Raw genomic sequence first — 55,397 nt, forward strand, 5'->3', positions numbered from 1 at the left:
CGCGCCCTCCGCCTCGCCGGCCCGGCGCAGCAGCTCGACGAAGTCGAGGGTGTAGACGAGGGCGAAGACGGTGACGAACACGCCGAGGATGGTGCGCACGAAGCGCATGGCGAAGTAGCGGCCGAGCGTCGGCCCGATCAGCACCGACATCGGCTCAGGCCGGGACGGCGCGGCGACCGCGCAGGGCCCGTCCGATCCGCGCGTTGAAGGCCCGGACCCGCGCGCCGTGGAAGATCATCAGCGCCGACAGGCCGATCGCCGCGAGCGGCACCGCGTAGATGGCAGCCACCGCCGCCTGGCTGCGGGCGGCCGCGCTCGTCGCCGCGAATCCGGCGATGCGCAGAGCCACGACCGCCAGCACCGCCGAGGCGACGGCGAGCCCGCGGCCCTGGCGGGTGGTGCGCGGATCGCCCAGCGCCGCGAAGGCGATGAAGACCAGCGCCAGGGGGTAGAGCCAGGCGGAGAGCCGGTCGTGGAGCTCGGCCCGGAAGCGGCCCTTCTGGAGCTGGAAGTAGCCCTCCGAGCGGTCGGGGAAGAGGAGCTGCGTCGTCGAGCGCTCGCGGGGCTTGTAGATCACGTCCGAGTCCGGGGGGGCGAAGGCGGCCAGATCGATCGTGTAGCGCTCGAAGGTGAGGATCGAGGAGTCGCGGCTGTCCTTCTGCTGCTGGTGGACGCTGCCCTTCTCCAGCGCGAGGTAGCTCTGCCCGTCGACGTCGATCGCGTGGCCCCGCTCGGCGAGGTAGACCTTGGTCTTGCCCGCCTCCCGCCGGTCCTGGATGAACAGGCCGAGCAGGGTGCCGTTCGGCCCGCGCTCGCGGAAGTGGAAGGTGATGCCGTTGTCGAGCGCCGTGAACTGGCCCTCCTTGACGACGTTGGCGATGAAGTCGCCCCGCACCCGCGTGATGACGTCGCGCAGCTCCTGGAAGGTCGCGGGCATCACCTGGATCACGAGGAAGCCGAGGCCGAGGCTGACGGCGAGCGCCAGCGTCAGGAAAGGCCGGAAGATGCTGCGGGGCGTCATCCCGGCGGCCGACATCACGATCAGCTCGGAGTCGCCGTTGAGCTTGTTCAGCGCGTAGACCACGGCGATGAACAGCGCCACGGGCGCGATCACCACGATCAGGGTCGGCAGCGACAGCCCGGTGATGAACAGGAAGACGAGGAGCGTCTGGCCCTTGGCCGTCACGAGGTCGAGCTCGCGCAGGGCCTGCGTCACCCAGATCGTGCCCGTCAGGCCGACGAGGCAGGCGAGGAAGGCCGAGAGCGCGATGCGGAAGATGTAGCGCTCGATCTGGATCATCGGGCCCCTGGAGGCAGCTCCCCAACGGTTCTGCACGCGCCGCAAACGCGGCGGTTTGAGGGCGCGGCGGGTCGCGTTGCGTTCTGCGCTTCAGGCTCTACACAGTTCGGGAAACCGCGCGGGGCCACGCGCGGCGGGAATACGCCGGATACACAGGAAAGCACGGGACATGGCGCGGGATTTGGCGAACGCGATCACGATCACCTTCGGGCCGCTGCGCGCCGGGGGCGGCGGCGGCGACCTCGTCGTGTTCGTGGGCGACGACCTGGCGCTCGGCGACGCCACCCTCGGCCTGCTCGGCCGCACCGGCGCCGACCTCGTGGCGCGGGCCGCCGGCAGCGAGCGCTTCAAGGGCCGCTCCCTCTCGGCGCTCAGCCTTCCGGCCCCGGCGGGCGTCGAGGCGGCGCGCCTCACCGTCGTCGGCCTCGGCTCGGAGAAGGACCGCGCCGGACTCGACTGGGCGAAGCTCGGCGGCTTCGTCGCCGGCAAGGTCTCGGGCCGGACGGCCCGCGTCGCCCTCGACTGGCCGGGCGCCGCCGTCACACCGGAGAACGCCGCCGAGTTCGCGCTCGGCGCCCGTCTCCGCGCCTACAGCTTCGACCGCTACAAGTCGTCCAAGAAGCCCGAATCCGACGAGACCGGCGGCACCGGCCTCGAGCTTCTCGTCACCGACCCGGCCGCCGCCAAGACCGCCGCCGCCGCGACGGACGCGGTGGCGGAGGGCGTCGTCATCGCCCGCGACCTCATCAACGAGCCGCCGAACGTGCTCTTCCCCGAGGAGTTCGCCCGGCGCGCCGCCGAGCTGTCGAGCCTCGGCGTCGAGGTCGAGGTGCTCGATCTCGCCCGCCTCCGGGAGATCGGCATGGGGGCGCTGATCGCCGTGGCGCAAGGGTCCGCCCGCGAGCCCCGCGTCGTGGTGATGCGCTGGAACGGCGGCACGCCGGGCGAGGCGCCGGTGGCGCTCGTCGGCAAGGGCGTCGTGTTCGATTCCGGCGGCGTCTCGATCAAGTCGGCCGGCGGCATGGAGGATATGAAGGGCGACATGGGCGGAGCGGCCGCCGTCGTCGGCACGCTCCACGCGCTGGCGACCCGCAAGGCGCGGGCGAACGTCATCGGCGCCATCGGCATCGTCGAGAACATGCCCGACGGCGCCTCCTACCGACCCTCAGACATCGTTACCTCGCTGTCCGGCCAGACCATCGAGGTCATCAACACGGACGCGGAAGGGCGCCTCGTGCTCGCCGACGTGCTCTGGTACGTCCAGAAGACCTATTCGCCCAAGCTGATGATCGATCTCGCGACGCTGACCGGCGCGATCATCGTGGCGCTCGGCCAGGACCTCGCTGGCCTGTTCTCCAACGACGACGCGCTTGCGGCCTCCATCACCGCCGCGGGCGAGGCGACCGCCGAGAAGGTCTGGCGGATGCCGCTGGGGCCGCAGTTCGACAAGGCGATCGATTCGAAGTTCGCCGACATGAAGAACACCGGCGGCCGGCACGGGGGCGCCGCGACGGCGGCCGCCTTCATCAAGCGCTACGTCAACGACCTGCCCTGGGCCCATCTCGACATCGCCGGCGTCGGCATGTCGTCGAGCCCCAGCGAGATCAACCGCTCCTGGGGCGCCGGCTGGGGGGTGCGCCTGCTCGACCGCTTCGTGCGCGACAATCACGAGACCAAGCACGAGACGAAGGCGGGGGCCGAGGGCGGCGCACGGTAGCCGCCCGAGCCGTGGCATCCAGGTCCGCCGTCGCCGCCGCGCCGCTCGCGGCGGTGCTGGGCGCGGTGGCCCTCGCCGCCGCGACGGGCTTCAGCCAGCGCTCCGCCCTGCCGGCCTGGGCGGAGACGCATTTCTACGGCTTCTTCCTCGACCGCTATCCGCTGTTCGGGCTCGCCCTCGTCTACGCCCTCGCCCGGCTCGCCGCCGCCGCCTTCGCGCCGGGACCGGCAGGGATCGCGCGGCGGATGGCGGGGCTCCTCGTCGGCGCCGTCCTCGTCCTCGGAACCGGGCTGCACCCGACCTTCGGCGGCGTGGTGCTCCGCACCGGATTCGCCACCGGTGGCATCGCCTTCCTCCAGAGCCTGCCGATGGGGGCGGCCTTCGCCCTCGGCACCGCAGCGGCAAGCATCGTCTACGGCACCGCGCTCGGCATCGGCACGGCGCTCTCGGGCGCGATCCCGCCCCACTGGAGCCTCCGAGGCCTCGCCGGCCGGGCCCTGGACACGATCGGGCGGTTCCTCGCGCTCTGGTTCGCCCTCGCCGTCCTGGCGCTCGCCCGCGATGCCGGGCTCGGCCCCTGGCCGCGGCAGGCCCTCGACGGGCGCGCCTTCGCGGTCGCCGCCGGGCTCGGCCTCGCCGCCTTCCTTCCCCACGCGATCCTCGTCGGCCTGCGGGGGCGACTCCGGGCGCCGCCTGTCGCCGGCCGGCCTTGATCACGACGACGCGATCCCGCTAAGCCTCGAAGCCGAGGGGCAAAAGACCAGGACGCGGCCAAAGCCGCGCCGTCAGGGAGGATCGTGCGTGATCCAGGACAGCCGAGCACCCCGCCCGTGGCTCGCAGCCTATCCGGCCGCCGTGCCCCACGAGATCGACACGGACACTCTCGGCACCCTCGTCGACCTGTTCGAGACGAGCACCAAGGCCTTCTCCGAGCGCACGGCGCTGATCTGCTTCGGCTCGCCGGTCAGCTACGCCGCGCTCGGCGCCACCGCCCGCGCCGTCGCGGCCTGGCTCGCGGCGCGGGGGCTCGCCAAGGGCGACCGGGTCGCGATCATGATGCCGAACGTGCCTGCCTACCCGGCGGCGATGTTCGGGGTGCTCGCGGCGGGCTGCACCGTCGTCAACGTCAACCCGCTCTACACGCCCCGCGAGCTCGCCGCGCAGATCTCCGATTCCGGCGCGCGGGCGCTGGTCGTCCTCGAGAACTTCGCCCACACCGTCGCCGCGGCCCTCTCCAAGATGCCGAGCCTCGAACACGTCGTGGTCGCCGCCCCCGGCGACGGTCTCGGCCTCAAGGGCCACCTGCTCACCCTCGCCTCCCGCCACCTCAAGAAGGCGGTGAAACCCTACGCGCTGCCGCCGGAGAGGACGATCCGGTTCGAGTCCGTCGTGAAGGAAGGCCGCAGCCTGCCCGCGCCGAAGGTCTCGGTCGCGCCCGATGACCTCGCCTTCCTGCAATACACCGGCGGCACCACCGGCATCGCCAAGGGTGCGATGCTGAGCCACCGCAACATCATGGCCAACGTGGTGCAGAGCCAGGTCTGGTTCGAGGCCAACGACACCGAGATCCGGCGCACGATGGTGACCGCGCTGCCGCTCTACCACATCTTCGCGCTGACCTGCTGCTTCTTCTTCTTCATGCGGGTCGGCGGAACCTGCCTGCTGATTCCGAACCCGCGGGACTTCGACGGCTTCATCAAGACGCTCTCGAAGGCGCATTTCACCCATTTCGCGGGGGTGAACACGCTCTTCAACGCGCTCGTGAACCACCCGAAGATCGGCACGGTCGACTTCTCGAAGATCGACTACGTGGTGGCCGGCGGCATGGCCGTGCAGAAATCCGTCGCGACCCGCTGGAAGGAGATCACCGGCCACCCCATCGTCGAGGGCTACGGCCTCTCGGAGACCTCGCCGGTGGTCTGCGTGAACCCGTATCGGCTGAAGGAGTGGTCGGGCACCATCGGCTTCCCGCTCTCGTCGACGGAAGTCTCCGTGCGCGGCGCGGATGGGATGCCGGCGCCGCTCGGCGAGCCGGGCGAGCTCTGCGTGCGTGGGCCGCAGGTGATGCGCGGCTACTGGAAACGCCCCGACGAGACGGCGCGGGCAACGACCGCCGACGGCTTCTTCCGCACCGGCGACGTCGCGGTGATGACCCCGGACGGGCAGCTCCGGATCGTCGACCGGATGAAGGACATGATCATCGTGTCCGGCTTCAACGTCTATCCGAACGAGGTCGAGGACGTGCTGGCCTCTCATCCCGGCATCCTCGAATGCGCCGTCGTCGGCGCGCCCTCGAAGGAGACGGGCGAGTGCGTGGTCGCCCACGTCGTCCTGCGGGACAAGGGCGTGACCACCGAGACGATCCGCCTCCATGCCCGCGAGCAGCTCACGGCCTATAAGGTCCCGCGGCGGATCGTCTTCCACGAGACGCTGCCGAAGACGAATGTCGGCAAGGTGCTGCGGCGGATGCTGCGCGATGAGCCGACTCCGCCGGACGCTACCGCGTAACCAGCGGGCCGTCTCCGGCGAACAGGCACGGGCGCCGGCCTTGCGGCGTCGGCCCATCGAGGAGACAGGGATGCTCATCAAGCAGCGCCGCGCCTGGGACCTGCCGGAGCGCCTCGCCACGCCGGAATCGGTGTTCCTCAACCGCCGCGCCCTGCTCGGCGGGGCGGGCGGCGTCATCGCCGGCTCGCTTCTCGGCGGGCATCCGCTCGCGGCCGCCACCGGTGAAGGGCTCTACCCGGCCCCGCGCAACGAGAGCTACGCACTCGACCGGGCGTTGACGCCGGAGCGCTACAGCGGCGACTACAACAACTTCTATGAGTTCGGCACCTCGAAGACGGTGCTGCCCGCCGCCGGCGCCCTCAAGCCGAAGCCCTGGCCGGTGACCATCGACGGGCTCGTGGAAAAGCCCTTCACGATCGACGCCTGGGACCTCGCCGCGAAGATGGGGCTCGAGGAGCGCCTCTACCGGCACCGCTGCGTCGAGGCCTGGTCGATGGCGGTGCCCTGGACGGGCTTCCCGCTCTCGAAGCTCGTGGCGCTGGCCAAGCCCCTGTCGGGGGCGAAGTACGTGCGCTTCGAGACCTTCATGGACAAGGCGGTGGCGCCGGGGCAGCGCCAATTCTTCTACCCGTGGCCCTACATCGAGGGGCTGACGATGGCCGAGGCCGCCAACGACCTCGCCTTCATGGTGACGGGCGTCTACGGCAAGCCGCTGCCGAACCAGTTCGGGGCGCCGCTGCGCCTTGCGGTGCCGTGGAAATACGGATTCAAGTCGGCGAAGTCGCTCGTGAAGATCTCCTTCGTGGCCGACCGCCCGAAGACCTTCTGGGAGGGGCTGCAGGCCTCCGAGTACGGCTTCTGGGCGAACGTGAACCCTGCCGTGCCGCATCCCCGCTGGAGCCAGGCGAGCGAACGGGTGCTCGGGACCGACCAGCGGGTGCCGACGCTGCTGTTCAACGGCTACGGCGAGCAGGTTGCCGGGCTCTACAAGGGCCTGGAGAAGGAGCGCCTCTACGTGTGAAGCGCTCCAAGCGTGCCTAATCGGCGCAGCGGTACTTGCGCTCGAAGGCCTTGAGCTCGGCCACGGTCTCCCACTGGCGGACGGAGAGCGGCACGTCGCCGACGTTGTCGTACTTGCAGCCGGCGTTTCCGAAAGCATCGATGGCGCGCTTCGTGGTGAAGCAGTAGCCGGCCTGCTTGTAGACCTCGTTGCGCTTGTACCAGGCCTCGTCGCAATCGAGGGCGCGGGCCGGCGTCGGCAGGGCCTGGAGGCCGAGAAGCAGGGCGCCGATGGCGAGCGCCTGCGTGAAGGATCGGGTCATCGCGGGCTCCGGTTCGGGGAAGGCGCGCTCAGCGCGGGACGACGAGGCCCGGGACGACCGAGCCGTCCTTGCCGAACAGGTCGGCGGCGCGCTTGCAGTTGGCCGGCACGTCCTTGCGGTAGGCTTCGAGGTAGGAGCGGGCCCGCAGCAGCAGCTCGCCGCTCTCCAGGTCCTTCGGGTCGACGCCCATCCCCGAGACGACGGCCTTGAAGCGATCGGTGTCGCCCTTGAGCGCGTCGCAGGAGACGTTCACGAAGCCGACGAGCCCGGCGATCTTGGCGGCGTTGTTGCGCGGGCCGGTGATCTCGCCGCCGGGGGGCGCGGAGGGGGCCGCCGTGCTCGTCTCCGGCGCCTTGGACGGTTCCCGGGCCGGCTCCTGCGCCGCGGCGGCGGTCAATCCGGCGATCAGGCAGCAGGCGGCCGCGAGCATTCTCGGTGCCGTCATTCGGTCCTCCCTTGCGTTTTCTTGGTGTCGGGTCGTGCTCAGTAGGTCCAGCGCTGCGCCTTGCTGACGAGGAAGTCGCGGAAGGCCTGCACGCGGGCGACCGAGCGCATCTCCTCGGCGTAGACGAGATAGCTCTCGAGGGAGGGCATCTCGGTCTCCTTCAGCACCTGGACGAGGTTCGAGGTGCCGTCGAGGGCGTAGTCCGGCAGGATGCCGATGCCGGCGCCCGTCTCTATCGCCCGCTGGAGCGCGGCGATGTTGTTGACCGTGAAGTGCACCGGCCGCCGGTCTCCCGCCTCGCGGCCGACGCTGGCGAGCCAGTGGGTGGCGAGCAGGTAGGAGGGCTCGTTGCCGCCGAAGGAGACGAGGCGGTGGTTGTCGAGATCGTCGATCTTGGTCGGCTCGCCGAAGCGCTGCACGTACTCCTTGCTGGCGAAGGCGTGGTAGTGGACCGTGAACAGACGCCGCTGGATCAGGTCGGGCTGCGCCGGGCGGCGCATGCGGATGGCGATGTCGGCCTCGCGCATGGCAAGGTCGAGCTCCTCGTTGGTGAGGATCAGCTCGATGCGCACGTCCGGGTAGAGATCGAGGAACTCGGCCACCCGTTGCGAGAGCCAGGCCGAGCCGAGCCCGACCGTCGTCGTCACCTTGAGGTCGCCTGTCGGCCGCTCGCTGGTCTCGACGAGGCGGGCGCGGGTATTCTCGAGCCGCAGCTTCATGTCCCGCGCGGCGCGGAACAGCAGGTCGCCCTGCTCGGTGAGGATCAGGCCGCGGGCGTGGCGGTGGAACAGCGGCGCCTTCAGCTCCCGCTCCAGGGCGCTGATCTGGCGGCTCACCGCGGACTGGCTGAGGCCGATGTCGTCGCCCGCCTTGGTGAAGCTGCCGGCCTCCGCGACGTTGAGGAAGATCCGGATCTTGTCCCAGTCCACGACGCGGCTCCACGCAGGTGTCGACAGCCGAGCCATGCGGCTCGGGAATGACACCTATGGTCTGAGACCGGCCCTCCCGGCAAGGCAAGAGCGGGCGCGACGTTCCTGTTGATGAACGGCGCGCTACTCGGCCGCCGCCTGCCGGGGCGTCTCGCCGATGTCGAGGTTGGCCAGGAACTTCTCCGCCTCGAGCGCGGCCATGCAGCCCATGCCGGCCGCGGTGATCGCCTGACGGTAGACGTCGTCGGTGACGTCGCCGGCCGCGAACACGCCGGGGATCTCGGTCTCGGCCGTGCCCGGCCGCACCGAGAGGTAGCCGCCGTGGCGGAGCGCCAGCTGGCCCTCGAAGATCCCCGTCGCCGGGCTGTGGCCGATGGCGACGAAGACGCCGTCCGCCTTCACCTCCTCGATCGCCCCGCTCACCGTGTCCTTGAGGCGGACATGGGTGACGGAGGGCGCCGGCTTCTCGACGCCACAGATCTCCTCGACCGCGCGGTTCCAGCGCACCTCGACGTTCGGGTGCTTGAACAGGCGCTCCTGCAGGATGCGCTCGGCGCGGAACTGGTCCCGGCGGTGGACGACCGTGACCTTCGAGGCGAGGTTGGCGAGGTAGAGCGCCTCCTCGACCGCTGTGTTGCCGCCGCCGACCACCACAACCTCCTTGCCGCGGAAGAAGAAGCCGTCGCAGGTGGCGCAGGCCGAGACGCCGCCGCCCTGGAACTTCGCCTCGGAGGGCAGCCCGAGCCACTTCGCCTGCGCGCCCGTGGCGATGATGAGCGCGTCGCAGGTGTAGGTCTCGCCGGAATCCGCCTCCAGGCGGAAGGGCCGCGTCTTCAGGTCGACGCGGGTGATGTACTCGGAGACGATGCGGGTGCCGACATGCTCGGCCTGGAGGCGCATCTGCTCCATGAGCCAGGGGCCCTGGATCGCCTCGGCGAAGCCCGGATAGTTCTCGACATCGGTGGTGATCATCAGCTGGCCGCCGGGCTGGAAGCCGGAGATCAGCAGCGGCTCGACCATGGCGCGGGCGGCGTAGATCGCGGCGGTGTAGCCGGCCGGGCCGGAGCCGATGATCGCGAGCCGGGTGTGGGTGTTGGCCATCGGATCAGTCTCCTGTCGGCTCCCGGAACCGGGCGCGATGGGTTTCGTAAGCCTTGGCGAGCGCCTGCGCCACGAGGGGCGTCGCGTCGATCGGGGCGTAGTCCAGGGGCTCGATCCGCCCGGCGAAGGGCTTCAGGGCACCGGTCATGGCGAGCCCGGCGAACATGCGCCGGTGCCGGATATAGGTGCGCGGCAGGTCGAACAGCAGAACGGGCACGCCGGTGCTCACCGCCTCGCTGACCATGTTGGCGGAATCGGAGGTGACGACGATCGCCTCGGCGAGGCCGAGCATGTCGACATAGGGGTTCGGCTCGGTGCCGCCCTCCCAGAAGAAGCCGCCGGTCTCGGCCGTGAGGGTGCGGAGCGCATCCCGCAGCGGCGCGGGGGTGCGGCGGGAGACCGTGACCATCAGGCGGCAGCCCTCCGCGGTCAGCTTGCGCAGGTCGGCGAGGAAGCGGCGCATGTCCGCCTGCCGGTAGCTGAGATGCCGGCTGTTGCCGCCGACGAGGACGGCGACGCGGCGGCCTTCGAGCCCGGTCAGGCGCGGATCGGGATGGGCGCGGGCCTGCGCCAGCCGGGCCGGGGTGACGAGATGGGGCGCGGTCAGGGTCGTAAAGACGTTCGGGCCGCGCAGGTCGTCGTAGTCCGGTACCCAGATGAAGTCGGCGCTGCCGTGTCCCGTGCGGGGATCTTTCAGGAAGGCGGTGAAGGTGCGCCCGTTCGTGGCCTTCCGCACCGCGCGCAGATACGGCACCGAGCGCCGCCCGGAGGCGATGAGCACGTCGGGGAAGGGACCCGCCAGCGCCCCTTGCGGTCGGCGGGGGCCCTGGCGCGGATCGATCGGCCCCCAGGGCGCCGTCCAGCCGAAGGGGCCGCGGGCCGGGATGCGGCGGGTCTCGTAGGCGAGCCCGAGGGTCTCGACGACGCCGACGCACTGGTTCTCGTCGCCGGCCTTGCCGTCGGTGACGATCCAGGCGTGGGCCTGCGCGAGCGCCGGCACGGAGCCGGACTCGACGGGTTCGGGGAGGCCCATGCCTAGTTCGCAAGCGCCCGGCGGAGCCATTCGGCGTAGATGTCGGCCACCGCCGTGACGCGCCGGCGCTCGGAGGCCGGGTCGTACCAAGCGCCGCCGTAGCTCGACGGCGTCGCCGTGAGCTGCGGGTGCCGGGCGAGCACGGCGCCGCCGCGGCCGATCAGCAGCGCCTCACCGTCCATGTAGTCGTTCTGGCCGCCGCCACCGAAGCCGCCGCGGCTGCCCTGGCTGCCCGCGAAGGAGCGCAGGGACAGGGCGTTGACGACGACGACGAGCGCCGGGCCGCGGCCGCCGACGCGGCCGGCGAAGCTGCGCCGCAGCGCCGCGGTGAGGTCGGCCCGCAGCGCCTCGGCCTGTCCACCGTAGCCTTGGGCGAGGAGGGGGCGCACGTCGACGCGGATGTCGGAGTAGACGCCTCCCGACAGGGCGGCGAAGCTCGCCTCCTGAGCCCTGGCGGGCACCGTCCCGAGCGCGAGCCCGAGGGCGGCGGCGAGTGCGAGCGTGCGCAGGTTCATGGCCGCCGCCTCAGCCGAACTTGATGCCGACCACCTCGTACGACTTGCCGCCGCCGGGGGTGGTGACCTCCACGGTGTCGCCGACGCCCTTGCCGATGAGCGCGCGGGCGATCGGGGAGGTGATCGAGACGCGGCCGGAGCGCACGTCCGCCTCCGGCTCGCCGACGATCTGGTAGGACTTCTTCTCCTCGGTGTCGTCGTCGACGAGCTCCACCGTGGCGCCGAACTTGATCGTGTCGCCCGACAGCTTGGTCACGTCGATGACCTCGGCCCGCGAGATCATGCTCTCCAGTTCCAGCACGCGGCCCTCGTTGTGGGACTGCGCCTCCTTGGCGGCATGGTACTCGGCATTCTCCGAGAGGTCGCCCAGCGCCCGCGCCTCGGCGATCGCCTGGATGATGCGCTGGCGCTCGACCTGCTGCCGGTGCTTCAGCTCCTCCTCGAGCTGGGCATAGCCGCGCACGGTCATGGGAACCTTGTCGATCGTCATCGTCTCGCGCCACAACGAAGAGGCCCGGCCGGCCCCGCGAGGGTCCTTCCGGGCCAGGTCAAACCCTGCCTGAACGGCGGCCGCCTGCCGGGACCGCCGCGTATCGATTCAGGCCGCGAAGTATTCCTGCAAGGCACGCACCTGAAGATCGCCTTCGAGATAGGCTCGAATGCCTTCGGCTGCCGCCATCGCGCCGGCTAGAGTGGTGTAGTACGGCACTTTATGCAAGAGGGCCGCCCGGCGCAGCGACCGGGAGTCGGATAGCGCGCCCGCCCCCTCGGTGGTGTTGAGCACGAGCTGGACCTGACCGTTCTTGATGGCGTCGACTACGTGCGGCCGGCCCTCCAGGACCTTGTTGATCCGCTGCGCCTCGACGCCGTTCTCGACGAGGTAGCGCTGGGTGCCCCCCGTCGCGAGCACGGTGAAGCCGAGATTTGCCAGAAGCCGGATCGCGGGCAGGATGCGGGCCTTGTCGGCGTCGCGCACCGACACGAACACCGCCCCGGACTTCGGCACCTGCGTGCCGGAGCCGAGCTGGCTCTTGGCGAAGGCGACGCCGAAGCCGGCATCGAGCCCGATGACCTCGCCGGTCGAGCGCATCTCAGGCCCGAGCAGCACGTCGACGCCGGGGAAGCGGGCGAAGGGGAACACCGCCTCCTTCACCGCGATGTGCGGGAGCGTCTTCGGCTTGAGATCGAAGGAGGCGAGCGCCTCGCCGGCCATGACGCGGGCGGCGATCTTGGCGATCGGCTCGCCGATCACCTTGGCAACGAAGGGCACCGTGCGCGAGGCGCGAGGGTTCACCTCCAGCACGTAGATGACGCCGTCCTTGATGGCGTACTGGACGTTCATCAGGCCGCCGACCTTGAGCGCGAGCGCCATGGCCTTGGTCTGGCGCTCCAGCTCGGCGACGATCTCGGGGGAGAGCGAGCGGGGCGGGAGCGAGCAGGCCGAGTCGCCCGAGTGGATGCCTGCCTCCTCGATATGCTCCATGATGCCGGCGATGTAGACGCTCTCGCCGTCGCAGAGCGCGTCGACGTCGACCTCGACGGCGTCGGACAGGTAGCGATCGAACAGGAGCGGGTTCTTGCCCAGCACCGTGTTGATCTGCCCCGTCTTGTCGTTGGGGTAGCGGGCCTTGACCTCGGAGGGGATCAGGCTCGGCAGGGTGTCGAGGAGGTAGTCGGCGAACTGCGCCTCGTCGCGGATGATCGCCATGGCGCGCCCGCCGAGCACGTAGCTCGGGCGCACCACGAAGGGCAGGCCGAGATCGGCCGCCACGAGCCGGCTCTGCTCGACGGAGTAGGCGATGCCGTTCTTCGGCTGCTTCATCCCGAGCTTGTCGAGGAGGCGCTTGAACTGGTCGCGGTCCTCGGCGAGGTCGATGGCGTCCGGCGAGGTGCCGAGGATCGGCACGCCGGCCGCTTCGAGCGCGCGGGCGAGCTTCAGGGGCGTCTGGCCGCCGAACTGCACGATCACGCCGTGGAGCGTGCCGTTCTGCCGCTCGGTCTCGATGATCTCGAGGACGTCCTCGCTGGTCAGCGGCTCGAAGTAGAGCCGGTCCGAGGTGTCGTAGTCGGTCGAGACCGTCTCCGGGTTGCAGTTGACCATGATGGTCTCGTAGCCCGCCTCCGACAGCGCGAAGCAGGCGTGGCAGCAGCAGTAGTCGAACTCGATGCCCTGGCCGATCCGGTTCGGACCGCCGCCGAGGATGATGACCTTCTTCTTGTCCGAGGGCTGTGCTTCGTCCACGACTGTGCCGGCGAAGGGGGCCACGTAGGTCGAGTACATGTAGGCGGTCGGCGCCTTGAACTCGGCGGCGCAGGTGTCGATGCGCTTGAAGACCGGGCGCACGGCGAGCGCGCGGCGCCTCTCACGCACCTCCGCCTCCTCGAGCTTGGCCAGGACCGCGAGCCGCGCGTCGGAAAAGCCCGCGGCCTTGAGCTGGCGGAAGGCGCCGGGCGTCGTCGGCAGGCCGTGGGCCTTCACCCGGTTCTCGAGGTCGACGATGGCCTGGAGCTGCTCCAGGAACCAGGGGTCGATCTTGCAGGAGGCGTGGACCTCCTCGTGGCTGACGCCGAGGCGCAGCGCCTGGCCGACCTTGAGGAGCCGGTCCGGGGTCGGGGTGCCGATGGCGGCCTTGATGGCGTTGTGGTCGTCACCCTTGCCGAGCCCCTCGATCTCGATCTCGTCGAGGCCGGTGAGACCCGTCTCGAGCGAGCGCAGGGCCTTCTGGAGCGACTCCGCGAAGCAGCGGCCAATGGCCATGGCCTCGCCGACCGACTTCATGGCCGTGGTCAGCGTCGGCTCGGCGCCGGGGAACTTCTCGAACGCGAACCGCGGGATCTTCGTCACCACGTAGTCGATCGTCGGCTCGAAGGAGGCCGGGGTCGCGCCGCCGGTGATGTCGTTGGCGATCTCGTCGAGCGTGTAGCCGACGGCGAGCTTCGCCGCGACCTTGGCGATGGGGAAGCCCGTCGCCTTCGAAGCCAGCGCCGAGGAGCGCGAGACGCGCGGGTTCATCTCGATGACGATCATCCGGCCGGTCGCGGGGTCGATGGCGAACTGGACGTTGGAGCCGCCGGTCTCGACGCCGATCTCGCGCAACACCGCCAGCGAGGCGTCGCGCATGATCTGGTATTCCTTGTCGGTCAGCGTCAGCGCCGGCGCGACGGTGATGGAATCGCCGGTGTGGACGCCCATCGGGTCGATGTTCTCGATGGAGCAGACGATGATGCAGTTGTCCGCGCGATCGCGGACGACCTCCATCTCGTACTCCTTCCAGCCGAGCACGCTCTCCTCGATCAGCACCTCGTTCGTCGGCGAGGCGTCGATGCCCCGCTCCACGATGTCGAGGAACTCCTCGCGGTTGTAGGCGATGCCGCCGCCGGTGCCGCCCATGGTGAAGGACGGGCGGATGATCGCCGGCAGGCCGACCTCGGCGAGCGCCGAGAGCGCCTGACCCAACGCGTGCTCGCCGTAGCGCTTGCGCCGCTCGTACTCGCCCGCCTGCCAGGAGGCCTCGAAGGCGGACAGCGCCGCGGCGCGGGCTTGCGGGTCGGCGTTGGCGGCCTCGATGCGGGCGGTTTCGGCGAGGTACTTCTCGCGGTCGGCCTTCTTGGCGGAGGAGGCGTTGGCCAGCGCCGATTTCGGCGTCTCCAGGCCGATCTTGGTCATCGCGTCGCGGAAGAGGTGTCGGTCCTCGGCCTTGTCGATGGCCTCGGCGGTCGCGCCGATCATCTGCACGCCGAACTTGTCGAGCACGCCCATCTTCTGGAGCGAGAGCGCGCAGTTCAGCGCCGTCTGTCCGCCCATGGTCGGCAGGATGGCGTCGGGCCGCTCCTTCTCGATGATCTTGGCGACGATCTCCGGCGTGATCGGCTCGACATAGGTCGCGTCCGCCATGTCCGGGTCGGTCATGATGGTCGCGGGGTTCGAGTTCACGAGGACGATCCGGTAGCCCTCCTCGCGCAGCGCCTTGCAGGCCTGGGTGCCGGAGTAGTCGAACTCGCAGGCCTGCCCGATGATGATCGGCCCCGCCCCGATGATGAGGATCGAGGAGATGTCGGTGCGTTTGGGCATGGGGCGCTCGGCCTTCCGTGGCTCGCGCGCGCTCGGCCCCGCGCGACGCCGCGGCTCGAAGGGGCGGGATCGGCGGGTGGCGCAGGCGCGGAATGATCGTCAGGCCCGGCGTTTACACGCAGCCGCCCGGCTTTGAAAGGGCGTGGGGCGCGTCGTCCCGCCCGCGCGACAAGCGGCGATTGGCATTGGAATTATTACATTTACGGGAAGTATTTCAGCATTTGCACAGCATCTATAATATCGATAACCAACGATGCCGAAGATCAGCGGCGCTATAAATTAAAATAATTACGAGGAAAGAACATGCTTCTCAGATCGCTTCTCGGCGCCGTCGCGCTCGCCGCGGCGGGCGCGCCCCTCCAGGCGGCCGAGGTCACGGTGAAGATGCTCAACAGCAGCCCCAACGGCGCGATGGTGTTCGAGCCGGCCTTCGTGAGGATCGCGCCGGGCGACAGCGTCAAGTTCGTGGCGACCGACAAGGGCCACAACGTCGAGTCGATCAAGGGCATGGCGCCGGAGGGCTCCGCCCCGATCAAGGGCGTCGTCAGCAAGGACGAGACCGTCACCTTCGAGAAGGAGGGCGTCTACGGCCTGCAATGCGCGCCCCACTACATGATGGGGATGATCGCGCTGGTCGTGGTCGGCAAGCCCGAGAACCTGGAGGCCGCCAAGGCCGCTCCGCAGAAGAGCAAGCTCGCGACCAGGCGCTTCGAGCCGCTTCTCGCCCAGGCAGCCGAGGTCAAGTAGCCGCGGAGGCTCTTCCGCGCCGATTCTCCGGCGCGGGAGGGTGCCGGGTCTCAGAGGCCGGCGTAGAGCGCGGCCACGGCCCGGTCGATGGAGAGGTAGAAGACGCCGAAGGCGACGAGCGCCGCCGCGGAGAACTCGAGGGCCTGGTTCGGCAGGGTGCGCGACCGGCGCAGCACCTCGCGGCCGAAATGGACCGACAGCCAGGCGACGGTCAGCACCGCCGGCATCGCGAACAGGAAGGAGAGGGTGCTCTCCGTCCGGTCGAAGGCGGCAGGCTCGATCAGGGCGCGGATGTTGCGCACCCAGGGGGCGTAGCAGGCGGCGTAGAGGGTCGTCATCCAGGAGAGGGCGACGGCGACGCCGAGGTGGAACGTGAACACCCGGTGCATCCGCGAGAAGTCGTCGCGCGCATCGTCCAAGGTCATCGGGCAACCCCCAAAGCTGTTCAGGAGCGGCCGTGCCTCGGCGGCAGACCGCGGCCCGCGGCGCCTGCTCCTGTTGGAAGCGGCGCCTTATCGCGGGTCGCGGAGGGAAGTGCCGGGCAATCCCGGATATTTTATGACGGGGCGGGAACCTTTTCGAGATCGGCCCTCAAGCCTTGGCGGGCTCCGGCTTGCCATCCCGCATCAGGGCCACGAAGCGCTCGAACAGGTAGTGGCTGTCGCGGGGGCCCGGAGAGGCTTCCGGGTGGTGCTGCACCGAGAAGGCGGGCCGGTCGGTGAGGGTAAGCCCGCAGTTCGAGCCGTCGAAGAGCGAGACGTGGGTCTCGACCGCGGTGCCCGGCAGGCTCGCCGGGTCGACGGCGAAGCCGTGGTTCATCGAGACGATCTCGACCTTGCCGGTGGTCTTGTCCTTCACCGGATGGTTCGCGCCATGGTGGCCCTGCGGCATCTTCACGGTGCGGCCGCCGAGCGCCAGCCCCATGAGCTGATGGCCGAGGCAGATGCCGAAGGTCGGCACCTTCTCCTCCAGGAGCCGGCGGATCACCGGCACGGCGTATTCGCCGGTCGCCGCCGGGTCGCCGGGGCCGTTCGAGAGGAAGACGCCGTCGGGCTTCAGGGCCAGGATATCCTCGGCGCTGGTGGTCGCCGGCACTACGGTCACGTCGCAGCCGGCCTCCGCCAGGAGCCGCAGGATGTTGCGTTTGACGCCGTAGTCGACGGCGACCACCCGGTAGCCCTCGCCGGCCGTACGAGCACCGTAGCCGGACTTCAGCGCCCAGACGGTCTCCGACCATTCCGAGCGGTCGCGGCTCGTCACCGGCGGCACCAGGTCGAGGCCCTCCATCGGAGGCAGGGCCGCGGCGCGCGCCTTGAGCGCCTCGCGGTCGAAGCGGCCTTCGGGATCGTTGGCGATGACGGCGTTCGGCATCCCACGGTCGCGGATGAGCGCGGTGAGCGCCCGCGTGTCGACGCCGGTGATGCCGACGATGCCCCGCGCCTTCAGCCAGGCGTCGAGATGGCTCGAGGAGCGCCAGCTCGACGGGTTCGTCACCGCCGAGGCCACCACCGTGCCGCGCACGCCCGAGGCAGGGGCCGCCTCCAGGCTCTCGAGGTCGTCGTCGTTGGTGCCGACATTGCCGATATGCGGGAAGGTGAAGGTCACGATCTGTCCGGCGTAGGACGGGTCCGTGAGGATCTCCTGGTAGCCGGTCATCGCCGTGTTGAAGCAGACCTCGCCGTCGGCCACCCCGGTCTGGCCGACGCCGAAGCCTTCGAGCACCGTGCCGTCGGCGAGCACGAGGAGCGCGGTCGCCAGCGGCTCGGCCCAGGGTTCGGGTGCGGGCGTGGCGGCGGGTTGCGCGGGAGCACCTTCTTGCAGCATCGGCGTGAACTCGCTTATGTCCGGCCTGAGGGCCCGGCGCCATGCGGCGCTCGAAGCGCGGCCTCGATCGTGCCGCGCTCATAGCGAGCCGGCCGCGACAGGGTCAATGTGGGCCCGGCGCAGGGCTGCCTCAACCCACGGCCGGATGATCGGGTTCGCCCCGGTGCAGGCCGAGAGCACTCCGAAGGAAAGTCACAAGAAATGTCGCTGCGCGAGCGCCTGACCGCCGAGATGAAGGACGCCATGAAGGCCGGCGACAAGCCCCGCCTCGGCACCGTCCGCATGGTCCAGGCGGCGCTGAAGGAGCGCGACATCGAGGCGCGCGGCAACGGCAAGGACCCGGTGGGCGAGGACGAGATCCTCTCGCTCCTCCAGAAGATGATCAAGCAGCGCAACGAGTCGGCCGCCGTCTACGACCAGGGCGGCCGCCCGGAGCTGGCCGAGAGCGAGCGCGTCGAGGCCGCGATCATCGCCGCCTTCCTGCCGCAGCAGATGGACGAGGCGGAAACCCGCGCGGCGGTCGAGGCGGCCATCGCCGAGACCGGCGCCGCCGGCCCGAAGGACATGGGAAAAGTCATCGGTGCCCTTAAGGGGAAGTATGCCGGCCGCATGGATTTCGGGAAGGTGAGCGGCCTCGTGAAGGACGCGCTCGCGGCCAGGGCCGGCTGAGCGAGTCCTCCGGCCGGCCCATCCCCGCTATCCCGGCCGCGCGACGGCCGGCGCCGGGACTCCGTGGTACGATTCGGTCTATGATCGGCGGTCAGGAACCCGCGACCGCCCGTGCGCTACCCGCCCCACATCCTCGAAGAGATCCGCGCCCGGCTCCCGGCCTCCGATGTGATCGGGCGCCGGGTGCGGCTGAAGAAGGCCGGCCGCGAGTGGCGCGGCCTCTCGCCGTTCAACGCCGAGAAGACGCCCTCCTTCTACGTGAACGACCAAAAGCAGTTCTACCACTGCTTCTCCTCCGGCAAGCACGGCGACGTCTTCACCTTCCTGATGGAGACGGAAGGGCTGAGCTTCCCCGAGGCCGTCGAGCGCCTTGCGGGCGAAGCGGGCGTCAGCCTGCCGGCGCCGAGCGCCGACATGCGGGCCATGGAGTCGAAGCGGGCCGGGGCCGTCGAGGTCATGGAGATGGCGGCCTCGTTCTTCGAGGCGCAACTGAAGGGGCAGGCCGGCGCCGCAGCCCGCGCCTATCTCGACCGGCGCGGCCTCGGTTCCGACATCCGGCAGCAGTTCCGCCTCGGCTACGCGCCGGGCGACCGCTACGCGCTGCGCGACCACCTCTCCGGCCGCGACGTGAGCAAGGAGCTGATGTCCGAGCTCGGCCTACTGGTCGCGGGGGAGGGCATCGCCGTGCCCTACGACCGCTTCCGCGACCGCATCATCTTCCCGATCTGCGACATCCGCGGCCGGGTCATCGCCTTCGGCGGCCGGGCCATGCAGGCCGACGCCAAGGCCAAGTACCTGAACTCGCCGGACACGCCGCTCTTCCACAAGGGGCTCGGGCTCTACAACCTGCATCAGGCCCGCAAGGAGGCGCACCGGCGCGGCAGCGTCATCGCCGTCGAAGGCTACGTCGACACCATCGCCATGACGATGGCCGGGCACCCGAACACCGTCGCCTCCCTCGGCACGGCGCTCACCGAGGATCAGCTCGCGCTGCTCTGGCGCCACGCCGACGAGCCGATCCTGTGCTTCGACGGCGACGGGGCGGGCCAGCGCGCCGCCTACAAGGCGCTCGACGTCGCCCTACCGATGCTGGCGCCGGGCAAGTCCCTGCGCTTCGCCCTGCTGCCTGAAGGCCAGGACCCGGACGACCTGCTCCGCTCCGGCGGCCCCTCCGCCATCGACCGGGTGCTGGAGGCCGCCCGGCCGCTCTCCGAGGTACTGTGGTCGCGGGCGGTCGCGGCGGGGCCCGCCGACACGCCGGAGCGCCGGGCGGGCATGGCGCGGGACCTGCGCGAGACCGTCGCCGCCATCCGCGACGAGACCGTGCGGCGCTACTACCGGGACGACATCGAGAACCGTCTGCGCGGGCTGTCGCCCCGCAACGGCCCCTCGGCGGCCTCGCCCCGCACGGGGAACGGCTTCCAGCGGCGCGCGCGGCCGGGCGATCCGCCGCCCTCGCCGCGGCTGACCGCCGCCCCGAGCGAGCACCTCGCCCGCTCGCCGGGCTTCGCCAGCACCGGCAGCCCCCGCGAGGCGATGATCGTCGGCAGCCTGCTCGTCCATCCGATCCTGCTGCACGCGCAGGAGGAGATGCTCGCCGAGCTCGATCTGGAGGACGCGGACGCCGTCGCGCTCCGCTCGTTCCTGCTCGACCGGGCGGCGGAGGGCAACGGCCTCGACGCGGAGGTGTTCGCCGCCGCGCTCACCCGCGCCGGGCTCGACGCGGCCGCCGCCCGGCTTACCGGGCGGGTGCGGCCGGGGGACCGCTGGACGCTGGAGCCGCACGCCGACGCGCTGCGGCTGGAGGATGCCTTGCGCCAGGCCGTGATCTTGCACCGCAAGTCCGGAGCGCTAAATAGCGAACTCCGCCAAGCCGAGCGGGCGTTGGTCGAGGAGGAGACCGAGGCCAATTTCGCGTGGCTCTGCGACGTCAAGGAGCGGCTGGCGGTCATCGCCGGAGCCGAGGCGGACGCGGACCTGCCGGAGGCGACCGACTCGACCGAAGCCTGATCCTGTGCAAAGGCGGCGCGTCGCTCAGGCGGGGCGGCGTGGTTAACAGTCGGTCAAGCGTCTCGCTTGCATACCGGATCGAGACGATATCCCGCAGCCCGGCCCGGGCGCGGCGAGTGCGATTTTTGCGGACCGGGGGCTCGTGCGGCCCCTCCGCCCGCCACGAAAACAATAGGCTGATGATGGCGACGAAGGCAACTGAACGGGACGAGGCGGACGCCGCTCCGGAGCAGCAGACGGACGGTCCGCTGCTCGACCTGACGGATGCCTCCGTGAAGCGGATGGTGAAGCTCGCCAAGAAGCGCGGCTACGTCACCTACGAGGAGGTCAACGAGGTCCTGCCCGAGGGGCAGTCCGACCCGGACCAGCTTGAGGACGTGCTCGCCCAGCTTTCGGAGATGGGCATCAACGTCGTCGAGGCCGAGGAGACCGACGAGGCCGCCGCCGAGAAGCCCGCCGCGGCGGAAGGCGACGACGAGGAGGCCGAGGGCGGCGAGGTCGCGGAGGTCGCCCCGAGCCGCGCCGTCGCGGTCCGCGCCGAGACCACCCGCGAGCCGACCGACCGCACCGACGATCCGGTGCGCATGTACCTGCGCGAGATGGGCTCGGTGGAGCTTCTCTCCCGCGAGGGCGAGATCGCCATCGCCAAGCGCATCGAGGCCGGCCGTGAGGCGATGATCGCCGGGCTCTGCGAGAGCCCGCTGACCTTCCAGGCGATCATCATCTGGCGGGACGAGCTGGTCGAGGGCAAGGTTCTGCTCCGCGACATCATCGACCTCGAGGCCACCTACGCGGGCCCCGACGGCAAGAACGCGCCCCAGGTCGCCGAGGGCGAGGAGGCGGAGAGCGAGGAGTCCGAGACGCCGGCGCCCGAGGGCGACGACGAGGACGACATGGAGAACAACGTCTCCCTCGCGGCGATGGAAGCCGAGATCAAGCCGCGGGTGCTGGAGACCTTCGACAACGTCGCGAGCAACTACCGCAAGCTGCGCAAGCTCCAGAACGAGGAGGCCGAGCTCAAGGCCTCCGGCGGCACGCCGGCCGCCAACGCGGCCAGGAAGCAGGGCGAGCTGAAGGACATCGTCGTCACCGACGTGAAGTCGCTCTCCCTCAACAACAACCGCATCGAGGCGTTGGTCGAGCAGCTCTACGACATCAACAAGCGGCTCATCTCGCATGAGGGCCGCCTGATGCGCTACGCCGAGAGCCACGGCGTCGCCCGCGACGAGTTCCTGCGCCACTACCAGGGCTGGGAGCTCGATCCGAACTGGATGGACCGGGTCGGCACGCTCGGCGGCAAGGGCTGGAAGAACCTCGTCGAGAAGGGCTCGGGCGAGGTCGCCCGCCTGCGCGAGCAGATCCTGACGCTCGCCTCCGAGACGGGCCTTCAGATCGGCGAGTACCGCAAGATCGTCTCGATGGTGCAGAAGGGCGAGCGCGAGGCCCGCCAGGCGAAGAAGGAGATGATCGAGGCCAACCTCCGCCTCGTGATCTCCATCGCCAAGAAGTACACCAACCGCGGCCTGCAGTTCCTGGACCTGATCCAGGAGGGCAACATCGGCCTCATGAAGGCGGTCGACAAGTTCGAGTACCGCCGCGGCTACAAGTTCTCGACCTACGCGACCTGGTGGATCCGGCAGGCGATTACCCGCTCGATCGCCGATCAGGCCCGTACCATCCGCATCCCGGTGCACATGATCGAGACGATCAACAAGATCGTCCGCACCTCGCGCCAGATGCTCCACGAGATCGGCCGTGAACCCACGCCCGAAGAGCTGGCCGAGAAGCTCGCCATGCCTCTGGAGAAGGTGCGAAAAGTTCTCAAGATCGCCAAGGAGCCGATCTCGCTGGAGACGCCCATCGGCGACGAGGAGGACAGCCACCTCGGCGACTTCATCGAGGACAAGAACGTCGTCCTGCCGATCGACGCGGCGATCCAGTCGAACCTGCGCGAGACCACGACCCGCGTCCTCGCCTCGCTGACGCCCCGCGAGGAGCGCGTGCTGCGCATGCGCTTCGGCATCGGCATGAACACCGACCACACCCTCGAGGAGGTCGGCCAGCAGTTCTCGGTGACCCGCGAGCGCATCCGCCAGATCGAGGCGAAGGCCCTGCGCAAGCTCAAGCACCCGAGCCGGTCGCGGAAGCTCCGCAGCTTCCTCGACAACTGACGAGCCCGGCCGGTCGACGGGTCCACGAGTCCGGGAAGGCGTTGCCGGAAGCCCTCCCGAGCCCCATCTTGGCCGTATGCTCGAACGAGGCCAGCAACGCCCGCAGCCTCCGACCGCCGACGCGGACGGATCGGAGGCCGACGCCGTGCCCTTCGGCCTTCTGCAGGAAGCGGTGGGGCTTCGCGACTGGCTGCTCTCCGAGGGCGCGCGCCTGCCGAAGGCCGACGACCTGCTCGCCGGCCTGTCCCTGCGTCTCAACGACCTCGACGTGCCCGTCGACCGCGCCACCACGGCGATCGACACGCTGCATTCGGAGTATTCCGGCGTCGGCCGCTTCTGGACGCGGGAGGGCGGCTCCAGCGTGCGGCTGTTCCCCCACGGCGAGGCCTCCGACAAGGCCTATCACGAGAGCCCGTTCTTCACCGTCCACCAGACCGGCGAGTGGCTGATCCTCGACCTCGCCGAGACGCCGGACGACGCCTACGCCGTGATCCCGGAGCTGAAGGCCGGCGGCTACACGCACTACATCGTCGCGCCGCTGATCTTCACCAACGGCAACCGCAACGGCATCACCTTCGCGACCCGCTCGAAGGAGGGCTTCCGCGACGACGACATCGCCGTCCTGCGCTTCGTCATGCCGACGCTCGCCGCGGTGATGGAGATGCGCCTCGTCAACAAGCAGCTCGACACGGTGCTGCGCATCTATGTCGGCGACGAGCCGCACCGGGCGATCCTGTCGGGTGCGATCCGCCGCGGGCACGTGCAGCGCATCCGCTCGGCGATCCTGTTCGCGGACATGCGCGACTACACCCGCACCACCGCCGACATGACGCCCGAGGAGGCCGTCGACCTCCTCAACATCTTCTTCGACTGCCTGGTACCGGCGATCGAGCGCGAGGGCGGCGAGGTGCTGAAGTATCTCGGCGACGGGCTGCTCGCGATCTTCCGCGAGCGCGGCGACGATCTCGGCGGCGCCGCCAAGGGCGCGCTCACCGCCGCGCAGGCGGCGCTGGAGGCGCTGGACGAGGCGAACGCCTTCCAGCGCTTCGAGGCGCCCGTCGCCGCCGGCATCGCCCTCCACCACGGCGAGGCGGCCTACGGCAATGTCGGCTCCGGCGCCCGGCTCGACTTCACGGTGATCGGCCGCGACGTGAACCTCGCGAGCCGGCTCGCGCAGATCAACCGCCGCCTCGGCGAGCCGCTCCTGATGTCGAAGCCCTTCGTGGATTTCCTCTGGGGCGACCCGGAGCCGCTCGGGGAGCACCGGCTCGACGGCTTCCCCGAGCCGATCGGCGTCTACCGTCCCGCGCGGCGGGGGCCCGAGAAGAAACCGGCTTCCGCCGGCGACGGGGTTGACCGCGTGCCCGCCTAGGGCCACATCTCGCCCGTTCCAGGGAGATCCCCGGCAAGGGGCTGAGAAACCGCTGGGCTCGGGATCGAGAGATCTCTCGCGGCGCGGAAATCCTTCGAACCTGATCCGGTTCACACCGGCGTAGGGATTGGACCGCGGCCCTCGAGGCCACAGCTCTCGCGAGACGCTGAAGGAACCGATCCCTGCGGAGGACCCGCGGAGGATGCCTTGGCCAATCCCGACCCACGCCAGCCGATCGGCCTGCGCCGCGCCCCCGAGGCGCGCGTGGCGCGATCGGAGCTGCCGGCCGGCGTCGACGTGGCGGTGGTCGGCGGCGGCCTGATCGGCCTCTCCGCGGCCTGGATGCTGGCGCGGCAGGGCCGCTCCGTCGCGGTGATCGAGCGCGAGACGCTCGGCGCCGGGGCGAGCCTCGCCGCCACCGGCATGCTGGCGCCGGCCGCCGAGCACGAGCCCGGCTCCGACCTTCTCCTGCCGCTGGCGCTGCACAGCCTGCGCCGCTGGCCTGCCTTTCGCGACGCGTTGCAGGCGGCCTCCGGTGTGCCGATCGACTACCGCGAGGACGGCACGCTCGTCATCGCCATCGGCCGCGACGAGGTCGAGCGGCTGCGCTTCCGCCACGATCTGCAGCGCCGCTCCGGCGTCGCCTCCGAATGGCTGAGCGGCATCGAGGTCCGCCGCCGGGAGCCGGCGCTCCGGCCGAACGTCGCCGCCGGCATCCACTGCCCCCTCGACCATCAGGTCGATCCGCGCCACGTCATGACCGCGCTGGCGAAGGCCTGCGAGGCGGCAGGCGTCGCTCTCGTCGAGCGCTGCGCCGTCGAGGCGCTCGACTGGACGAGCGGCCGCGTCACCGGCCTGCATACCGCCGCCGGTACGCTCGCGGCCGGGACCGTGATCCTCGCCGCCGGCGCCTGGAGCGGCGAACGGGGGCTCCTGCCCGAGACGCTGAGCCTGCCCGTGCGCCCGCTGAAGGGCCAGTCCCTGGCGCTGCGCACCTCCAAGGCCACCGGCACGCTCGCGCAGATGATCTGGAGCGAGCAGGTCCACATGGCACCGAAGTCGGACGGCCGGATCATCGTCGGCGCGACGGTCGAGGATTGCGGCTTCCGCCCCGGCGTCACCGCGGGTGGGCTCTACGCCCTGCTGGAGGGCGCGCGGCGCGTCCTGCCGGGGATCGAGGAGATGGAGGTCGAGGCCGTCTGGAGCGGCTACCGGCCGACCTCGGACGACGACGCGCCGATCCTCGACGCCCTGGCGCCGGGCCTCGTCGCGGCGACGGGCCACCACCGCAACGGCTACCTCCTGGCCCCCGCGACCGCGGAGGCGGTGGCCGCCTTCGTGACGACGGGCGCCTGGCCGGACTACGCAGCGGGCTTCGGCCGCGCCCGCTTCCGCCCCGCCGAGAGCCTGAGGGCCTCGGCATGAAGCTCACCGTCAACGGCCTGCCCCGCGAGTGCGAGGCGGGCGACATCGAGGCCCTGTTCCACATCGAGGCCGAGGAGACCGGCCTCGAGAGCCCGCAGGGCATTGCCATCGCACTCAACGGGCGCGTCGTCCGAAAGCGGGAGTGGGCGCAGACGCCCCTCCGCGAGGGCGACCGCGTCGAGATCGTGCGCGCCATGCAGGGAGGCTGAACCCATGCCGGACACCTCGACCAGCACCATCACGCCGCTGCGGCCGGAGGAGGACGACGCCCTCGTCATAGCGGGCGTGCGCCTGTCCTCGCGGCTCCTCATCGGCACCGCCGGCTACCCGAACCAGGCGATCCTGCGGGACGCGGTCGCGGCGTCGGGCGCCGAGGTCGTCACCGCCTCGATCCGCCGGGTCTCCCTCCAGGGGCACGGCTCGGACACGGTGCGCATGCTCGCGGGCAAGCGTTTCCTGCCCAACACCGCCGGCTGCGAGACCGCCCGCGACGCGATCATGACCGCCGAGCTGGCCCGCGAGGCGCTCGACACCACCTGGATCAAGGTCGAGGTCATCGGCGACCGGGAGACCCTCTACCCCGACGTGACCGAGCTGATGGAGGCCTGCCGGCACCTCGTGGACGAGGGCTTTACCGTGCTGCCCTACTGCAACGACGATCCGATCGTCTGCCAGCGGCTCGCCGACATCGGGTGCGCTGCGGTGATGCCGATGGGCTCGCTGATCGGCTCGGGCATGGGCGTCGCCAACCCGGCGAACCTGGAGCTGATCTGCCGCCGCTCGCAGGTTCCGGTGATCGTCGATGCCGGTATCGGCACCGCCTCGGACGCGGTGATCGCCATGGAGCTGGGTGCGGCCGGCTGCCTCCTCAACACGGCGGTGGCCAAGGCCGACGATCCGGTGCGGATGGCCCGCGCCATGGGCCACGCGGTCGCGGCGGGACGCCTCGCGCATCTTGCCGGCCGCATCCCCCGGCGGGGGCGGGCCGAGCCGTCGAGCCCGCAGCTTGGGCTCGTCGGATCGTGAGGCTCCCCGCGCGGCTGCTCGTCGTCACGGACCGCCTGGGTGCCCCCCACGGTTTGCCGGCCGCCCTCGACGCCGCGCTGGCGGGAGGCGCCCGCTGGGTCTGGTTCCGCGAGCGCGACCTGCCGGGCGACGCGCGCAGGCGCCTCGGCGAGACGGTCGCCTGCCGCGTCCACGATGCGGGCGCTCGGCTCACTGTCGGCGGCGACCCGGCGCTCGCCGCCGAGCTCGGGGCCGACGGCGTGCATCTGCCCGCCGGCTGCGACGCCGCCGCGATCAAGCGGGCTCGGGGCTTCCTGCACGAGGCGGCGCTGGTCGGGGTCTCGGCCCACTCCGTCGCGGAGATCGAGGCCGCGGCCGCGGCGGGCGCAGACTACGCGACGCTGAGCCCGGTCTTCGAGACGCCGAGCAAGCCGGGCTACGGGCCGGCGCTCGGCGTCGAGGGCATCCGAGACGCGGCCGGCCGCGCCGGCCGGATGCCGGTGCTGGCGCTCGGGGGCGTGCACCCGGAGCGGGCGGCCGGCCTGATCGCGGCGGGGGCTGCCGGCATCGCCGTGATGGGCGGGATCATGAGCGTGCCGGACCCCGCTGCGGCGCTGAAGGCGTACGCGTCCGCGCTCGCGCCGCTCAGCCCTTGAGGCCGCCGTAGGGCGGGCGCGGGATCGCCTTGTGGGCTGCCCGCAGGGCCGCCGACCAGCGCTCGCGCAGGTCATGGAAGTAGATGTCGCCGACCTCGATGCGGCGGCTGACGTCGAGGTCGAGGGCGCCCCTGCGGGCGACCGCGATGTCGATGGGCAGGCCGACGCCGAGATTCGAGCGCATGGTCGAATCCATCGAGATCAGCCCGACCTTGAGCGCGTCGGAGATGTCGGTGTCGAAGCGGACGGCCCGGTCGAGGATCGGCTTGCCGTACTTGTGCTCGCCGATCTGGAGGAAGGGCGCGTCGCCGCTGCACTCGATGAAGTTGCCGGCCGAGTAGATCAGGAACAAGCGCATCGGATCGCTGCCGATCTGGCCGCCGAACAGAAAGCTGACCTCGAAGCGGAGATTGGCCGCCTCGAAGCCCTGCCGCTCGATCGAGCGGACCCGGCGGATGGCGCGCCCGACGAGCTGGGCCGCCTGGAACATCGTCTCCGTCTCGACGAGGCGCAGCCGCCCGCCCTCGTCGTCCTCGACGCCCTCGGCGAGCAGGCTCAGCACCGATTGCGTGACGGAGAGGTTGCCGGCCGAGGCCAGCATCATCACCCGCTCGCCCGGCACGTTGAAGTGGTGGAGCTTGCGGTAGGTCGAGATGTCGTCGAGCCCCGCGTTGGTGCGGGTGTCGGCGATCATCACGAGCCCGCCCTCGACGAGGAGCCCGACGCAGTAGGTCATCGCTTCATCTCCGGCCGCGTCCGCGGCCCGCGCCTGTTTCATATCAAGGTGCTTCCGCTTTGACTGCATCAAAGCGGAGACTTCGCGCAGACGCTCGGCAAGTCGCGCGTCCGTCGGAGAAGATCAGGATTGTCTCGCCGCCTGGGCCTGCTCGACCTTGAGGCGCACGTCGAGGGTCTCGGTGCCGCCGCCGGTGCGGCTGCCGCGGATCGGCGCGGCGCCGAGATAGTCGAGCCCCGTGGCGACGCGGATATAGGCTTCCGTCGTGGCACAGCCGTGGGCCGCGTCGAACCCGACCCAGCCGAGATCGGGCACCAGGGCCTCGGCCCAGCCGTGCCCGGTCTCGTGAGGGCTCGCCTCGTCCGCCTCCTCGCCGCGGTGGACGTAGCCGGACACGTAGCGGGCCGGCACCTCCAGGTGCCGGGCGGCGGCGATGAAGACGTGGGCGAGGTCCTGGCAGACGCCGGCACCCGCCTCGAAGGCGCGGGCAGCGTCGAGCGCGGCGCTGGCGGGGCCCGCCTCGAAGGCGATCCGCTCGTACACCGCCCCGAGGAGCCGGTGGAGGAGGGGCAGCGTCGTGCGATCCCCGTCCGCGGCGACCGTATCCGCGAACTCCCGCAGGGGCGCGCTCGTCAGCACCAGATCGGTCTCGCGCAGGTAGAAGGCGTCGGGCAGGCGCTCGACGGCGCCGCGCACGATGCCGTGGCTTTCCAGCGTGTCGACTTCGCCGGTGACGCGCACGGTCAGAGCGTCGGTGGGCTCGTCGGGGCTGAACCAGTGCACGACGTTGCCGAAGCCGTCCTCCCGCTCGGTCATGTGCCCGTCGACGGAGGGCTCGATGCGCCAGCGGCGCACGTACTGCCCGTCATGGTCGCGGGGCGTCATCCGCATGACCTGGATGAGGCCGCGGGCGGGCTGCTCGTAGCGGTAGATGGTCTCGTGCAGGACGCGGATGCGCATGGGCTCTTCGTCTCGGCGGCGTTCCGGGCTCAGACCAGATACTGCGTCGCGATCGCTTCGCCGACCCGGTTGTTCTCGTCGATGAAGGCCGTGACGAACTCGTGCAACCCGGAGGCGAAGACCCGCTCGATGTGGTCGCCCTCGAGCCGGGCGAGCAGATTGCCGGCCAGCCGCTGGCTCGGGCCCCGCCGTCCGTAGGCGTCGGCGATCAGGTCGAGGTGCTCCACGAGCTGCCCGTAGCAGTTCAGGAAGGAGCGCGGCATCTGCCGGTTGAGGATCAGGAGGTCGGCCACCAGCATCGGCTTGATGCTCTCGCGGTAGACCCAGTGATAGGCGTTGAAGGCCGAGACCTCGCGCAGGATCGTGGTCCACTGGAAGTAGTCGAGGCTGCCCCCGACCCGCTCGCTCGCCGGCAGCAGGATCTGGTACTTCACGTCGAGGATTCGCGCCGTGTTGTCGGCCCGCTCGATGGCGGTGCCGAGCCGCGTGAACCAGTAGGCGTCGTTCCTCAGCATCGTTCGGTAGGCCGAGCCGTCGAAGGTCAGCGAGATCGACTTCACCCAGTCGAGGAAGCGGGCGAACTCCTCCTGCGAGAGGTCGCGGCCCTCGTAGTTGCGCAGCTCCAGCCAGGCGCCGTTGATCGTGTCCCACATCTCGGTGGTGAGCGCCGTGCGCACGCTGCGGGCGTTCTCGCGGGCCGTCTCGATGCAGGAGCGGATCGAGGAGGGATTGTTCGGGCTGAAGGCCAGGAAGCGCCCGACCGTGTCGGCGTTGACCGCGTCGTGGTGGGCGCGGAACAGCGCCTCGCCGCCGGCCGAAAGCAGCGCCGAGTGCCACTCGTTGGTCTCGCCGCCGCCGTAGCTCGTCGGCAGCGAGGCGAGGCGGTGGGCGGCGTCGAGGATGCGGGCCACGAACTCGGCGCGCTCGACGTAGCGGGAGAGCCAGTAGAGGCTGTCAGCGGTCCGGGAGAGCATGGGCGTCCGTGGGTAACCGTGGGTACGAGAGGGGCGGGGGTCTGGCGGCCTTAAGCGTCGAGCACCCAGGTGTCCTTGGTGCCGCCGCCCTGGCTGGAGTTGACGACGAGGGAGCCCTCCTTCAGCGCCACCCGGGTGAGGCCGCCGGGCACGATGCGGATCTCGTCGGCCCCGCAGAGCACGAAGGGGCGCAGGTCGACGTGGCGCGGCGCGACGCCGGAGGCGACGAAGGTCGGGCAGGTCGAGAGCGAGAGGGTCGGCTGAGCGATGAACCCGTCCGGCGCGTGGCGGATGCGGCGGCCGAACTCCTCGATCTCGCGCTTCGTGGCGTGGGGGCCGACGAGCATGCCGTAGCCGCCCGAGCCGTTGACCTCCTTCACGACGAGGCTGCCGAGGTTGTCGAGGACGTAGGCGAGCGCCTCCTTCTCGCGGCAGCGATGGGTCGGCACGTTCTTCAGGATCGGCTCCTCGCCGGTGAAGAAGCGCACGATCTCCGGCATGTAGCTGTAGACGGCCTTGTCGTCGGAGACCCCGGTGCCGACGGCGTTGGCCAGCGTGACGTTGCCGCGCTCGTAGGCGTTCATGATGCCGGGCACGCCGAGCACGGAATCGGGCCGGAACACGAGCGGATCCAGGAAGTCGTCGTCGAGGCGGCGGTAGACCACGTCGACCCGGCGCGGCCCCTCGGTGGTACGCATGTAGAGCACGTCGTCCTTGGTGAAGAGGTCGGACGCCTCCACGAGGTCGACGCCAAGCTTGTCGGCCAGGAAGGAGTGCTCGTAGAAGGCCGAGTTGTAGCGGCCGGGCGTCAGCAGAACGACGGTCGGGTCGCGGGTCGCTGTCGTCGGGGCGAGGCTGCGCAGCGTCGCCAGCAGCGCGTCCGGATAGTTCTCGACCGGCGCGACCCGGTGGCGGGAGAACAGGTCCGGGAAGAGGCGCAGCATCACCTCCCGGTTCTCGAGCATGTAGGACACGCCCGACGGCGTGCGGGCGTTGTCCTCCAGCACGAAGAAGTCGTTCTCGCCGGTCCGCACGATGTCGATGCCGGCGATGTGGACGTAGAGATCGTGGGGCGGCCGGATGCTGCGCATCTCCATCCGGTAGTGCGCGTTCCGGTAGACGAGCTCCTCGGGGATGATTCCGGCCTTGATGCACTCCTGCGTCGTGTAGACGTCCTTGAGGAAGGCGTTGATCGCGGTGACGCGCTGCTTGAGGCCCCGCTCGAGAAAATCCCATTCGGGCTTCGTCAGCACGCGGGGGATGATGTCGAAGGGGATGAGCCGCTCGGTCGAATCGTTGTCGCCGTAGACCGCGAAGGTGATGCCGATGCGCCGGAACAGCAGCTCCGCCTGGCTGCGGCGGGTGTGGAACTGGTCGGGCGGAGTGGCGTCGAGCCAGGATTTCAGGGCGGCGTAGGCCTCGCGCACCGCGACCGGGGCGTTGCCCTCGAAGCCGCTCATCTCGTCGAACGCCACACTCGTCATCCCTGCCTCCCTAGCGCCACGCTAGAGGCAAGAGGCACGCCACGCAAAGGTTGCGGGGCGACGCTCGCGGAGGGCTGTCACGACCGTCCGATCCGTCAGATCAGCTTGAGCGCCTTGAAGCTCGCGTGCCCGGCGCGGGCGAAGATCACGTGGTCGTGGACGACGATCCGGAGCGGGGCGAGCACGGCGACGACCTCGCGGGTCATGGCGATGTCGGCCTTCGAGGGCGCCGGATCCCCGGAGGGGTGGTTATGGGCGAGGATGACCGCGGTCGCCGCCAGCTCCAGCGCCCGGCGGGCCACCTCCCGCGGGTAGACGGGCGTGTGGTCGACGGTGCCGTGCCCCTGCACCTCGTCGGCGATGAGGCGGTTGCGCTTGTCGAGGAACAGCACCCGGAACTGCTCCCGCGCCGAGAAAGCCATGGTGACGCGGCAGTATTCCAGCACCGCCTCCCAGGAGGAGAGCACGGGACGCTCGGCGATGGCGCCGCGGGCGAGGCGCTGGCCCGCCGCCTCCATCAGCTTCAGGTCGGCGACGACGCCGGGTCCGACCCCGTCGATCTCGGCGAGGCGGCCGGGCTCGGCGGCGAGCACCTCCGCGAAGCTGCCGAAGCGGCGGATCAGCGCCTTGGCGAGCGGCTTCACGTCCCGCCTCGGGATCGAGCGGAACAGGGCGAGCTCGAGCAGCTCGTAGTCCGGCAGCGAATCGGCCCCGGCCGACGCGAAGCGGGCGCGCAGGCGCTCGCGATGCCCGGCATGGTCCGGCGGCGGGACGGGCTCCGCCACCGCCTCCGGCAGCAGCGGGAGGGCGCAGTCGTCGAAGCCCGCCGAGCCGGATCGCCGCGCCACCGGACGCGGCTCAGGCGGCCGGGTTGACGGGCTGGAGCAGCCCCGGTTGATGCAACCCTTTGGGCGAGACCGTGAAGATCTCGACGCCGGTCTCCGTCACCGCCACCGTGTGCTCGAACTGGGCCGAGAGCGAGCGGTCCCGCGTCACCGCCGTCCAGCCGTCGGAGAGGACCTTCACGGCGGGTCGGCCGAGATTGATCATCGGCTCGATCGTGAAGAACTGCCCCGGCTTCAGGGGCACGTCGTAGCTCGCCTCGACGTAGTGCAGGATGGTCGGCGCGTCGTGGTAGGTGCGGCCGAGCCCGTGGCCGCAGAAGTCGCGCACCACCGAGCAGCGCTCGGCCTCGGCGTAGGTCTGGATGGCGCGGGCGATGTCGACGGTCGAGCCGCCGGGCTTCACCGCGGCGACGCCGCGCATCAGGGCCTCGTAGGTGATCTCGCACAGGCGCGCGGCCTTGCGCGGCACCTCGCCGACATAGGCCATCCGGCTCGAATCGCCGTGCCATCCGTCGAGGATCAGGCAGCAGTCGAGGTTGATGATGTCGCCCTCGCGCAGCGGCTTGTCGTTGGGGATGCCGTGGCAGACCACGTGGTTGATCGAGGTGCAGATCGACTTCGAGTAGCCCCGGTAGAACAGCGAGGCCGGGTAGGCGCCGTGGTCCATGGCGAACTCGAAGGCGAGGCGGTCGAGGCGGTCGGTGGTCACGCCCGGCACCGTCGCCTCCATGAGGATGTCGAGGGCCTCCGCCGTGAGGCGGCCGGCCCGGCGCATCCCCTCGAAGCCCTCCGGCCCGTGGATCGGGGCCTCCTGGATCCTCCGGCCGCCCTTGGCGGTCGCCTGGTCTTGCTCGGTCATGATCTGTCGCGCGGCCGTCGGGAGCGGTGGGACGCTCGAGCGCGCCCGCTCCCTATCTACGATCTCGGCCGGGGAGCGCCAAGCGGCGGAAGGCCCGTCACGCATGGCCGGCGGCCGTTCCGGCCCCTAGGCTTGAGCGGCCGAAGCGGCTAGAGCCTTGGCGGAAGGGACGGCGGCCTCGCGGGCCGCCGCGCAGGACAGGCGCGATGGCTGACAAGGCGGTACCGCACTTCCACAACGATCTCGGCGTGGCGGTCATCCACGTGGGCTCGAAGGAGTTCATGTGCATCGGGGCGCTGCCGCCCTTCGATCACCCGCACGTGTTCCTCGACATGGGCGCCGACAACGAGATCATCTGCCAGTACTGCTCGACGCTCTACCGCTATCGCAGGGAGCTGAAGGCCGGGCATGCGGACCCGGAGGCCTGCGTCTGGGACGACCACACCAGGCTCGCCGCCGAGTAGGGCGGCCGCTCGACCGGTGCCCGACCCGCTCTCTATCACCGTCGCCGGGGCCGGAATCGGCGGCCTCACGGCGGCGCTCTGCCTCTCGGATGCCGGACACGCGGTGACGCTGGTCGAGCGCCGCACCGGCTTCAGCGAGGTCGGCGCCGGGCTCCAGCTCTCCCCGAACGCGAGCCGCGTGCTCGCATCGCTCGGTCTCGCCGCCGCGCTCCGGCGCGCCGGCTCCGAGCCGCCCGGCGTCGTCGTGCGCAGCCTCAAGAGCGGGAGCCGCATCGGCGGCGTGCGCCTCGGCGAGGCGGCGCGGGAGCGCTACGGCGCACCCTACCACGTCATCCATAGGGCCGACCTCCAGACGCTGCTCCTCGACGCAGTCCGCTCGAGGCCCGGCATCCGCCTGCTGGTCGGGCGCGAGGTCACCGGTCTCGCCGAGCGGGCGGACGGGATCGCGATCACCGTCGAGAGCGCCGGCGGCGGCCGCGGCGAGACCCTGGAGGCCGATCTCGTGATCGGCGCCGACGGCCTGCGCTCGCGCCTGCGGGGGCATCTCGACGACCGCCCCGTGGCGCCGGCGCGGATGGCCGCTTGGCGGGCCATCGTGCCGCGGGACGTCGTCCCGGAGGCGCTGCGCGGCGGGGAGACCGGCCTCTGGCTCGGCCGCGGCCGGCACGTCGTCCACTACCCCATCGGCAACGGCGAGCGCGTCAACGTCGTCGCCATCGTGCCGGAACGGCAGGGCGACGACGGCTGGGGACGGCTCGGCGAGCCGGCCATGCTGCGCGCCCATTTCCGCGACGCCACCCCGGAGCTGGCGCAGCTTCTCGGCCTGCCCGATTCCTGGCTGGTCTGGTCGCTGGCGGACCGCCCGACCGCCCGGCCGATGGCCCGGGGCCGGCTCGCGCTCCTCGGCGACGCCGCCCATCCGATGCTGCCCTTCCTGGCACAGGGCGCGGCGCTCGCCGTCGAGGACGCGGCGACGCTCGCGGCCTGCCTGGCGGGAGGCGACGTTCCGAAGGCGCTCGCGGCCTACGATGCGGCGCGCCGGCCCCGCGCCAAGCGGGTGCAGAAGGCGGCGCGGGCCAACGGCCGGGTCTACCATGCCGGGGGCTTCGCGGCGCTCTGCCGGAACCTGGTGATGCGCCGCCTCGGCCCGGACGGCATGCGCGACCGCTACGGCTGGCTCTACGGCTGGCAGCCGGACGGCAATGGTGCCCACGGTCGGACTCGAACCGACACGCCCGAAGGCCCCGGATTTTAAGTCCGGTCCGGCTACCAGTTTCAGCACGCGGGCAGCGGCATCGTCATGCGGCGCGGCCCCGGCAGCGTCAAGGACCGGCCTCGTCAAGCCGCGCCGCGGGCCTACCTCGACGGCAACGGGGAGGCGGGCGTGGCGGACAAGGCGGCAGGGAGACGGGTCTGGGCCCCGGAGCGGGCGTTCCTGCTCGCCGCGCTGCTGCTCGCCGCGGCGGCCGGGGTCGCGTTCTATCTCTCCCGCCCCACGACCCTGAGGATCGCCGTCGCCCCCGAGGGCGGGGTCGAGCCGGCGCTGATGGCCGCCTATGCCAGGCTCGTCGCCGAGCGCGACGAGAGCCCGCATCTCGACATCGTATCGTTCGGCGGCGTGCGCGAGAGCGCCACCGCGCTTCAGGACGGCAAGGTCGACCTCGCGGTCGTGCGGCCGGACGTGCTGATGCCGCGCAACGGGCTGACCCTCGCCGTGCTGCGCGAGCAGGCGATCCTCGTCGCCGCCCCCGCGGCCTCGGGGATCGCGAGCCTGCCCGATCTCGCCGGCCGCCGCCTCGGCATCCTCGCCGCCCGCGAGGCGGACCGCCCGCTGGCGCTCGCCGTTCTGAACCGACTCGGCCTCGCCGCGCGGATGGAGGGGGAGGCTTCGGGCGCGACCGCCGAACCGGAGGATGCCGAGGAAGACGGCAAGCCGCCGGCCCGGCGCCGGACCGCGCCGGCCACGGTCACGCTGGTGCCTCTTCAGGAGGCAGAGGTCGCGGCGTCCCTCGGGGCAGAGCGCATCGATGCCATGATCTTCATCACCACGCCGACGACGCCGGCCGCCCGCCGCCTCGTGGGGCTGGTCCGGGACGCCAGCCCGGAGCGGAAGGTCGCGCTGTTCGGCGTGCCGAACCCAGCCGCCGCCCTGGCGCGGCTGCCGCGGCTGCAATCCGTGACCGTGCCGGCGGGCCTGTTCGGGGCCGAGCCGCGCCTGCCGGAGGAGGACCTCCCCACGATCGGCCCATCGTACCGCCTGATGGCCCGCGCGAGCCTGTCGCGGAGCCTGGCGGCGGAGGTGACGCAGAACCTGTTCGAGCTGCGCACGGCGCTCGCCGACAGCGTGCCCGCCGCCGACGCCATCGCGGCGCCGGCCTACGACACCACGGTCGCTGCCACCACCGCGCGCCTGCCGATCCATGCCGGGGCCATGGACTACTATGAGCGCGAGCAGGAGGGGCTGATCGAGCGCTACGAGACCTGGATCTACCTCTTCGCCTTCCTGGGCGGCGGCATCGGCTCGGGGCTCGCCTGGCTGCGCCAGCGCCTCGGGCGCCTGCGCCGGGAGCGCATCGAGGTCGCGGCCGCGCGCCTCCTCGAGATCCGCTCCGAGGCCCGCCGGATCGACGATCCGGACAAGCTCCGGGCGATGGAGGCCGAGATCGACGATCTCGCCGGCAGCATCGCCCGGCAGGCTCTGACGCGGCCGGCGGAGCCGCGGACCCTCAGCGCGGCGGGCATCGCCCTCGACGCCGCCCGCGCGACCGTACGGCGGGCGAAGGCGAGCGCGGGAGGCGGCGGGGATACTCGGGAACAGGGCCCGTCACAGCCCACGAATACTTAAGCAACTCGAAACAGGGATCGCGGAAACCGGGTTAATTTTACCGTATAACAGGATCGTCCTTGCGGGAAGCGCAGCCGCACGGCCTCTTGAGCGTCGAGATGAGCGCGATCGCGCGCCGTCACACCTCTTGCAGCCCGCACAAGGACTTCGCCATGGCCGCGCCGGTCGCCCGATCCGCCACACTCGCCGTCACCCTCGCCGCCGCGCTCTTCGCCGGCACGCCCGCCCAGGCCGGCTGCCACGGCGCCGAGTGCTATCGCTACGTCGCGACGCCGCCGGTCTTCGACACCGTCTCCGAGCAGGTGCTGGTGCGCCCACCCCGCACCGTCTACCGCAGCACGCCGCCGGTCTTCGACACCGTGTCCGAGCGCGTGCTGGTGGCGCCGGGCGGCCGGGTCTGGCAGACCCGCCGCGGCCCCTACGGCGAGCTCGAGGGCTGCTGGATCGACACGCCGCCCCAGTACGCCGTGCGCCAGCGCCGGGTGATGGTGCAGCCGCCCCAGTCGATCCCGGAGACGATCCCGCCGGAATACGCCACCGTGAGCCGGCGCGTCCTCGTGCAGCCCGCCCGCGCAGGCTGGGTGCCCGCCGGCCCCCGCGGCCCCGGCTACGGGCCCGGATACGGCGTCGGCTCGATCCCGGACGCGCTCGGCATCACCGGCGCCAGCTCCGCCGATATCGGCGTCGGCCTCGGCTTCTCCCGCGGCAGCGTCTACGACGGCTACTGAGACCCCCGTCCGAGTGACGTTCGCAGCCCGTCGCGCCCTCACCGGCGCGGCGGGCCGCCTTGATTCGGCGCCCGCGCGCCACAGGTCGGTCCCGACGGGAGAGGCGTGGCATGACGACGTTCAAGGCGTGGGTGGTCGAGAAGGGCGAGGGCGGGCAGAGTCTCGCCTTCCGGGACTTCGACGAGGCTGACCTCATGCCCGGGAACGTCACCGTCCGGGTCAGCCATTCGACGCTGAACTACAAGGACGGTCTTGCCATGACCGGCAAGTCGCCGGTGGTGCGCCGCTTCCCGATGATCCCCGGCATCGACTTCGCCGGCACCGTCGAGACCTCCGAGGACCCGGCCTACAAGCCGGGCGATCCGGTCGTGCTCACCGGCTGGGGCGTCGGCGAGACCCATCTCGGCGCCTACGCGGAGAAAGCCCGCGTCCGGGGCGACTGGCTGGTGCCTCTGCCCGAGGGCCTCAGCCCCGCCGAGGCCATGGCGATCGGCACCGCCGGCTACACCGCCATGCTCTGCCTGATGGCGCTCGACGCCCACGGCGTCACCCCGAAGGACGGGCCGGCGATCGTCACGGGCGCCTCCGGCGGCGTCGGCTCCGTCGCGGTGGCGCTGCTGGCGCGGGCGGGCTGGCACGTCCTCGCCTCGACGGGGCGCGAGGACGAGGCCGAGTACCTGCGCGGCCTCGGCGCGGCCGAGATCGTCGACCGCAACGAGTTGTCGGCACCGGGCAAGCCGCTCGCCAAGGAGCGCTGGGCGGCGGGCATCGACGCGGTCGGCTCCTCGACGCTCGCCAACGTCCTGGCACAGACGAAGTCCGACGGCGCGGTCGCCGCCTGCGGCCTCGCGCAGGGCATGGACCTGCCGACCACCGTGGCGCCCTTCATCCTGCGGGGCGTGTCGCTGCTCGGGATCAACAGCGTGACGACCCCGCAGCCGAAGCGCCGCGCCGCCTGGGCACGGCTCGCCCGCGAGCTCGACCGGGAGAAGCTCGCCGCGATGACCCGGACGGTCAGCCTGCCCGAGATCGGCGGCCTCGCCGAGGAGATCCTGGCGGGGCGCGTTCGCGGCCGCACGGTGGTCGAGATCGCCTGAGCGGAACCGCGCCGCTCGCGTGCGCATTCCAGCACCATGAGCATCGCATTCGTTCGTGAGAAGGAGGGCGGGGAAGCCTTCGAGGACCTCCCCGACCGCCCGATCTCTCCCCACACCAACTACGTGACGCCGGAGGGGCTCGCGCAGATCGAGGCCGAGGTGAAGCGCCTTCAGGGAGAGGCCTCCGCCCTCGATCCCGACGCCAAGGCGGACAACGCCCGCGTCGCCCGAGACCTGCGCTACTGGACCGCCCGGCTCGGCACCGCCGAGCTCGTCGAATCCGTCGAGGGCGACGCGGTGCATTTCGGCTCGACGGTGACCATCGCCCGCGAGGACGACAGCCGGCAGACCTTCCGCATCGTCGGCGAGGACGAGGCGGACCCGGCCAAGGGCTCGATCTCCTACGTCGCGCCGCTCGCCCGCGCGCTGACCGGCAAGGGTGTCGGCGACAGCGTCGAGGTCAACGGCCACGAGGTCGAGATCATGGAGATCGCTCAGCCCGCCCCTCAATGAGCGGCCGCAGCGCCGCGAGCCGCTCCGCGCAGAAGTCGAGGAAGGCACGCACCCGCGGCGCATTGCGGAGATCGGGATGGGTGAGGAGCCAGAGATTGGTCTCCAGCTCCGGCTCGGGCTGTCCGAGGCGCATGAGCGTCGGATCCCGGTCGCCCTCGATGCAGGGCAAGGCGGCGATGCCGATGCCGGCAGCGACCGCCTCGGCGAGGCCGTGCACCGAATTGAGGCGCATCGCGACCCGCCCCCGTCCGATCCGGCTGTCCGTAAAGCGGGCGAACACGCCGCCCCCAACGCTCTCGTCAGGCGTCACCCAGTCCCGATCCGCCGTGTCGGTCCCGTCCTCGACGCGGCCATAGAGCGCCCAGGCGATGCATGCGACCCGGCGGGCGACGAGGTTCGGCGGCGCCGTCAGGGAGGCGCGCACGGCGACGTCGGCGTCGCGCCGCGACAGGTTCAAGGCCTCCTGCGCCGCCACAACATCCAGCGTGACACCGGAATGGCGCGCGCGGAAGGCCGCGAAGACCGGCATCAGCGCGCCGGAGACGAAGCTCGCCGCCGCGGTGACGCGCAGGTTGCCGGCGGGCGCCGCCGCCTGGCCCGCGACCGCCCTCAGCACGCCCGCGACCTCGTCCTCCATGCGCTCGGCCGCCGCCGCCATGGCGAGGCCGGCCGGCGTCGCGACGTAGCCGGTGCGCAGCCGTTCGAAGAGGCGCGTCTCAACCGCCGCCTCGATCGCCGACAGCCTGCGGAAGGCCGTCGAGTGGTTGATGCCGAGATGCGCGGCGGCGCGCGTCAGGCCGCCGAGTTCCGCGATGGCCCGGACCAGCCGGAAATCGTCCCAGGCGACCGACATGCCGCGGGCTCCTTGCATAGACGCAAGGATGTTCTTGCAGACCGAGGCATTTTCGCAAGGCGTCAGGTGCGCGATATCCCACCCGTGTCGTCCGGCGTCCGCAAGGACGCCCTGCAAGGAGAGGTGCGATGGCGAAGGTTCTGGTGCTCTACTACTCGTCCTGGGGTCACGTGGAGCAGCTCGCGAAGGCCGTGGCCGAGGGCGTGCGCGACGCCGGCGCCGAGGTCGTCGTCAAGCGCGTGCCGGAGCTGGTGCCCGAGGAGGTCGCCCGCCAGTCCCACTACAAGCTCGACCAGGACGCACCGATCGCCAAGCCGGAGGAGCTCGGCGACTACGATGCGATCATCTTCGGCACGCCGACCCGCTACGGCAACATGGCCGCGCAGATGAAGCAGTTCATCGACCAGACCGGCGGCCTCTGGGCGAAGGGTGCGCTCGTCGGCAAGGTCGGCTCGGTCTTCACCTCGACGGCGACCCAGCATGGCGGCCAGGAGACGACGCTGACGAGCTTCCACACCGTGCTCCTGCACCACGGCATGGTCATCGTCGGGCTGCCCTACGCCTTCCAGGGCCTGACGGAGATGGGCGTGGTCTCGGGTGGCACGCCCTACGGCGCCTCGACGCTGGCGGGCAGCGACGGCAGCCGCCAGCCGACGCAGGTCGAGCTCGACGGCGCGCGCTTCCAGGGCCGCCACGTCGCCGGCATCGCGGCCAAGCTCGCCGGCTGAGTCGCGGGCCCGGTGTCGGCTCCCGCCGGCGCCGGGGCATCCGTCCGGAAAGCGGGCAAGAAAAAAGGCTCGGATCGCTCCGAGCCTTTGAAGGGAAAAGGCCATTGGGGGCTGAGTTGGCCTTCGTGACCTGTAAACGGGCCATCCCCGGCATCCGTTCCCGCCGCCCGCCAAATTTTTTCGGGGTTCACCGCACGTCCCTTCAACGCGGCGCCGCCGCCCGCGCCAGACGGTCGTTGATCGCCTCGCCGAGCCCCTCCTGCGGGATCGGGACGGCCGCGATCACCGCCGTGCCCATGGCGTCGAGAAAGCGGAGCGCCGCGAACAGGCCGGCGGCCGCCTCGGCGAGATCGCCCGTCGCGCTGAGGTCGAGCCAGCCCACGGCATCCGTCAGGCCCGGCGGGCGGGCGCCGCCGAACAGGAGCGCCGCCTCGCCCGGCGCGATGCGCGCGGCGCCGAGCCGCAGGCGGGCGCGGGGCGCATAATGCGAGGCGAGAAGGCCGGGCCCGACCGGCTTCTCCGCGGCATCCTCCGCCGGGCCCTCGACCCGGCGGCCGAGAACGTCCTCGAGCGCCCGCCGGGTGATTCCCCCCGGCCGCAGCAGGCGCGGCACCCCGTCGAGGCAGGCGACGACCGTCGATTCGACGCCGATCGGACAGGCGCCCCCGTCGAGGATCGCGGCGAGCCGCCCGTCGAGATCTGCGCGGACATGCTCGGCCCGCGTCGGGCTGACCCGGCCCGAGCGGTTGGCGGAGGGCGCCGCCACCGGCCGCCCGACCGCCGCGATCAGGTCGCGGGCGATCCCGCTCTCCGGAACCCGCAGCGCCACGCTCCGCAGGCCGGCGCGGGCGAGATCGCAGACGCGTCCCTCCGGAGCGGCTGGTACGACGAGCGTCAGGGGCCCGGGCCAGAACGCCCGCGCGAGGCGTTCGGCGATGCCGTCGAAACGACCCTCGCGGCGGGCGGTCTCCGCGTCCGGCAGATGGGCGATGAGCGGGTTGAAGCGCGGCCGCTCCTTGGCGGCGAAGATCGCCGCGACCGCCGCGGGGTTCGCGGCATCCGCCCCCAGCCCGTAGACGGTCTCGGTGGGGAAGGCGACGAGGCGGCCGGACCGAATCAGCTCCGCCGCCCGGGCGATGCCCGCCGCGTCCGCCTTAAGCCTGCCCGTCGCCTCCGCGGGAGGGACGCCAGCGACCGTTGACGCAGGATCGTTCATATCTAAACTATCTCGGCCGGTGACGGGCTCGCCCGATCCGGCTAAGCGGCTGTCCAAGCAAGCGGCCTAGCGTCGGCCGGGGCTCCCGGTCAAACGGCGCAGGACGACGCCGACGGAACGGCGCGGAGGGAACGGACATGAGCTATCGCGCGCCCGTCGCAGAGATCGCCTACACCCTGCGCCACGTCGCCGGGCTCGAGCAGGTTCTCGGCGGCACCGGCGATCTCGGCGCCGACGACGTCGAGGCGGTACTGGAGGAGGCGGGACGCCTCGCCAGCGAGGTCATCGCGCCCCTCGACCGGGCCGGCGACCGCCATGGCACGCCTTTTCGCGATGGAAGCGTGACCACGGCGCCCGGCTGGCAGGCGGCCTATCGCGGCTTCGTCGAGGGTGGCTGGAACGGCATCGGCGCCACGCCCGATTTCGGGGGCCAGGGCCTGCCGCACCTCGTCTCCGCCGCCTGCACGGAGATGTGGAACGGCGCCAGCATCGCCTTCGGCCTCTGCCCGCTGCTGACGGCCGGCGGCATCGAGGCGCTCACCGCCCACGGCTCGGCGGAGCTGAAGGAGCGCTACCTCGGCCGGCTGATCTCCGGCGAGTGGACGGCGACCATGAATCTCACGGAGCCGCAGGCCGGCTCCGACCTCTCGGCGCTGCGCACCCGCGCGGAGCCCGCCGGCGACGGCAGCTACCGGATCACCGGCGCCAAGATCTACATCACCTACGGCGAGCACGATCTCTCCGACAACATCGTCCATCTGGTCCTGGCGAGGCTGAAGGATGCGCCGGCCGGCACGCGGGGCATCTCGCTGTTCCTGGTCCCGAAGGTGCTGCCCGACGGGACCCGCAACGACCTGCGCTGCTCCGGGATCGAGCACAAGCTCGGCATCCACGGCTCGCCGACCTGCTCCATGGCCTTCGGAGATGCCGGGGGCGCCACGGGCTGGCTGATCGGCGAGGAGAACCGGGGGCTGGCCTGCATGTTCACGATGATGAACTCGGCCCGGCTCAACGTCGGGCTCCAAGGCGTCGGCGCGGCGGAGGCGGCCACGCAGCGGGCCGTCGCCTACGCCCGCGAGCGCCGGCAGGGGAAGGCGCCCGGTGCGACTGAGGCGTCGAGCCCGATCGTCGCCCACCCCGACGTGCAGCGGATGCTGATCACCATGCGCGCCTATACGGCCGCGGCGCGGGGCATCTGCTACCTCACCGCCGCCGCCCTCGACGCCGCGCACGGGCCGGAAGGGCAGCGCGCCCACGACCGCGCCTCGCTACTGACCCCCGTCGCCAAGGCCTTCGCCACGGACATCGCCAACGAGGTCGCCTCGCTCGGCGTTCAGGTCCATGGCGGCATGGGCTTCGTGGAGGAGACGGGCGCCGCCCAGCACATGCGCGACGCCCGTATCCTGGCGATCTACGAGGGTACCAACGGCATCCAGGCGATGGACCTCGTCGGCCGCAAGCTTGCGCTCAACGGCGGCGAGACCGTGCGGGCGCAGATCGCCTCCATGCGCGGGGCCGCCGAAGCGCTGCTGAAGGACGGCAATCCCGGCTTCGGCCATGCCGCCGCCCGGCTGCGCTCCGCTGTCGAGAGCCTCGACAGGGCGACGAGCTTCCAGCTGCGCGCCGCCGCATCGAACCGTCCGGAGGCGGCGCTGGCCGGCGCCACGCCCTACCTGCGCCTGTTCGGCCTCGCCCAGGGCGGTGCCTGCCTGGCGCGGGCCGCGCTCGCCTCCAGCGCGGCGGGCAAGACCGGCGGCGTGAGCGGGGCCGATGCGGGCCGCATCGCGCTCCTGCGCTTCTACGCCGAAAACCTGCTCACCGCGGCCGGCGGTCTGGAGGAGAGCGTGATCGCCGGCGGCGGCTTCGTCGACGGTGCCATGGCGGCGCTCGACGCGTGAGGAGGGGCCGATGAGCGAGACCGTCAGCATCCGCGATCTCGGGAACGGGGTGCGCCTCGTCGCCCTCGACCGGCCGGAGAAGAAGAACGCGCTGACCGGCGCGATGTACGACGCCATGCGGGCGGCCCTCACCGAGGCCGACGCGGACGAGGGCATCGGCGCGGTGGTGTTCGCGGGGCTCCCCAGTGTGTTCTCGGCGGGCAACGACATCGCCGATTTCGCCGGCAGCCTCGCCAAACCCTTCTCCGAGGCGCCGGCCCTCCACTTCATCCGGCAGCTCGCCCGCACCCGCACGCCGATGGTCGCGGCGGTGGACGGCATCGCGGTCGGCATCGGCACGACGCTGACGCTCCACTGCGACCTCGTCTACGCGAGCCCGGCGGCACGCTTCCGGATGCCCTTCGTGGAGCTGGCCCTCGTACCGGAGGCGGCCTCGAGCTACCTGCTGCCGCGCCGGGTCGGGCGCCTGAAGGCCAGCGAGATGCTGCTGCTCTCCGAGGTCTTCGATGCCGATGCGGCACTCAGTCTCGGCCTCGTCAATGCCGTGATCCCCTCCGACCTCCTTCTCGACCACGCGGTGGCGCAGGCCGCGCGCCTCGCCGCCCTGCCGCGGGGCGCGGTGCAGGCCACCCGCGCGCTGATCCGGGGCGACCAGGCCGAGGTCGAGGCGGCGCTGGAGGCGGAAGCCGCGGCCTTCGAGGAGCGGCTGCGCTCGCCCGAGGCGCAGGAGCGCTTCCGGGCCTTCCTCGGCCGTGCCAAGCCGGGTGCGGCGTGAGCGGCCCGCTCGCGGGCAAGGTCTGCCTCGTCGCCGGCGCCTCGCGGGGCGTCGGCCGGGGCATCGCCCGCGGCCTCGGCGAAGCGGGGGCGACGGTGATCGTCACCGCCCGCTCCAGCGAGACCGGCGCCCGCACCGAGATGCGCTCGGAGGCCGTCGAGGACACCGCCCGCGAGGTCGACGCCGCCGGAGGCGACGGTCACCACTACCTCTGCGACCATACCAGCGAGCGGGCGGTGGACGGGCTCGTCCACTGGGCGCTGCGCCGCTTCGGGCGCATCGACGTGGCGGTGTCGAGCGTCTGGGGCGGCAACGAGGGCTACGACGGCGAGCGCTATCCGGACGGCTCCTCCTGGGGCACGCCGTTCTGGCGCCGCTCGGCCGAGCCCTATGGCGGCTTCCTGGAGGTCGGCCCCTATGCGGGACTGCTGCTCGCCCGCGCCGTGGCCCCGGCCATGGTCGCGGCGAAGTCCGGCCTCATCGCGCTCGTCTCCTTCGACACGGGCGAGGGCTACCTCGGCGACATCTACTACGACCTCGCCAAGACGGCGACGAACCGGCTGGCGCTGGCCTTCTCCGCGGAGCTTAAGCCCTACGGCGTCACGGCGCTCGCCCTCTCTCCGGGCTTCGTGCGCACGGAGCGTGTGATCGAGGCCGGCCACGGCGACATGGCGACGGAGAGCCCGCTCTACGCCGGCCGGGCGCTGGCGGCGCTCGCCGCCGATCCCGAGATCGCAGCGCGATCCGGACAGGTCCTGCACGCGGGCGACCTCGCCCGGCACTACGGTTTCACCGACGCGGACGGCAGCCGGCCCCCGCGCTTCCGCGTCAGCACAGGAGACGAGCGATGAGCGGCACCCTGAAGGGCAAGACCCTGTTCGTCACCGGCGCCTCGCGGGGCATCGGCCTCGCCATCGCGCTGCGCGCCGCCCGCGACGGGGCGAACATCGCCATCGCCGCCAAGACCGAGAGCCCTCACCCGAAGCTCGAGGGCACCATCCACACCGCCGCCGCCGAGATCGAGTCGGCCGGAGGCAAGGCACTCCCGCTCGTCGTCGACGTGCGCGACGAGGAGAGCGTGGCCGGCGCCATTGCGAAAACCGTCGAGACCTTCGGAGGTCTCGACATCGTCGTGAACAACGCCAGCGCCATCTCGCTCTCGCCGACGCCGCACACGGAGATGAAGCGCTTCGACCTGATGCACCAGATCAACACGCGCGGCACCTACATGGTCTCGAAATACGCGATCCCGCATCTCGCCAAGGCGGAGAACCCGCACGTCCTGATGCTGTCGCCGCCCCTCGACATGCAGGAGAAGTGGTTTGCCCCCCACCTCGCCTACACCATGGCGAAGTTCGGGATGTCGCTCTGCGTGCTGGGTCTTGCGGGAGAGCTGCGCCGCCAGGGCATCGCCGTGAACGCGCTCTGGCCCCGCACCACCATCGCCACGGCCGCAGTCAACAACCTGCTCGGGGGCGAGGAGCTGATGAAGGCGAGCCGCACGCCCCAGATCATGGCGGACGCCGCCCACGCCCTCTTCCTGAAGCCGTCGCGGGAGGTCACGGGCCGCTTCCTCATCGACGACAGCTTCCTGTACGAGAACGGCGTCACGGACTTCTCACAATACCGCGTCACACCCGGCGTCCCCCTTGCGCCGGACTTCTTCGTGCCGGATGCGAGCCTACCTCCACCGAACGCGCTCGCCTGAGGCGGGCGCGCCCGTGACCCGGGTGTTCCCAGCGTGATCTTCATCCACCAGCCCCTCGCCGGCGCCGGCGCCCCGACGCTCGAGCGCCGCTCCCTCGAGCTGCAGGAAGCGATCCCCGAGGACACCGTCTGGCTCGACATGATCCGCCCGACCCGCGAGGAGGACCTCAAGGTCGAGGCCTTCATGGGCATCCAGGTGCCGACCCGCGAGGAAATGAAGGACATCGAGCCCTCCGAACTCCTCTACGTGGAGGAGGGCGCCCGCTACATGACGGGCCGGGTGCTCTCGAAGGTGAGCGACTCCGAGGAGCCGGGGCTCGCCGGCATCACCTTCATCCTGCGCGAAGCCAAGCTCGTGACCGTGCGCTACGAGGAGCCGCAGGCCTTCCGCATGTACGCCCTGCGCGCCGGCCGCGCGACGGGCAACGGCCCGGCGACGACGATCTCGGGGGAGGCGATCCTCGCCGGGCTCATCGAGGCGGTGATCGACCGGGCCGCCGACGTGCTCCAACTCCAGGGCGAGCGCATCGACCGGCTCTCCGGCAAGATCTTCGAGGCGCAGGCCGATCCGTCCGCCCGCAACACCGCCCTCCAGGACACGCTCCGCGCGCTCGGCCGCCACGGCGACCTCATCTCCAAGCAGCGCGAGAGCCTCGTCTCCATGGAGCGCATCCTGCTCTCGCTCTCGGCCACCTACCGCACCAACAAGGCCCCCCGCGAGCTGCGCGAGGACGTGCGCTCGACGCTCCGCGACCTGCAATCTCTGGAGGAGCACGCGACCTTCCTCGCCACCAAGATCCAGTTCCTGCTCGACGCCACGCTCGGCCTCGTGAACCTCGAGCAGAACAACATCATCAAGCTGTTCTCGGTCATGGCGGTGGTGTTCATGCCGCCGACGCTCATCGCCTCGATCTACGGCATGAACTTCAAGGCGATGCCCGAGTTGGAATGGCCGCTGGGCTACCCGATGGCGGTCGCCATGATGGTGGTCGCGGCGATCCTTCCCTACGCGTTCTTCCGCTGGAAGCGCTGGTTGTAGGACGCACCATGTGGCGCTTGGCACGATCGTATCGCGCGGAATAGAAGTGCCGAAAGGTCCCGCCGACGGCATCGCGCAGGCCGAGATCGACGACGGGAGGCGAGGGGCCATGACGCAGGCGGCGACCGATCGGGTGAGCATCGGCATCGCGGGACTCGACGACATCCTGTCGGGCGGCCTCACCCGCGACCGGCTCTACCTCCTCGAGGGCGCGCCCGGCACCGGCAAGACCACCATCGCCCTGCAATTCCTCCTCGCCGGCGCCGAGGCGGGGGAGACGAGCCTCTACATCACCCTGTCCGAGACCGAGGGCGAGCTGCGCGAGAGCGCCGCCACCCATGGCTGGACGCTCGGCGGGGCGATCACGGTCTTCGAGGTGATCCCGCCCGAGAGCCTGCTCGACGCCGAGCAGCAGCAGAGCCTGCTCTACTCCTCCGATCTGGAGCTCGGCGAGACCACCCGGCAGGTGTTCGAGGCAGTCGAGAGGGTGCGCCCGAAGCGCATCGTCCTCGACAGCCTCTCGGAGATCCGGTTGCTCGCGGGCTCGTCGCTGCGCTACCGGCGCCAGATCCTGGCGCTCAAGCACTACTTCGCCCGGCACGCCATCACCGTGCTGCTCCTCGACGACCTCACCGCCGACACGCTCGACAAGACGGTGCACAGCGTCGCCCACGGCGTCATCCGCCTCGAGGAGGCCGCGCCGGACTATGACGCGCAGCGGCGGCGCCTGCGGATCGTCAAGTACCGGGGCTCCGACTTCCGCGGCGGCAACCACGACTTCACGATCGCCGCCGGCGGCGTGAAGGTCTTCCCGCGGCTCGTCTCGCTGGAGCACAAGACCGGATTCCTGCGCGACAGGCTCGTGAGCGGCATCGACCAGCTCGACGCGCTGCTCGGCGGCGGCGTCGAGAAGGGATCGAGCGCCCTCATCCTCGGGCCGTCGGGCACCGGCAAGACGCTGTTCGCGATCCAGTACGTGCTCGCGGCCGTGGCGCGGGGCGAACGGGCGGCGATGTTCATCTTCGACGAGGAGCTCGGCCTCCTCCTCGAGCGCACTCGGCAGATGGGCTACGACCTCGGCGGCCTCGTCGAGCAGGGGCTCCTGACCATCGAGCAGATCGACGCCGCCGAGATGGCGCCGGGCGAGTTCGCCCACCGCGTCCGCGATCGGGTGGAGGAGCAGTCGGTCAAGACCGTGGTGATCGACAGCCTCAACGGCTACCAAGCGGCGATGCCCCACGAGCAGGCCCTCGTGCTGCACATGCACGAGCTGCTGCAGTTCCTGAACCGGCAGGGCGTGACGACCTTCCTCACCATCGCCCAGCACGGGCTCGTCGGCGACATGAAGGCGCCCGTCGACGTAACCTACCTCGCCGACACGGTGATCCTGCTCCGCTACTTCGAGGCCCTCGGCCGGGTGCGGCGGGCGATCTCGGTGGTCAAGAAGCGCGCCGGCAGCCACGAGGACACGATCCGCGAGTACCGGATCGGGAGCACGGGCCTCGCCATCGGCGAGCCTGTGCAGGGCTTCCAGGGCGTGCTGCGCGGGACGCCGACCTTCGTCGGCGGGGTCGGGGATCTGCCCCCGGTGGACGGCAACACGACGTGATCCAGCCCCACAACCCGCTCTCCGAACGGATCCTCGTCCTGACGCCCTTCGGCCGGGACAGCGCCATCGCCGCGGAGCTGCTCGCCGAGGGCGGAACGCGGGCGCTACCCTGCACCGACATGCGCGACCTGCAGGCGCGGGTCGAGGAAGGGGCCGGTCTCGCTCTCGTGGCGGAGGAAGCGATCCTGCACGCCGACCTCGCCCCGGTCCGCCGCTGGCTGGAGGCGCAGCCGCCCTGGTCCGACTTCCCCTTCATCGTGCTGACCGGACGCGGCGGCGGCTCGGAGCGCAACCCCGGCGCGGCCCGGATCTCGGAGGTGCTCGGCAACGTCACCTTCCTCGAGCGGCCGTTCCACCCCACCACCCTGATCAGCCTGGTGCGCAGCGCGCTCCGCGGCCGGCGGCGCCAATACGAGGCGCGCGCCCGCCTCGAGGCCCTGCGGGAAGGCGAGGAGCGCCTGCGGGATTCGCTTCTGGCCGAGAAGCGGGCCGCCGCCCACCAGCGCCTGCTCATCGACGAGTTGAACCACCGCGTGAAGAACACGCTGGCCACCGTCCAATCCATCGCCATGCAGACCCTGCGCAACGCCCCCACGAACGCGCAGGCCTACGGTGCCCTCGAGACCCGTCTGCTCGCCCTGTCGCGCGCCCACGACGTGCTGACCCGCGAATCCTGGGAGGGCGCCGACCTCGCCGAGGTGGTCGGCCAGGCGATCGCCCCCTACGCCGGCCGCGACGGGGAGCGCTTCCACATCGAGGGGCCGCCTGTGCGCGTGCGCCCGAGCATGTCGCTCGCCATCGCCATGGCGATCCAGGAGCTCGCCACGAACGCCGTGAAGTATGGCGCGCTCTCGAACGCCGGCGGGGCCGTCACCATCGATTGGTCCGTCGTGAACGGGGCGGAAGCGCCCCGCCTCGCCTTCCGCTGGAGCGAGCGGGGCGGGCCGCCGGTCAAGCCCCCGGCCCGGCGCGGGTTCGGCTCGCGGCTCATCGAGCGCAGCCTCGCCCGCGACCTCGACGGCCTCGTCGACATCGACTTCGCGCCCGGCGGCGTCGTCTGCACCGTCGACGCCCCCCTGGACTGAGAGGAGACCCGGCATGTGCGGCCGCCTCTTCATGACGAGCCCGCCCGAGGCCTACCGGGCGCTTCTGGGCTACGGCGAGCGGCCGAACTTCCCCGCCCGCTACAACATCGCCCCGACCCAGCCGGTCGCGCTGGCGGTCAACGAGGGCGGGCGGCGCCGCTTCCGGCTGGCGCGCTGGGGCCTCTGGCCGGCCTGGTCGAAGGATCCGACGGGCCTGCCGCTGATGATCAACGCCCGCGCCGAGACCATGGCGGAGAAGCCCGCCTTCCGGGGGGCCTTCCGGCACCGGCGCTGCGTCTTCCTGTGCGACGGCTTCTACGAGTGGCGGCGGGAAGGGGAGGGGCGCAGGGCCCGGCGCAGCCCCTTCGCCGTCCGCCGGGCGGACGGGGCGCCGATGGTCCTGGCGGGGCTGTGGGAGACCTGGAGCTCGCCCGACGGCTCGGAGATCGACACCGCGGCCGTCGTCACCACGGACGCCAACGGCAGCATGGCGGCGATCCACGACCGGATGCCGGCGATCCTCTCGGTCGGGGCCGTCGCCGAGTGGCTCGATCCGATCGGCACCGGCCCGGCGGAAGCCGCCGCCCTCTGCCGTCCGTGCCCCGACGGGATCATCCGGATCGATCCGGTCGGACCGGCCGTCGGCGACGTGCGCCGGGATGACCCGTCGCTCCTGGAGCCGCAAGCGGGCACGGACGCACCGCCCGCCGCCGAGCGGGGCGGCGAGGCGCAGGGCCGCCTGTTCTGACCGTCCTCAGCAGCCCCGGCAGATGCTGCGGGTGATCCGGGTGATGCGCGCGTTGTCGGCCTTCTCGCGGGCCTCCCGCTCGCGCTGGGCGGCCACGGTCGGGCCCTCGGCGCCGGTCGTCGGCGCGCCCGCGCCGGCCGGCGGCTTGGTGACGCCGGTGGAGACCGTGTTCGGCGCCGTGATGGTCGAGAGCGGTCCGCCGCCGGTGCCGGTCGTGTCGACCGGGCGGGCGGGCTCCTGGGCCAGGGTGGTGCCGCTCAACGCGAGGGTGAGGACGACGGCGAGCCGGGCGGGCGACAGGGCTGCGGGGATGGGCGAGGAGAGGGCGAGGGGCATGGCGTTCCTCCTGTGCGAATCCAACGCCCGAGCTTGATCACGGTTCAGCGGAATCGTCACCGGCGGCGCGCTTTCGGGGGCCTCTCGAACACGCCGACCACCTCGACATGCGGCGCGTGGCGGAACTGGTCCACGGGCGCGAGCCGCGTGAGCGCGTAGCCCCCCGCCAGCAGCATGCCCGCGTCGCGGGCGAAGGTGCCGGGGTCGCAGGAGACGGAGACGACCACGGGCACCTTCGAGAGGGCGAGCTGACGGGCCTGGGCCTCGGCGCCGGCGCGGGGCGGATCCATCACCACGGCGTCGAAGCGGTCGAGCTCGGCCGAGAGCAGGGGCCGGCGGAACAGGTCGCGGCGCTCGGTGGTGACGCGCCGCAGGCCGGCGGCCTCGCGCACCGCCCGGTCGAGGCCCGCGAGGGCGGCGGCGTCGCCTTCCACCGCATGGACCTCGCAGCGCCGCGCCAGTGCCAGGGAGAAGGGCCCGCAGCCGCTGAACAAGTCGGCGACGCGCTTCGGTTTCTTCGGCAGGGCGTCGAGGACGAGGGTGGCGAGCAGGCGCTCGGCCTCCGCCGTCGCCTGGAGAAAGCCGCCGGGCGGCGGCAGCAGCGCGCCGCCGGGGCTCGACACGCTCGGGCGGCGCCGCTCGACCACGACGTCGCCGTGCAGCGACAGCCGGGCGAGGTCGTGGCTCTCGGCGAGGCCGACGAGCTTGGCGCGGGTGCCGGCATCGACCGGTCCGTGCCCGCGCATGTCCACGTCGAGGCCGGCATCGGTGGCGGTGACGAGAGCGTCGAGGGGCTTCGTGCGCCCGTGCCCGAGAGGCGCGGCCAGCGCCCGCGCCAGGGCCGGCGCCCCGTGCAGTGCCGGCACCGTGATCGGGCAGTGCCCGATCGGCACGAGGCGATGGCTGCGGGCGGCCATCAGCCCGGCCTCGCCGTCACGGATGTGCAGGGTCAGGCGGCGGCGCCCGGGACCGTGGGCATCGATCGCCGCCTCCGGCGCCAGGCCGAGCCCGGCCTGCGCGGCGGCCTGGGCGACGAGGCCCGTCTTCCAGGCCCGGTAGGGCTCCGGAGCGAGGTGCTGGACGGAGCAGCCGCCGCAATCGCCGAAATGCGGGCAGAACGGCGCGATGCGCTCCGGCGAAGGCTCCTCGACGGCCACCAGCTCGCCGCGCGCCCCCTCGCGGCGGATCGCGACCCGCTCGCCGGGCAGGGCGTAGGCGACCGGCGTCCCGTCCTCGGCGAGGCCGTCGCCCCGGCTGCCGAGGCGGGCGATGCGCAGGCTCTCGGTCTCGCTCATCGGGCGCTCTCCCGGCGGGCACCGATCAGGAACTCGCGGTTGCCGTCCCCGCCCTCGACGGGGGAGGGGATTAGGCCGACGACGCCCATGCCGAGCCCTTCGAGGCAGGTCCGCACCGCCTCGCAGACCTCGGCGTGGACGGCCTCGTCGCGCACGATGCCGCCCCGGCCGACGCGCCCCCGTCCGGCCTCGAACTGCGGCTTGATCAGCGCCGCGAGGGCGCCGCCCCCGGCGAGCCGCGCCACGATCGCCGGGAGCACGAGCCGCAGCGCAATGAAGCTGACATCGACGGTCGCGAGATCGACGGCGTGCGGCGGCGCCTCGGGGGGTAGGGCGCGGATGTCGGTGCCCTCCAGGCTCGTCACCCGCGGGTCGTCGGCGAGCGAGGCGTGGAGCTGCCCGCGCCCGACATCGACGGCATGGACATGCGCGGCGCCCCGCGCGAGCAGCAACTCGGTGAAGCCGCCCGTCGAGGCGCCGACGTCGAGGCAGCGCCGGCCCGCCGGATCGAAGCCGAAGGCGTCGAGGGCGGCGGCGAGCTTCAGGGCGCCGCGGGAGACGTAGGGGTGGGCCGGGCGCGCCTCGATCCGCGCGGCCGGGTCGAGCCGGTCGGAGGCGCGGGCGACGGGCACGCCGTCCGCCCGGACGAGGCCGGCCGCGATCGCCGCCTGCGCGCGGGCGCGGCTGTCGAAATGTCCCTGCTCCACGAGCAGCCGATCCGCCCTCACGCGCTCCGCCACGGCCTTCTTGTATCCACCACCCGTCGATCCACCGCCCCGCGCCCTGTCGAAGCGCCGGTCGCGGGCCTACCTAGGCCGTCGTGGAGAGGAGAGCCATCGCATGACACGTCTCGCAACCCTTGTCGCCCTCGGAGCCGCCGGGGCGGTCCTCGCCGGCCCCGCGCTCGCCCAGCAGAAGGCGGAGACCCCGGCTCCCGCCGCGCCGCAGACGCTAGAGAGCCCGATCACCAACAACAAGGGCGACACGATCGGCAAGATCAGCATCCGGGACGGGGCGAACTCCCTCGTCATGCGCGTCGCCATCCAGGCCGGCGGCCTGACGCCCGGCTGGCACGGCATCCATTTCCACGCGGTCGGCGACTGCTCCGACACGGAGAAGTTCGAGAAGTCGAAGGCCCACGTGAATCACGACCAGAGCAAGCACGGGCTGCTCAACGCCGAAGGGCCCGACGAGGGCGACCTGCCCAACGTCTTCGCCAACGCGGACGGCTCGGTGAACGCGGAGGTCTCCTCCGAGACCTCGCTGACCGGGGAGGGCGGGCTCCGCGACGGGGACGGCTCGGCGCTGGTCATCCACGCCAACGAGGACGACCACAACACCCAGCCGATCGGCGGGGCCGGCGCGCGGGTCGCCTGCGCGGTCATCAAGTAGAATCTGGAAACGAAGGAGAGGGCGCCGCCTCGGTGCGGCGCCCTCCGCGCGTCAGGCGGGGTGCACCATGCGGGCGCGTTCGGCGTCGGGCTTGGCGCCCAGCGCCTCCTCCACGGTTCCGGCCCCGTCGAGATAGCCGTGGCGCTTCGGGTTCGGCATCAGCAGCGAGCCGACAAAGGCCACCCCGAGCATCACCGTCACGTACCAGAAGAACATCTCCTCGTTGCCGTTCTGCTTGAACCAGAGCGCCACCGCCTCGGCGGTGCCGCCGAACAGCGAGTTGGCGACGGCGTAGGAGAGACCGACGCCGAGGGCGCGGACATGGGTCGGGAACAGCTCTGCCTTCACGATGCCGCTGATGCCCGTGTAGAAGCTGATCACGAGGAGCCCCGCCGTCACCAGCATGAAGGCCACGAACGGGTCCTGGTTGGCGCCGATGGCGTGCATGAGCGGCACCACCATCACGGCACCGAGGCCGCTGTAGAGCAGCATGTTCGCCTTGCGCCCGATCTTGTCCGAGAGCGCCCCGAAGGCCGGCTGCACCAGCATGTAGACCAGGAGCACCAGCGTCATCACCTGAGAGGCGCTGCCCTTGTTCATGTGCGCCGTGTTGACGAGGTACTTCTGCATGTAGGTCGTGAAGGTGTAGAAGCTCAGCGAGCCGCCGGCCGTGTAGGCGAGCACGATGCAGAACGCCCGCCAGTGCTTCGACAGGGCCTTGAAGGTGCCGGCCTTCTCCTTGTCGCCGGTGGCGGTCTCGGCGAGCGAGCGACGCAGGTAGAGCGCCACCACCGCCGCCAGGGCGCCGATGAAGAACGGGACGCGCCAGCCCCAGTCCCGCAGCTGCTGCTCGGTCATCAGCGCCTGGAGCGTGACGAGCACCAGCGAGGCGAGGAGCTGGCCGCCGATCAGCGTCACGTACTGGAAGGAGGCGAAGAAGCCGCGCCGGCCCTTCAGCGCCACCTCGCTCATGTAGGTGGCGCTGGTGCCGTACTCGCCGCCGACCGACAGGCCCTGGAGCATGCGGGCGAGGAGCAGCAGCACGGGGGCCGCCGCGCCGACCGTCGCATAGGTCGGCAGGATCGCGATGAAGAGCGAACCGGCGCACATCATCAGCACCGAGATCACCATCGAGGTCCGCCGGCCGACGCGGTCGGCGATGCGGCCGAACAGCCAGCCGCCGATGGGGCGCATGAAGAAGCCCACCGCGAACACGGCGGCGCTCTTCAGGAGCTGGCTGGTGGCGTCGCCCTCGGGGAAGAAGACCGGCGCGAAGTAGAGCGCGAAGAAGGCGTAGCAGTAGAAGTCGTACCACTCGACGAGGTTGCCCGACGACGAGCCGACGATGGCCATGATCCTGCGGCGGCGGTCCGCCGCGTCGTCCTGGGCGGACGGCGCGATGCCGATCGAGTCCGACATGAAGGGTGCCCTCGGGTTTCCTCTGCCGGCGCTTGCCGCCGGTCGTGTCGGCGGAGGTTACGCACCGACGCGCGCCGTTCACAAGGTCGTGGGAGGCCCCGCCGCGGGAAGGGACGGGACAAGTGTCACGTCAGGCCGCGCGATCTCATCCATGCGGCGAGCGCAGCGTTCACGGCCTCCGGCGCCTCCTGCTGCACCCAGTGCGAGACGTCCGGCAGGCGGCGCAGGGTGAAGTCCCGCACCAATCCTTCGTACCCCTCGGTCAGCTCGAGGCCGAGCGCCGTATCCCGCTCGCCCCAGACCAGCAGGGTCGGCGTCTCGATCACCGGGGACGGCGCCGGCCGGCGCAGGAGGCCGAAATTGGCGCGGTAGTAGTTCAGCATCGCCGTCATCGCGCCGGGGCGAAGGGCGTCGGCGCGGTAGCGGTCGAGCACCTCAGGCGGGAAGGCGGAGGGGTCGCAGGCCATCCCCGTGAAGGCGCGGGCGACCGCCTCGGCGCGGTTGCGGGTCAATGCCCATTCCGGCAGGCGGGGAATCTGGAAGAAGGCCACGTACCAGGAGCGCGCCCGCTGCCGCCAGGAGCGGCCGAGCACCGCGCGGAAGACGGCCGGATGCGGCACGTTCATGGCGACCAGCCCGTCGAGGGGCCGCGCCCCGGCCATCGCGAAGCTCCAGGCGACGAGGGCGCCCCAGTCGTGGCCGATCAGCAGGCGCCGCCGCGCACCGAGGGCGTCGAACAGGCCCGCCGCGTCGGCGATCAGGTGCTCCATCCGGTAGGCGGCCTGCTCGCTCGGGCGCGCGGAGCCGCCGTAGCCGCGCATGTCCGGCGCCACCGCCCGCCAGCCGAGATCGGCGAGCATCGGGAGCTGGTGGCGCCAGGAGTATCGGCTCTCCGGAAACCCGTGCAGGCAGAGGGCGACGTCCGGTCCCGCACCGGCCTCGTCGACCGCGAAGGCGAGGCCGTTCGCCTC

53 protein-coding genes, 1 tRNA gene, 1 pseudogene and 1 riboswitch (2 of these 56 cut by a window edge) are annotated in these 55,397 nt (G+C 71.5%); of the genes and pseudogenes, 29 read left to right on the top strand and 26 right to left on the bottom strand.

Features of this window, described 5'->3' with window-relative positions; genetic code table 11:
• Together lptG and lptF are read right to left on the bottom strand one after the other, a co-directional pair.
• Positions 1 to 144, bottom strand: partial view of an LPS export ABC transporter permease LptG gene (gene lptG, locus MFF04_RS12585; protein WP_238276358.1) — the beginning only. 945 nt of this gene lie to the left of the window's left edge; the window shows 144 of its 1,089 coding nt (coding positions 1-144); it begins with the start codon at positions 142 to 144; its stop codon lies beyond the left edge, outside the window.
• A gap of 10 nt (positions 145 to 154) precedes the next feature.
• Positions 155 to 1,300: an LPS export ABC transporter permease LptF gene (lptF, locus tag MFF04_RS12590; protein ID WP_238276232.1), complete on the bottom strand. Its 1,146-nt coding sequence runs from the start codon at positions 1,298 to 1,300 to the stop codon at positions 155 to 157.
• A gap of 181 nt (positions 1,301 to 1,481) precedes the next feature.
• Between lptF and MFF04_RS12595 the strand changes: the two genes are divergently transcribed.
• From MFF04_RS12595 to msrP, 4 genes are all read left to right on the top strand, one after another.
• The gene (locus MFF04_RS12595) at positions 1,482 to 3,017 is read left to right on the top strand and encodes a leucyl aminopeptidase (protein WP_238276360.1); all 1,536 of its coding nucleotides are present in this window, start codon (positions 1,482 to 1,484) and stop codon (positions 3,015 to 3,017) included.
• Between the two features lie 11 nt (positions 3,018 to 3,028).
• The gene (locus tag MFF04_RS12600; protein ID WP_238276233.1) at positions 3,029 to 3,730 is read left to right on the top strand and encodes a hypothetical protein; all 702 of its coding nucleotides are present in this window, start codon (positions 3,029 to 3,031) and stop codon (positions 3,728 to 3,730) included.
• Between the two features lie 88 nt (positions 3,731 to 3,818).
• The gene (locus MFF04_RS12605; RefSeq protein ID WP_238276235.1) at positions 3,819 to 5,525 is read left to right on the top strand and encodes an AMP-binding protein; all 1,707 of its coding nucleotides are present in this window, start codon (positions 3,819 to 3,821) and stop codon (positions 5,523 to 5,525) included.
• 70 nt (positions 5,526 to 5,595) lie between these two features.
• Entirely contained in the window at positions 5,596 to 6,546 is a 951-nt protein-coding gene (gene msrP / locus MFF04_RS12610; protein ID WP_238276237.1) for a protein-methionine-sulfoxide reductase catalytic subunit MsrP, read from the top strand.
• Positions 6,547 to 6,562: 16 nt separating this feature from the next.
• On the opposite strand, the gene MFF04_RS12615 is transcribed toward msrP, so the two are convergent.
• From MFF04_RS12615 to carB, 8 genes are all read right to left on the bottom strand, one after another.
• Positions 6,563 to 6,847: a YARHG domain-containing protein gene (locus MFF04_RS12615; RefSeq protein WP_238276239.1), complete on the bottom strand. Its 285-nt coding sequence runs from the start codon at positions 6,845 to 6,847 to the stop codon at positions 6,563 to 6,565.
• 28 nt (positions 6,848 to 6,875) lie between these two features.
• A complete protein-coding gene (locus tag MFF04_RS12620) occupies positions 6,876 to 7,292 on the bottom strand; it encodes a hypothetical protein (protein WP_238276241.1) in 417 nt (138 codons plus the stop codon).
• A gap of 38 nt (positions 7,293 to 7,330) precedes the next feature.
• Positions 7,331 to 8,221: a LysR family transcriptional regulator gene (locus MFF04_RS12625; protein ID WP_238276243.1), complete on the bottom strand. Its 891-nt coding sequence runs from the start codon at positions 8,219 to 8,221 to the stop codon at positions 7,331 to 7,333.
• A gap of 123 nt (positions 8,222 to 8,344) precedes the next feature.
• A complete protein-coding gene (gene trxB, locus MFF04_RS12630; RefSeq protein WP_238276245.1) occupies positions 8,345 to 9,322 on the bottom strand; it encodes a thioredoxin-disulfide reductase in 978 nt (325 codons plus the stop codon).
• 4 nt (positions 9,323 to 9,326) lie between these two features.
• On the bottom strand, positions 9,327 to 10,355 hold the full coding sequence (locus MFF04_RS12635) for a mitochondrial fission ELM1 family protein (RefSeq protein ID WP_238276248.1): 1,029 nt from the start codon (positions 10,353 to 10,355) through the stop codon (positions 9,327 to 9,329).
• A gap of 2 nt (positions 10,356 to 10,357) precedes the next feature.
• Positions 10,358 to 10,870, bottom strand: coding sequence for a hypothetical protein (locus MFF04_RS12640; protein WP_373320041.1), 513 nt, complete (start codon positions 10,868 to 10,870; stop codon positions 10,358 to 10,360).
• A 10-nt stretch (positions 10,871 to 10,880) separates the two neighbouring features.
• Entirely contained in the window at positions 10,881 to 11,354 is a 474-nt protein-coding gene (gene greA / locus MFF04_RS12645; RefSeq protein ID WP_238276363.1) for a transcription elongation factor GreA, read from the bottom strand.
• Between the two features lie 114 nt (positions 11,355 to 11,468).
• Positions 11,469 to 14,942 carry a carbamoyl-phosphate synthase large subunit gene (gene carB, locus MFF04_RS12650; protein ID WP_238276250.1) on the bottom strand — a complete coding sequence of 1,158 codons (3,474 nt, stop codon included), beginning with the start codon at positions 14,940 to 14,942 and terminating at the stop codon, positions 11,469 to 11,471.
• Positions 14,943 to 15,245: 303 nt separating this feature from the next.
• Between carB and MFF04_RS12655 the strand changes: the two genes are divergently transcribed.
• Positions 15,246 to 15,689: a pseudoazurin gene (locus MFF04_RS12655; RefSeq protein ID WP_238276252.1), complete on the top strand. Its 444-nt coding sequence runs from the start codon at positions 15,246 to 15,248 to the stop codon at positions 15,687 to 15,689.
• A gap of 50 nt (positions 15,690 to 15,739) precedes the next feature.
• Here MFF04_RS12655 and MFF04_RS12660 read toward each other — a convergent pair whose 3' ends face one another.
• Together MFF04_RS12660 and carA are read right to left on the bottom strand one after the other, a co-directional pair.
• Positions 15,740 to 16,114, bottom strand: coding sequence for a hypothetical protein (locus tag MFF04_RS12660; protein WP_238276254.1), 375 nt, complete (start codon positions 16,112 to 16,114; stop codon positions 15,740 to 15,742).
• Positions 16,115 to 16,280: 166 nt separating this feature from the next.
• Positions 16,281 to 17,513, bottom strand: a complete 1,233-nt coding sequence (carA, locus tag MFF04_RS12665) for a glutamine-hydrolyzing carbamoyl-phosphate synthase small subunit (protein WP_238276256.1) — start codon at positions 17,511 to 17,513, stop codon at positions 16,281 to 16,283.
• 201 nt (positions 17,514 to 17,714) lie between these two features.
• On the opposite strand from carA, the gene MFF04_RS12670 reads away from it, so the two are divergent.
• The 8 genes from MFF04_RS12670 (at position 17,715) to MFF04_RS12705 (ending at position 26,821) form a co-directional block, all read left to right on the top strand.
• Complete coding sequence (locus MFF04_RS12670; RefSeq protein ID WP_238276258.1) at positions 17,715 to 18,182, top strand: GatB/YqeY domain-containing protein; 468 nt, start codon at positions 17,715 to 17,717, stop codon at positions 18,180 to 18,182.
• Positions 18,183 to 18,293: 111 nt separating this feature from the next.
• A complete protein-coding gene (gene dnaG, locus MFF04_RS12675; protein WP_238276260.1) occupies positions 18,294 to 20,192 on the top strand; it encodes a DNA primase in 1,899 nt (632 codons plus the stop codon).
• Positions 20,193 to 20,374: 182 nt separating this feature from the next.
• Positions 20,375 to 22,363 carry an RNA polymerase sigma factor RpoD gene (gene rpoD, locus MFF04_RS12680; RefSeq protein WP_238276365.1) on the top strand — a complete coding sequence of 663 codons (1,989 nt, stop codon included), beginning with the start codon at positions 20,375 to 20,377 and terminating at the stop codon, positions 22,361 to 22,363.
• Between the two features lie 76 nt (positions 22,364 to 22,439).
• Positions 22,440 to 23,735, top strand: coding sequence for an adenylate/guanylate cyclase domain-containing protein (locus MFF04_RS12685; protein WP_238276262.1), 1,296 nt, complete (start codon positions 22,440 to 22,442; stop codon positions 23,733 to 23,735).
• Positions 23,736 to 23,746: 11 nt separating this feature from the next.
• A riboswitch (TPP riboswitch) is annotated at positions 23,747 to 23,880 on the top strand.
• Between the two features lie 62 nt (positions 23,881 to 23,942).
• The gene (gene thiO, locus MFF04_RS12690; protein ID WP_238276264.1) at positions 23,943 to 25,160 is read left to right on the top strand and encodes a glycine oxidase ThiO; all 1,218 of its coding nucleotides are present in this window, start codon (positions 23,943 to 23,945) and stop codon (positions 25,158 to 25,160) included.
• Positions 25,157 to 25,369: a sulfur carrier protein ThiS gene (gene thiS / locus MFF04_RS12695; protein WP_163278716.1), complete on the top strand. Its 213-nt coding sequence runs from the start codon at positions 25,157 to 25,159 to the stop codon at positions 25,367 to 25,369. Before thiO ends, thiS begins: the two co-directional genes overlap by 4 nt.
• Positions 25,370 to 25,373: 4 nt before the next feature.
• Positions 25,374 to 26,186 (top strand): thiazole synthase, encoded by an 813-nt coding sequence (locus MFF04_RS12700; protein ID WP_238276266.1) that lies wholly within the window; start codon positions 25,374 to 25,376, stop codon positions 26,184 to 26,186.
• The gene (locus tag MFF04_RS12705) at positions 26,183 to 26,821 is read left to right on the top strand and encodes a thiamine phosphate synthase (protein ID WP_238276268.1); all 639 of its coding nucleotides are present in this window, start codon (positions 26,183 to 26,185) and stop codon (positions 26,819 to 26,821) included. The genes MFF04_RS12700 and MFF04_RS12705 overlap by 4 nt, the downstream gene beginning before the upstream one ends.
• Here MFF04_RS12705 and MFF04_RS12710 read toward each other — a convergent pair.
• From MFF04_RS12710 to map, 6 genes are all read right to left on the bottom strand, one after another.
• Positions 26,811 to 27,557: a proteasome-type protease gene (locus MFF04_RS12710; protein ID WP_238276270.1), complete on the bottom strand. Its 747-nt coding sequence runs from the start codon at positions 27,555 to 27,557 to the stop codon at positions 26,811 to 26,813. The genes MFF04_RS12705 and MFF04_RS12710 overlap by 11 nt on opposite strands.
• 123 nt (positions 27,558 to 27,680) lie before the next feature.
• Complete coding sequence (locus MFF04_RS12715) at positions 27,681 to 28,517, bottom strand: transglutaminase family protein (RefSeq protein WP_238276272.1); 837 nt, start codon at positions 28,515 to 28,517, stop codon at positions 27,681 to 27,683.
• A 29-nt stretch (positions 28,518 to 28,546) separates the two neighbouring features.
• Positions 28,547 to 29,491, bottom strand: coding sequence for an alpha-E domain-containing protein (locus tag MFF04_RS12720; protein ID WP_238276274.1), 945 nt, complete (start codon positions 29,489 to 29,491; stop codon positions 28,547 to 28,549).
• Between the two features lie 50 nt (positions 29,492 to 29,541).
• Positions 29,542 to 30,975 (bottom strand): circularly permuted type 2 ATP-grasp protein, encoded by a 1,434-nt coding sequence (locus tag MFF04_RS12725; protein WP_238276276.1) that lies wholly within the window; start codon positions 30,973 to 30,975, stop codon positions 29,542 to 29,544.
• Positions 30,976 to 31,070: 95 nt separating this feature from the next.
• Positions 31,071 to 31,823 carry a RadC family protein gene (radC, locus tag MFF04_RS12730; protein ID WP_373320043.1) on the bottom strand — a complete coding sequence of 251 codons (753 nt, stop codon included), beginning with the start codon at positions 31,821 to 31,823 and terminating at the stop codon, positions 31,071 to 31,073.
• 10 nt (positions 31,824 to 31,833) lie between these two features.
• A complete protein-coding gene (gene map, locus MFF04_RS12735) occupies positions 31,834 to 32,679 on the bottom strand; it encodes a type I methionyl aminopeptidase (protein WP_238276278.1) in 846 nt (281 codons plus the stop codon).
• Between the two features lie 206 nt (positions 32,680 to 32,885).
• On the opposite strand from map, the gene MFF04_RS12740 reads away from it, so the two are divergent.
• Both MFF04_RS12740 and MFF04_RS12745 read left to right on the top strand, forming a co-directional pair.
• Positions 32,886 to 33,143 carry a zinc-finger domain-containing protein gene (locus MFF04_RS12740; protein ID WP_238276279.1) on the top strand — a complete coding sequence of 86 codons (258 nt, stop codon included), beginning with the start codon at positions 32,886 to 32,888 and terminating at the stop codon, positions 33,141 to 33,143.
• A 16-nt stretch (positions 33,144 to 33,159) separates the two neighbouring features.
• A pseudogene (locus tag MFF04_RS12745) lies at positions 33,160 to 34,338 on the top strand (FAD-dependent monooxygenase); the annotation flags it as partial.
• 8 nt (positions 34,339 to 34,346) lie between these two features.
• On the opposite strand, the gene MFF04_RS12750 reads toward MFF04_RS12745, so the two are convergent.
• A tRNA-Leu gene (locus tag MFF04_RS12750) sits at positions 34,347 to 34,431 on the bottom strand.
• Between the two features lie 12 nt (positions 34,432 to 34,443).
• Between MFF04_RS12750 and MFF04_RS12755 the strand changes: the two genes are divergently transcribed.
• The 4 genes from MFF04_RS12755 (at position 34,444) to greA (MFF04_RS12770) (ending at position 38,326) form a co-directional block, all read left to right on the top strand.
• On the top strand, positions 34,444 to 35,988 hold the full coding sequence (locus MFF04_RS12755; protein WP_238276281.1) for a TAXI family TRAP transporter solute-binding subunit: 1,545 nt from the start codon (positions 34,444 to 34,446) through the stop codon (positions 35,986 to 35,988).
• Positions 35,989 to 36,140: 152 nt separating this feature from the next.
• The gene (locus tag MFF04_RS12760) at positions 36,141 to 36,716 is read left to right on the top strand and encodes a hypothetical protein (protein ID WP_238276367.1); all 576 of its coding nucleotides are present in this window, start codon (positions 36,141 to 36,143) and stop codon (positions 36,714 to 36,716) included.
• Between the two features lie 110 nt (positions 36,717 to 36,826).
• Positions 36,827 to 37,813 (top strand): acrylyl-CoA reductase (NADPH), encoded by a 987-nt coding sequence (acuI, locus tag MFF04_RS12765; RefSeq protein ID WP_238276282.1) that lies wholly within the window; start codon positions 36,827 to 36,829, stop codon positions 37,811 to 37,813.
• A gap of 36 nt (positions 37,814 to 37,849) precedes the next feature.
• Entirely contained in the window at positions 37,850 to 38,326 is a 477-nt protein-coding gene (gene greA / locus MFF04_RS12770; RefSeq protein WP_238276284.1) for a transcription elongation factor GreA, read from the top strand.
• Here greA (MFF04_RS12770) and MFF04_RS12775 read toward each other — a convergent pair.
• Complete coding sequence (locus MFF04_RS12775; protein ID WP_238276286.1) at positions 38,295 to 39,179, bottom strand: LysR family transcriptional regulator; 885 nt, start codon at positions 39,177 to 39,179, stop codon at positions 38,295 to 38,297. The genes greA (MFF04_RS12770) and MFF04_RS12775 overlap by 32 nt on opposite strands.
• 128 nt (positions 39,180 to 39,307) lie before the next feature.
• Here MFF04_RS12775 and wrbA point away from each other — a divergent pair, with 128 nt between their 5' ends.
• Positions 39,308 to 39,907, top strand: a complete 600-nt coding sequence (gene wrbA / locus MFF04_RS12780) for an NAD(P)H:quinone oxidoreductase (protein WP_238276288.1) — start codon at positions 39,308 to 39,310, stop codon at positions 39,905 to 39,907.
• A 202-nt stretch (positions 39,908 to 40,109) separates the two neighbouring features.
• Here the strand turns inward: wrbA and MFF04_RS12785 are convergent, their stop codons facing one another.
• Positions 40,110 to 41,123, bottom strand: coding sequence for an L-threonylcarbamoyladenylate synthase (locus MFF04_RS12785; protein WP_238276290.1), 1,014 nt, complete (start codon positions 41,121 to 41,123; stop codon positions 40,110 to 40,112).
• Between the two features lie 137 nt (positions 41,124 to 41,260).
• Between MFF04_RS12785 and MFF04_RS12790 the strand changes: the two genes are divergently transcribed.
• From MFF04_RS12790 to MFF04_RS12825, 8 genes are all read left to right on the top strand, one after another.
• Positions 41,261 to 43,021 (top strand): acyl-CoA dehydrogenase family protein, encoded by a 1,761-nt coding sequence (locus tag MFF04_RS12790; RefSeq protein WP_238276292.1) that lies wholly within the window; start codon positions 41,261 to 41,263, stop codon positions 43,019 to 43,021.
• A 10-nt stretch (positions 43,022 to 43,031) separates the two neighbouring features.
• Complete coding sequence (locus MFF04_RS12795; RefSeq protein WP_238276295.1) at positions 43,032 to 43,796, top strand: enoyl-CoA hydratase-related protein; 765 nt, start codon at positions 43,032 to 43,034, stop codon at positions 43,794 to 43,796.
• Positions 43,793 to 44,647, top strand: a complete 855-nt coding sequence (locus MFF04_RS12800; protein WP_238276297.1) for an SDR family NAD(P)-dependent oxidoreductase — start codon at positions 43,793 to 43,795, stop codon at positions 44,645 to 44,647. Before MFF04_RS12795 ends, MFF04_RS12800 begins: the two co-directional genes overlap by 4 nt.
• Entirely contained in the window at positions 44,644 to 45,504 is an 861-nt protein-coding gene (locus tag MFF04_RS12805) for an SDR family oxidoreductase (protein WP_238276299.1), read from the top strand. The genes MFF04_RS12800 and MFF04_RS12805 overlap by 4 nt, the downstream gene beginning before the upstream one ends.
• A 33-nt stretch (positions 45,505 to 45,537) precedes the next feature.
• Positions 45,538 to 46,542 carry a magnesium transporter CorA family protein gene (locus tag MFF04_RS12810; RefSeq protein WP_238276301.1) on the top strand — a complete coding sequence of 335 codons (1,005 nt, stop codon included), beginning with the start codon at positions 45,538 to 45,540 and terminating at the stop codon, positions 46,540 to 46,542.
• A gap of 109 nt (positions 46,543 to 46,651) precedes the next feature.
• Positions 46,652 to 48,151 carry an ATPase domain-containing protein gene (locus tag MFF04_RS12815; protein ID WP_238276303.1) on the top strand — a complete coding sequence of 500 codons (1,500 nt, stop codon included), beginning with the start codon at positions 46,652 to 46,654 and terminating at the stop codon, positions 48,149 to 48,151.
• Positions 48,148 to 49,236, top strand: a complete 1,089-nt coding sequence (locus tag MFF04_RS12820) for a sensor histidine kinase (protein WP_238276305.1) — start codon at positions 48,148 to 48,150, stop codon at positions 49,234 to 49,236. The genes MFF04_RS12815 and MFF04_RS12820 overlap by 4 nt, the downstream gene beginning before the upstream one ends.
• Positions 49,237 to 49,249: 13 nt before the next feature.
• A complete protein-coding gene (locus MFF04_RS12825) occupies positions 49,250 to 49,984 on the top strand; it encodes an SOS response-associated peptidase (protein ID WP_238276307.1) in 735 nt (244 codons plus the stop codon).
• Between the two features lie 6 nt (positions 49,985 to 49,990).
• Here the strand turns inward: MFF04_RS12825 and MFF04_RS12830 are convergent, their stop codons facing one another.
• Genes MFF04_RS12830 through MFF04_RS12840 form a run of 3 tightly spaced genes read right to left on the bottom strand, consistent with a single transcriptional unit; the run spans position 49,991 to position 52,355 of the window.
• Positions 49,991 to 50,320 carry a hypothetical protein gene (locus MFF04_RS12830; protein ID WP_238276309.1) on the bottom strand — a complete coding sequence of 110 codons (330 nt, stop codon included), beginning with the start codon at positions 50,318 to 50,320 and terminating at the stop codon, positions 49,991 to 49,993.
• A 56-nt stretch (positions 50,321 to 50,376) separates the two neighbouring features.
• Positions 50,377 to 51,615: a class I SAM-dependent RNA methyltransferase gene (locus MFF04_RS12835; protein ID WP_238276312.1), complete on the bottom strand. Its 1,239-nt coding sequence runs from the start codon at positions 51,613 to 51,615 to the stop codon at positions 50,377 to 50,379.
• Positions 51,612 to 52,355, bottom strand: coding sequence for a TlyA family RNA methyltransferase (locus tag MFF04_RS12840; protein WP_238276314.1), 744 nt, complete (start codon positions 52,353 to 52,355; stop codon positions 51,612 to 51,614). The genes MFF04_RS12835 and MFF04_RS12840 overlap by 4 nt, the downstream gene beginning before the upstream one ends.
• A 100-nt stretch (positions 52,356 to 52,455) precedes the next feature.
• Here MFF04_RS12840 and MFF04_RS12845 point away from each other — a divergent pair, with 100 nt between their 5' ends.
• A complete protein-coding gene (locus tag MFF04_RS12845) occupies positions 52,456 to 53,007 on the top strand; it encodes a superoxide dismutase family protein (RefSeq protein WP_238276316.1) in 552 nt (183 codons plus the stop codon).
• A gap of 51 nt (positions 53,008 to 53,058) precedes the next feature.
• Here the strand turns inward: MFF04_RS12845 and MFF04_RS12850 are convergent, their stop codons facing one another.
• A complete protein-coding gene (locus MFF04_RS12850; protein ID WP_238276318.1) occupies positions 53,059 to 54,426 on the bottom strand; it encodes an MFS family transporter in 1,368 nt (455 codons plus the stop codon).
• A gap of 125 nt (positions 54,427 to 54,551) precedes the next feature.
• A protein-coding gene (locus MFF04_RS12855) for an alpha/beta fold hydrolase (RefSeq protein WP_238276320.1) crosses the window boundary here: on the bottom strand, positions 54,552 to 55,397 show its 3' portion. It continues 24 nt past the right edge of the window; 846 of the gene's 870 nt are visible here — the last part of the coding sequence; the start codon falls outside the window, past its right edge; the stop codon is at positions 54,552 to 54,554.

The sequence above is a fragment of the Methylobacterium jeotgali genome, assembly GCF_022179345.1.
GTDB classification, from domain to species: domain Bacteria; phylum Pseudomonadota; class Alphaproteobacteria; order Rhizobiales; family Beijerinckiaceae; genus Methylobacterium; species Methylobacterium jeotgali.

Bases quoted from the DNA above. Each gene is read 5' to 3' on its own strand.
- MFF04_RS12740 (WP_238276279.1), top strand. From the start codon at position 32,886: ATGGCTGACAAGGCGGTACCGCACTTCCACAACGATCTCGGCGTGGCG.
- MFF04_RS12760 (WP_238276367.1), top strand. From the start codon at position 36,141: ATGGCCGCGCCGGTCGCCCGATCCGCCACACTCGCCGTCACCCTCGCC.
- MFF04_RS12620 (WP_238276241.1), bottom strand. From the start codon at position 7,292: ATGACGGCACCGAGAATGCTCGCGGCCGCCTGCTGCCTGATCGCCGGA.
- MFF04_RS12830 (WP_238276309.1), bottom strand. From the start codon at position 50,320: ATGCCCCTCGCCCTCTCCTCGCCCATCCCCGCAGCCCTGTCGCCCGCC.
- MFF04_RS12825 (WP_238276307.1), top strand. From the start codon at position 49,250: ATGTGCGGCCGCCTCTTCATGACGAGCCCGCCCGAGGCCTACCGGGCG.
- MFF04_RS12795 (WP_238276295.1), top strand. From the start codon at position 43,032: ATGAGCGAGACCGTCAGCATCCGCGATCTCGGGAACGGGGTGCGCCTC.
- MFF04_RS12775 (WP_238276286.1), bottom strand. From the start codon at position 39,179: ATGTCGGTCGCCTGGGACGATTTCCGGCTGGTCCGGGCCATCGCGGAA.
- MFF04_RS12670 (WP_238276258.1), top strand. From the start codon at position 17,715: ATGTCGCTGCGCGAGCGCCTGACCGCCGAGATGAAGGACGCCATGAAG.
- MFF04_RS12655 (WP_238276252.1), top strand. From the start codon at position 15,246: ATGCTTCTCAGATCGCTTCTCGGCGCCGTCGCGCTCGCCGCGGCGGGC.
- MFF04_RS12850 (WP_238276318.1), bottom strand. From the start codon at position 54,426: ATGTCGGACTCGATCGGCATCGCGCCGTCCGCCCAGGACGACGCGGCG.
- MFF04_RS12720 (WP_238276274.1), bottom strand. From the start codon at position 29,491: ATGCTCTCCCGGACCGCTGACAGCCTCTACTGGCTCTCCCGCTACGTC.
- MFF04_RS12700 (WP_238276266.1), top strand. From the start codon at position 25,374: ATGCCGGACACCTCGACCAGCACCATCACGCCGCTGCGGCCGGAGGAG.
- MFF04_RS12725 (WP_238276276.1), bottom strand. From the start codon at position 30,975: ATGACGAGTGTGGCGTTCGACGAGATGAGCGGCTTCGAGGGCAACGCC.
- MFF04_RS12710 (WP_238276270.1), bottom strand. From the start codon at position 27,557: ATGACCTACTGCGTCGGGCTCCTCGTCGAGGGCGGGCTCGTGATGATC.
- map (WP_238276278.1), bottom strand. From the start codon at position 32,679: ATGACCGAGCAAGACCAGGCGACCGCCAAGGGCGGCCGGAGGATCCAG.
- rpoD (WP_238276365.1), top strand. From the start codon at position 20,375: ATGGCGACGAAGGCAACTGAACGGGACGAGGCGGACGCCGCTCCGGAG.
- MFF04_RS12615 (WP_238276239.1), bottom strand. From the start codon at position 6,847: ATGACCCGATCCTTCACGCAGGCGCTCGCCATCGGCGCCCTGCTTCTC.
- MFF04_RS12640 (WP_373320041.1), bottom strand. From the start codon at position 10,870: ATGAACCTGCGCACGCTCGCACTCGCCGCCGCCCTCGGGCTCGCGCTC.
- MFF04_RS12805 (WP_238276299.1), top strand. From the start codon at position 44,644: ATGAGCGGCACCCTGAAGGGCAAGACCCTGTTCGTCACCGGCGCCTCG.
- carA (WP_238276256.1), bottom strand. From the start codon at position 17,513: ATGCTGCAAGAAGGTGCTCCCGCGCAACCCGCCGCCACGCCCGCACCC.
- MFF04_RS12685 (WP_238276262.1), top strand. From the start codon at position 22,440: ATGCTCGAACGAGGCCAGCAACGCCCGCAGCCTCCGACCGCCGACGCG.
- acuI (WP_238276282.1), top strand. From the start codon at position 36,827: ATGACGACGTTCAAGGCGTGGGTGGTCGAGAAGGGCGAGGGCGGGCAG.
- MFF04_RS12790 (WP_238276292.1), top strand. From the start codon at position 41,261: ATGAGCTATCGCGCGCCCGTCGCAGAGATCGCCTACACCCTGCGCCAC.
- greA (WP_238276284.1), top strand. From the start codon at position 37,850: ATGAGCATCGCATTCGTTCGTGAGAAGGAGGGCGGGGAAGCCTTCGAG.
- MFF04_RS12785 (WP_238276290.1), bottom strand. From the start codon at position 41,123: ATGAACGATCCTGCGTCAACGGTCGCTGGCGTCCCTCCCGCGGAGGCG.
- carB (WP_238276250.1), bottom strand. From the start codon at position 14,942: ATGCCCAAACGCACCGACATCTCCTCGATCCTCATCATCGGGGCGGGG.
- lptF (WP_238276232.1), bottom strand. From the start codon at position 1,300: ATGATCCAGATCGAGCGCTACATCTTCCGCATCGCGCTCTCGGCCTTC.
- msrP (WP_238276237.1), top strand. From the start codon at position 5,596: ATGCTCATCAAGCAGCGCCGCGCCTGGGACCTGCCGGAGCGCCTCGCC.
- MFF04_RS12635 (WP_238276248.1), bottom strand. From the start codon at position 10,355: ATGGGCCTCCCCGAACCCGTCGAGTCCGGCTCCGTGCCGGCGCTCGCG.
- MFF04_RS12835 (WP_238276312.1), bottom strand. From the start codon at position 51,615: ATGAGCGAGACCGAGAGCCTGCGCATCGCCCGCCTCGGCAGCCGGGGC.
- trxB (WP_238276245.1), bottom strand. From the start codon at position 9,322: ATGGCCAACACCCACACCCGGCTCGCGATCATCGGCTCCGGCCCGGCC.
- MFF04_RS12715 (WP_238276272.1), bottom strand. From the start codon at position 28,517: ATGCGCATCCGCGTCCTGCACGAGACCATCTACCGCTACGAGCAGCCC.
- MFF04_RS12815 (WP_238276303.1), top strand. From the start codon at position 46,652: ATGACGCAGGCGGCGACCGATCGGGTGAGCATCGGCATCGCGGGACTC.
- thiS (WP_163278716.1), top strand. From the start codon at position 25,157: ATGAAGCTCACCGTCAACGGCCTGCCCCGCGAGTGCGAGGCGGGCGAC.
- MFF04_RS12660 (WP_238276254.1), bottom strand. From the start codon at position 16,114: ATGACCTTGGACGATGCGCGCGACGACTTCTCGCGGATGCACCGGGTG.
- MFF04_RS12845 (WP_238276316.1), top strand. From the start codon at position 52,456: ATGACACGTCTCGCAACCCTTGTCGCCCTCGGAGCCGCCGGGGCGGTC.
- wrbA (WP_238276288.1), top strand. From the start codon at position 39,308: ATGGCGAAGGTTCTGGTGCTCTACTACTCGTCCTGGGGTCACGTGGAG.
- MFF04_RS12755 (WP_238276281.1), top strand. From the start codon at position 34,444: ATGCGGCGCGGCCCCGGCAGCGTCAAGGACCGGCCTCGTCAAGCCGCG.